Origin of the sequence: Noviherbaspirillum sp. (genome assembly GCF_035254685.1) — a bacterium.
GTDB lineage: Bacteria > Pseudomonadota > Gammaproteobacteria > Burkholderiales > Burkholderiaceae_D > Noviherbaspirillum.
The window spans coordinates 1-52489 of record NZ_DATFAI010000042.1 but is presented as its reverse complement, the minus strand read 5'-3'; the positions used below and the strand labels follow the sequence as shown (position 1 = coordinate 52489).

The window sequence follows — 52489 nt, the reverse complement described above, 5'->3', positions numbered from 1 at the left end:
TTTTGTGACACGCTTCACCGAAGGCTTCAGCCGCTTCGTTGCCTTCACGACTGCTCCGGTTGCTTCCGGCAGGAGCACTTCGCCGGGTGGGGCTTGCACCCACTGGAACAACACCGCCTTATCACGGCGCACGCCAGAAGCGGACCTTCGCCACAATTCTGGATGTGACTGATTTCAAGCGATGAACTGCCGTTCAACGTTCGAATTAGGGTCCGTCACCGGCGGTGCCGGAGCTTGTTCAGCCAGACCGGCAAGTGGAAAACGGACATCAGCCAGTACATCGTACTCATTCCGCCAAAAGGGAAGGCGCCGCGGGTGGCGGAGCAGATCGGATCGGCATCGCCTGCGATGGTGCAGATGAGAGCCATCACGGCGAAGCTCGGTGACGCCGCCAGGCACAGGCAGCTGGCGAACCACGCTGCCTTGCCCGCCGACGCACCGGATTGTCCCGCCTGAGCGACCGGTTGCGTGGGCATAATCATGCCGCCTGGCCGTATTCGTCGTGACGGCGCCACCAGATGCCGTGCTCGTTGCGGCCCTTCGGTGCGCGGTCCAGCCACTGGTACATGGCCCAAGTGCCATCGACGCCGCGGGCGTAGCTGGAATAGGTGTGATATATCTTGTCGTTTTCCAGCACGAAAGCGCTGATGCCAGGTCTGTCGCGCGTGTAGGTGGCGATGTCGGTGCCGGTCGAGGCGGCTATCTGTTCCATCGGGCTGCCGCTGCCTTCCTCGCGCCATTCCGCAACAGTCTGGCCGCGGCGAATTCCTTCCATTGCCGGTTCGCGTCGATAGTTGTATTCGACTGTGCCGTCGCGCTGCTGCTGCTCGCTGAACCAGACGTTGAAATCGGCGTTGAAATCGTTCCCACCAGAGGATGCCCAATCGAAACTCCAGCCCATGCGCTTCTTGAAGGCCTGTAGTTTGGCGAGCGGGGCACGCGAGACGGCAGTAAATGCCACGTCATGGTTTTCCAGATGCACGGTGATGCCGTTGAAGCCATCCGCAATCGACGAGCAGGACGGGCAGCCCGCCGTATAGTCGGGGCCGAACATGAAGTGGTAGACCAGCAGTTGCGAACGTCCTTTGAACAGGCTCCCGAGGCCGACATTGCCGCTTTCCGTTTCGAAACGGTAATCCTTGTCGATCCTGACCCATGGCAATTGCTGGCGTCGCTGCGCCAATGCGTCGCTCAATCGCGTGAGTTCCTTTTCAGCATCCAGAAGGTCGAGGCGGGCAGCAAGCCATTCTTCGCGGGTGCCGATTTTGTGCGTTGTCATCATCTTTCTCCTTTACCGGGTTGAGGTACCATGCCTTGTGTGTGTGAAGGTCGGTGCGTATGGACATGCTATGGCGGGAGCGGGGAGGACCGGGAGTGACAATCTTGACGGGATCGCGATGGACGCAATGATTGCCGCTGCGGCGCGCCTGCTCGCAACCGGGGATCTGCTCGGTGCCTTGAAGCGCGTCGCCTTGCGCGACGACGGGCCGGCGCTGGCCTTGCGCGGCATTGCGATGGCGCAGCTGGGCGACCTGGTACGCGCGAAGGCGCTGCTCAAGCGGGCGGTCGCCGCATTCGGTCCGCACGAAGCGGTGGCGCGCGCACGCTGCATCGTTGCCGAGGCCGAGGTCGCGCTCGTCTCGCGCGACCTGGGCTGGCCGCCCAAGGCGCTTGCATCTGCGCGGGCAACCTTGCAGGTGCATGGCGACCGGCTCAATGCAGCGCACGCCCTTCACATCGAAGTACGACGCCTGCTGTTGATCGGTCGGCTGGATGACGCACAAGCGCGGCTCGCACAAGTCGATGCGGGCGTACTGCCGCCCGCGCTGAAGGCGGCATACGAAATGGTGCTGGCCGGTATTGCGATCCGACGTTTGCAGACGCGTGGCGCACGAGAAGCGCTGCAACGTGCGGAGTTGGCTTCGCAGGCGGCAGGCATCCCCGCACTGGCTGCCGAGGTTGCGGGCGTAGCACACGTGCTCGCCATGCCCGTAGCACGCCTGCGCGCGCGAGGCGAGGAGCGTTACCTGTTCCTCGACGAGGTGGAAAACCTGATCGCCTCGCGCACGCTGGTGATCGATGCTTGCCGCCACGCGGTGCGCGCAGGGCAAACGGTGGTGTCGCTCAAGACACGTCCTGTCCTGTTTGCGCTGGTTCAAATGCTGGCGGAGAGCTGGCCTGGCGACGTGTCGCGCAAGGCGCTGGTCGCGTGCGCATTCCGCGGGAAAGAAGCCGATGAATCCTATCGTGCCCGGCTGAGGGTCGAAATCGGACGGCTACGCAAGGAGATTCGCGACGTCGGCGTCGTCAGGGCGACGGCAGAAGGCTTCGCACTTGTTCCGCACGATAGGCATGATGTGGCCGTGCTGGCGCCCCCGGAGGAAGAACATGGCGAAGTCCTTGCCTTGCTCGCCGACGGCGAAGCCTGGTCCACGTCGGCATTGGCGATCGCGCTCGATGCCAGCCCGCGCACGATACAGCGCGCCCTGAACGAATTGGCGGAAGCGGGCAAGGCAAGATTCGTCGGACGGGGGCCGTCGCGCCGTTGGGTGAAGCAGTCGGTGCCGGGGTTCCCGTCAACTTTGTTACTCCGCAATGCGCTGCCAGGTGATTAGGATGGAGACATGAAAAATCACAACGCTCAAATCCTGCATGAATATGGCCCCTTCGCAGGTGGGGAGTCCGTCGGCGGGGTGGCATTCGACGGCGAACGCCTCTGGTTCGCCGCCGGAAAGCTCACAGCCCTCGATCCGGCGACCGGTGAAATCACGCGCTCGATCGACGTTGCCTGCCAGGCCGGCTGTACCTTCGATGGCCGCAATTTGTATCAGATCGTGGAAGACCGCATTCTGAAAATCGATCCGCACAGCGGTGAAGTGCTCTCGACGATTCCTGCGCCGGGCAAGGGAGGCGATTCCGGCCTTGCCTGGGCAGAAGGGTCGCTTTGGGTGGGACAGCATCGTGGCCGGCGGATTCATCGGATCGATCCGGAGACGGGCGCGATTCTTCACACCATCGAGTCCGACCGTTTTGTCACTGGTGTCACTTGGCTCGACGGTGAGCTATGGCATGGCACGTGGGAAGGCGATGAAAGCGACCTGCGCCATATCGATCCGCAAAACGGCGAAGTGATCGAGCGCGTGGCCATGCCTGCCGGCACGGGAATTTCCGGACTCGAATCCGACGGCAAGGACAGGTTCTTTTGCGGAGGCGGACCCAGCGGCAAGATCCGTACTGTACGCCGTCCGGATTGAGCGTTACGGTCATCCGCGCATTTATCATGGCGCCCTCGGAGACAGCATCTATGCGCAAGTGCCAGCGGCCAGCCGCAGACTGTTGCACATCGGTCGATGCTGTCGTCCGCAGGTGATCGAGCTTAACCTTTCGCACGGGGAGCGCGCACGAACAAAATGCGTCGAATGGCCGAAGAGGAAAGGACAGCGGACATTTGCAGATGAAAGCCCAATGTCTGTGAAGGGTCGACAGTGTAAATTCGAAAGCAAATCTTGGATGTCTGGTCAGTGTCCCGAAGCGGACCGAAGGCCAACAGCCTGGACAGACGACAGGCGGCCAGGAGCCGTCTTTCCTTGGCCGGCAGTGGAGTTGTGCCGGGAACCTGCCAAAGAAGTTCAGACCTTCCGTATCTTCGCCAGCGCCACTCCCGCAAAGATAAATAGAAATACCGAGGTCCATCGCCCAAATGCAAGAAAAAAACAGCAGGATAGCGGCGCTTTCTGGTCTGCGCGCCGCCATATTCGCAGCGTACAGCGCGGGCGTGAGCAACCGTGGCGGCAACCCGAGGGATGGGATCTCCTCGATCTCCAGCTGCCGTGCGTGCGATTGCTGCTAGCACGAGCACACCTGAACAGGTTTCCGGGAACTGAGGCATGTCCGCCTTCCCAAGGTCAGGGAAGGCGGTAGAGTGCAGGCCTGTTTGTGCCTTGTGAGCACGAGGAAATCATACGGCGGAGCATGCAAAAAGTGCTTCTGTTTTTTTGAGAGAAACGGCCTGATGGAAGAATAAACTCCTATGGCGAAGAAAAATTGTGGATAAAATTACCTGGTGATCCATAGATTAGAAAAGGAATTCCTGCAATGAGGGAAGGTCAGCTGGACGAAATCGACCGCAAAATTCTTCGCACGCTAAGCAGCGATGGGCGCATCAGTAATCAAAAGCTGGCCGAAATGGTGAACCTGTCTCCAACGCCCTGCTGGAACCGCGTGAAATCACTGGAAGAAGCGGGATTCATCACTGGGTATGTCGCGCTCCTGGACCAGCGCGTGCTTGGATTGCCGGACACTGTCATCATTGAGGTGACGCTGGACCGGCATGACGATGAGATTTTCAAGCGTTTTGGCGACGCGTTGGCGAACTTGCCGGAAGTGATTGAAGCTTATCTCCTCACTGGTGAATACGATTACCTGATCAAAGTCGCGGTTTCGGGGACAGAAGGGTACGAGCAGTTCCTTCGCCAAAAGCTGTACAAGATTCCTGGCATTCGCCATAGCCGGTCGACCTTCGCCCTACGTTGCCTGAAGCGCGTGCATTCAGTGACGCCGTGAGCGACGCGAAGACAGTGGAGCGCATTCAGAGATCTACGGACAAGCCAGGTGCGGCTGTAAAGTGGTTCAATGCGGCCAGCCGGGGTGTTTGCCTGTACGGGCGAAACCGGCCAGAAGGAGCCAGTCGTCACCGACCACTTTGGAGCAGGGAGCTTCGTTCGTCACGCCCCATCGCGGGACTTGTTCAGCGTAGCCTTAAGCCATTGCTGCCAAAGTCTTGCGGAAGCGGGCCAACGAGAGGGCGAACAGCGTCGCGCCGATCGCCGTCAATGCGACAAATTGGGGCCAGACGACAAGGAACCCTGCGCCGCGGTAAAGGATGGCCTGCGAGAGCTTGACGAAGTGGGTCGTCGGCGCCGCCAGCATGATGAACTGGACCAGCTCGGGCATGCTCTCGCGCGGCGTCACGCCGCCCGACAGGATCTGAAGAGGCAGCAGCACCAGCAGCAGCAACAGGCCGAACTGCGGCATCGAGCGCGCGACGGTGGCAAGGAAGATGCCTATCGATGTCGTGGCGAACAGGTGCAGGGCGGTGCCCGCCAGAAACAGGGCGATGGAGCCTTCGATCGGCACCGCCAGCAAGCCCTGGACGACCAGGCGCAGCGACACCGCGGCGGCCACAAGCACCACAACGCCCATCGCCCAAACCTTGCTGCTCATGATCTCGAACGGGGTCACCGGCATCACCAGCAGGTGCTCCACCGTTCCGTGTTCACGCTCGCGGATCAGCGCGGCACCGGTGAGCACGATGGACAGCATCGTGACGCTGTTGACAATTTCCATCACCGAGCCGAACCAGCTCTTGTCACCCGTCGGGTTGAAGCGCATCCGCAGCGCCAGGTCGACCGCGGGTGTCGATGCCGTCCGCTGCCCTTGGACGAAGGCATTCACCTCGCCGGTCACGATGGTCTGGATGTAGCTGCTGCCGGTGAAGGCCTGGCTCACGCGCGTGGCGTCGACATTGAGCTGGACGGTGGGTGGGCGCCCCGCCAGCACGTCTTTCTGGAACTGCGGCGGAATGTCGATCGCAAAGGTGTCCAGGCCGGCGTCCATCCGCGCGTCCATCTCGGCTTGGCTGATGTGCACCGGCGGCATGAACAGCGGCGGGTAGAACGCATCGGCGATGCGCTGCGACAGCAGCGATCGATCTTCGTCGACGATCGCGATCGGCGCCTTGTGCAGCGACTCCGGCATCGCGGTGGCCGCGGTGTAGATCGCGACGCTGAAGGCGTACACGATCAGCACCAGCATGATCGGATCGCGCAGCAGGCTGCGGAACTCCTTGACGCCCAGGTGCAGGATGTTGGCTGGACGCATCTCAGCGCTCCTGTTTCCTGAGCAGCACTGTGCCCAGTCCGATCAGCAGCGGCACGGCTACCAGCAGCGGAATGAAGGAGGCCTGCAAATCGGAAAAACCCAGCCCCTTGGAGAACGTGCCCCGCGCGATCGTCAGCAGGTGGGTGGTAGGGAAGACCCTACCGATCCACGCGCCGACGCCCTCGAGCGATGAAACTGGATCGATCATCCCCGAGAACTGCACCGCCGGCAGGATCGTCAGCACCGCGGTGCCGAACAGCGCGGCCACCTGGGTGCGCACGAAGGCCGACATGACCAGGCCGATCGCCGTGGCGGCGGCCACATACAGCAGTGTGGCCGCCGCCAGCGTGAGGAGGCTGCCCTTGACCGGCACGCCGAACAGGAACACCGCCATCACCGTGAGCAACCCGAAGTTGACCATCGCGAGCGCGACGTAGGGGAGCTGCTTGCCAAGCAAGAACTCCAGCCGCGTCACCGGCGTGACGTAGAGATTGACGATCGAGCCGAGTTCCTTCTCGCGCACCACCGACAGCGCCGTGAGGATCGCCGGGATCAGCATCAGCAGCAGCGGGATCATTGCTGGCACCATGGCCGGCAGGCTCTTGACATCCGGGTTGTACCGAAAGCGCGTCTCGATGTTGAAGCTGGCCGCCGTTGCGGCAGCGCCATAGGTCTCGCGTGCGCGTGTCGTGAGCCAATGCATGTGCATGCCCTGGACATAACCGCGGATCGTCTCGGCGCGCATCGGCATGGCGCCGTCGACCCAGGCGCCGATCGCCACCGGCGTGCCCCGGGCGACGTCGCGCGCGAAACCGGGCGGGATCTCGATCGCCAGGCTGATCTCGCCGGCGCGCATCCGGCGGTCCATGTCCGCGTCGTCGCGGATCGGGGGGCGCTCGGTGAAATACCTTGATCCTGATACGTTCAGCACGTAGTCGCGGCTGAGGGTGGTCTGGTCGCGGTCCATCACCGCGAATGCGAGGTTCTCGACGTCCATCGTAATGCCATAGCCCAGCACCAGCATGATGATTGCACTGCCCAGGATCACTAGTGCCTGTCGGATAGGATCGCGGCGCAACTCAAGCGCCTCGCGCCAGGCATAGCTGAACAGGCGGCGCAGCGCGAGACCGCGTGCGAGTCTGTTCGCGACCTTCGCGGGCCGACCCTGCCGTGGCTCGATTGTCGGGGCGGGCGCAGCCGGGGACGGGCGGTCGTCCCTGCCTGCGCCGTCGGCAAGCTCGAGGTGACTGATGAAAGCTTCTTCCAGCGTGGTCACGCCGCGCCGTTCGACTATCGCGGCGGGTGTGTCGCTGACGAGCACCCGGCCGGCGTGCATCAGCGAGATCCGGTCGCAGCGCTCGGCCTCGTTCATGAAGTGGGTGGAGATGAAGATCGTCACCTGGTCGCGGCGCGACAGGTCCAGCATGATCTGCCAGAAGGCCTCGCGCGCCACCGGGTCGACACCCGACGTGGGTTCGTCGAGGATCAGCAGCTCCGGGCCGTGGATCATCGCCACCGCCAGCGACAGCCGCTGTCGCTGGCCCAGTGGCAGTGCGTTCGGCAGGCTGTCCATCACCTCGGCCAGGCCGAAGCGACGCGCCATCTCGGCGATGCGCGCTGCGATGCCGGCCTCGGCCATCCTGAACAACCGGGCGTGCAGCACCAGGTTCTGTCGCACGGTCAGCTCGCCGTAGAGCGAGAACGACTGCGTCATGTAGCCGACCCGCCGGCGGGTGTCCAGATCGTGCGGGTCCACCGGGTGGCCGAACAGACGGGCCTCGCCTTCGCTGGCCGGCAGCAAGCCGGTGAGCATCTTCATCGTGGTCGTCTTGCCGCAGCCGTTCGATCCAAGAAAGCCGAAGATTTCTCCGCGTTCGATGCGGAAATCCACATGATCAACCGCGGTGAAATCGCCGAATCGCATCGTCAAGCCCTGGGCCTCGATCGCTGTCTCGCCATCGGGCCGGGCAATGCGCGGCTCGATGGCCACAGACCGATAGCCCGTGCGATGTTCGGGCGGAAGCAACGTAATGAACGACTGCTCCAGGCTGCCCGAGCCGGTGCGTCGCAGCAGTTCGTCTGGGCTGCCGGTGGCGAGCACGCGGCCGTCGTTCATCGCCACCAGCCAGTCGAAGCGGGCTGCCTCCTCCATGTAGGCAGTGGCGATTAGCACGCTCATGGTCGGCCGGGCGGCGCGGATGCGCGCGATCAGGTCCCAGAACTGGCGGCGCGCCAGCGGGTCCACACCGGTGGTCGGCTCGTCCAGGATCAGCAGATCGGGGTCGTGGATCAGCGCGCAGCACAGGCCCAGCTTCTGCTTCATGCCTCCCGACAGCTTGGCGGCCGGCCGGTTTGCGAACGGTGCCAGGCCGGTCGCCTGCAACAGGTCGGCGATGCGGGCCTCGCGCTCGCGTCGCCCGTGGCCGAACAGCCGCCCGAAGAAGTCGATGTTCTCGTGTACCGACAGCGCCGGGTACAGATTCTTGCCCAGGCCTTGGGGCATGTAGGCAATGCGCGGACAGGCCTGGTTGCGGTGCTGCGCGCGGGCCATGTCGCCGCCCAGCACCTCGATGCGGCCGGCCTGGATCGAACGCGCACCCGCCACCAGCGCGAGAAGGCTCGACTTGCCCACGCCGTCCGGACCGATCAGGCCGACCATGCCGCCGGCCGGGATCACCAGGTCCACCGCTTCCAGCGCGACCACCGCGCCGTAGCGAAGGCCCACACCTTCCAGCCTGACGACCGGCGGTGGTTCGGCCGGGGGCCCGCCGGTCGATGTGCCGGCATGGTTCATGGCGGCGTCTTCAGCTGCAGCCGCGTCGGCCACTCGCGGGTGGCGTCGAGCCGCACATAGGCCGTGCCGGGCAGGCCCGTCTTCACCTGGACCATGTGCTTTCGCAGCAGCTCGGGCGGGAGCTGGGCCTTGACGCGGAACATCAGCTTCTCACGCTCACTCGCGGTCTCGACGGTTTTCGGCGTGAACTGGGCTTCGGAGGCAACGAAGGACACCCGCGCGGGGATGACGTATTGCGGCGCGGCGTCAAGCACCAGCCGCACATCGGTGCCCAACGCGACTCGCCCGGCCGCGGCCGTGGGCAGGAAGAAGGTCATGTACACGTCGCTAAGATCAAGCAGGTTGATCACACGCCCGCCTGCAGCGACGATCTCGCCCGGCTGTACCACCAGATACTGGATTCGGCCATCGCGCGGCGCCTTCAACTGGGCGTCGTCGATGTCGGCCTGGATGCGCTCGACGTTCGCCTGCGCTGCCGCGGCCGAGGATTGCGCGCCGGCCACCTGGGACTGCGCGCTGACAATCGCCGCTTGGGCGGCTACCACCTGCGCGCGCGCCGCGCTGATCGCCGCCTGCGCGCTTTCCAACCGAGTTCGATCGTTGTCGACCACCTGCGGCGATATGAAGCCTTGCTTGGACAGTGCCTCTGAACGTGACAGCTGCGTGTTGGCGGCCTTGAGTTCGGCGTTGCGCTGCGCGACGACGGCCAGTGCCGCCGCCCTGTCGCTTTTACGCTGCGCCAGTTGACTCCTCGCCGTGGCGACGGCGTTTTCGGCCTGGAGCCGTTGCGCTTCGGCTTGGCGGCGCTGGGCGTCCAGCACCTCTGTCTCGATTACTGCAAGCAACTGTCCCGCCGTGACAAACTCGCCTTCGGCTACCCGGATCTCCTTGACCCGTCCGGCCACCCGAGAGGAGACGTCGATCTCCACCGCCTCGATGCGTCCGTTGCCGCTGGCCAGTTCGTCGTTGGTCCCGCGTGGCCCGAAGCGTTGCCACGCGCCAAGGATCAGCGCGCCCGCGGCAAGCACCACTCCGCCGCGGACGAGCCAAGTCCTCCACTTAATGACCATGGTGCTACTCACTTTCTGTACGCGACGACCAGCATTTGGAGTCTGCCCGATGAAAGTCGAAACCAGTCCCGACAGACCGTCCGAATCGCATTGATCAAAGCCCTGAGATGCTCACCCTGGGTTTCAGTTTGACATACTGTGTCGCCGACGCATTGCAGTGAATCAAGAGTGGCCTCGAGTCGGGGGCCTGTACGTCCATAACAAGAATGAGGGAGAGCGAAGCTGCCAACCGAACAGTTCACATTGAGTATTGCTTCTTGTCTGCTGCGACCGTGAAGCGATGAGTTGGGTGGCGACCACCAAGGGTATTGATGCCGGACTCGTTGGTGACTTGATGATGCAGGCCGTCGACTACTGGTTTAGCGCCAACAGCACGGCGCCGACCGAAATCGAATGGCTGTCCGATAGCGGCAATTGATATACCGCTGCCGAAACCCGTTCGTTTGCCCGTGCCCTGGGACTCAAGCCGGTGACAACGCCACTTCATAGCCCGCAGAGTAACGGCATGGCCGAGAGCTTCGTGAAGACCATCAAGCGCGACTATGCCAGTCTGGCACTGCGCCCGGACGCCAGGGCAGTCATATGGCAACTGCATGGCTGGTTTGAACATTACAATACGAGGCATCTGTACAGCGCATTGAAGTATCTGCCGCCACGGACGTTTCGAGGGAAACAGGCTTTAAATATCTAATGCCGGTGGTACGGGTATACAGGGGCAAAACCAGTCGACCTGTACCGTTCATTGGGTGGAGGATTGAAGGAAACTGCTACGAGCCAAAGATGAGTGCGGGAACAACGCGGTCATTCCAATCTCTGAAATCCAAATACATAAGCAAGTTAGCGGTCTGACCCGGAGAAAAACTGGTGAAGAAAAAATCTGTCAGTGCCGCGGCGATGGCCATGCTGATTGTCTGCGGCGATGGCATTGCGCAATCCTTGCCGGCGACGATTCAGGAATGCACGACAATTGCCGACGACGCATCACGCCTCGCCTGCTACGACAGCATTGCGCGCAGGCAGGCCGTGCCCGTTACAGGAGCGGCAGAGAAAAATTTGGCCGCCGACGATCAACAGGTCGGCATGAAAAGTGAAACCTCTCCAAGCCGCATGGCCGAACACTGGGAACTGGACGCCGCCAACAAGCGCGGCGTCTTTCACTTTAGGCCGCATCAGGACAACTATCTGATCGCGACCTACACCACGCATCCGAACGAGTCACCGTACCGGCCTTTCCGACAGCTTGATCCCAATGCCGAACTGGCGCATAGCGAACTGGCGTTCCAATTGGGATTCAAGCTGAAACTGGCCGAGAATCCGGGCAACCTGCCGCTGGATATCTGGTTCGGCTATACGCAGCGCAGCTTTTGGCAGGCAGGTAACCGCGAGGCGTCAAGCCCTTTCCGGGAAACGAATTACGAGCCGGAAGTCATGGCGGTTTTCCCGGTCAATGTCGATCTCCTCGGGTTCAAGCTGCGCTTTGTGAATCTGAGCCTGGTCCACCAGTCAAACGGCGGCGGGTCCACCCTGTCGCGCAGCTGGAACCGCACTTACGTCCAGGCCGGCCTGGAACGCGGCGATTTCCAGTTGCTGGCCCGTGCCTGGAAGCGCATTAATGAGGATGCGAACAACGACGATAACCCACGAATTGTGGACTATATGGGGCACGGAGATTTAGTAGCAAACTATCGCCGGCAGGGGCATGAATTCTCGCTGCTGACGCGCTATAACTTCAACACTAAAAAAGGAGCTGCGCAAGTCGGCTGGGCATACCCCGTTAGCACTCGGCTCAAAGGCTATATCCAGTATTTCTCCGGATACGGCTACACCCTCATCGACTATAACGCATACCAAAGAGTCGTCGGAGTCGGTATATTGGTCACGTACTGACACTGCTACGGAGCGTGATGACCAAGACGGAACGTGCGCCAGGTCGATCCCTGATAGATACATCTCGTGCATCGCATAAGTTTGGCAGGCAGGCGATGACACCACCCGGGTCCTCTGGATCGGCTTCCTCTTTGATTAGCAGGAAACGACCGCTTCCGGCCGCATCGGGCCTGTATGCAACACCCTGACATCGACCGCAATGGTTCAGCTCCCAGACGGTCATAGTTAAAGCGCCGGGCTTTATCCAGAAGTTCCAAGAATCAGTGAATCAATGTAATCAAGTACATCGTCCTCACGACCATCGCTAACCAGCTGCGCGGGAGTCTTACCATCGAAGCTAGGTAATGGCTCATTCATCCACGCACTGGCAGCGTCATCGTTTCCTGTAAATCTCCGTGCACGGTGCATGATCGTGTAATAAGCCTGCGCTTTACGCGATTGCTTTTGAAAGCACATACGGAGCGCTTCAATTCCTTCCGAAGAAAGCTGTCCGTCTTTAGACATGATTTACCTCTCTCAATGCAGAGATTCAAGAACGCTTGCATGCCTACCCAGTTCGCGAAAGTGGTAAGCACATTTATGTTTATCGTGCATTCATACTAATTTGCGGCAATCATACCCGCTTGTCTTGAGTCGCAGCATAGGGCCACGGGTCGGCCGTGGACACAATCCGACTTCTGACCGCTTGTGCCCACGAAGCTAAGATGATGTGCTCGTTATCCGACTCGGGAAGCCGTGCGATAACGGCCACTCTGTACATGCGGTTCCTCAGCCAACACCGGCCATAAGCCGGCGTAGCCGAATCCCATATTTTTGGTATTTCTTTAACAGTTTCCCCGTGGCAGCATGTCTTGATTTCGGGCTTAGTTCGGCTGCCCTCGTTCACAGCTTTTTTAATGTTTCTTGTTAAAACGGCCGGTCTTTCAAAAGCCAAGCTCCATGCGGATTGATATCTTGTCGCGTCGCGCTCTATGAAGAAGTCTCCTACGGGTACGACAACGAAGTTGGTCATACCGAATACGAGGTTCGCAAAGTAAACGGTGTTGTTCATGGACCGAAGGGAAGGCCGATTGGGCTCATCGGAAAGTAAATGCTGCGCTCTAATCCTTCCATCAAGAGGACGTACCTTAGAAAGGCGCTTAGCGCCAGCACGGCAGCACTTTGGGCGGGTATTTGCTCATACGAGGCTATAGCACGCGCCCTTAGATCATGGAGGAGGCGATATGCTCCTGAAAACCTCCGCACCCAATAATCGTCTTCCCGGGAGAGCGGCCTGGGATTGGCGACGTGGCTTTCGGATGCCTACTTCATCCGAAAGCATTGGGACTTGGAAAAATAGGTATGGATGTACGGAAGAAGTTGTGTTCAGAGGTATTTCACAAGTGTCGCTCGAACTGTTGCCAACAAGCCGTTGCCTGCCACTCATGACAGGCGCTGGACATTAACTTTCGGACTTGCCGAATGGCTGCTTTGGGTGGCGTTATGCTGCAAATTCAGTGCAAGAGTGATGATTTCGTAATGACAATGGAGCAAACGTTACTCATAGTTAATGTTTGTCCTATACTGAACAGATCATTGTTGCGAAGAGTGCCAATGTAATGGAAAGAACGTCTACTCCCACGGTCCTGTCGCCATTCGTTGTTGCGTCCGACATCGCCTCCAAGAGATCAGCCGACGATACGCTCCAAGACATTCTGCGCGCGGTTCGTCAGCACTTGGGCATGGATGTCGCGTTTCTTTCCGAGTTCGCAAATGGAAAGCGCATTTTCCGATGCGTGGACACACCCCATGTCGACCATCCCGTGAAGGTAGGTGGCGGCGACCCGCTCGAAGAATCATATTGCCAACGCGTATTGGATGGCAGATTGCCGGAATTGATACGAGACGCAGTCATGCATCCGGCCGCCATGGAACTACCGGCTACGACGGCAATGCCTGTCGGCGCTCATCTAAGCATTCCGATAAAGCTTTCGACCGGGCGCATCTATGGCACATTCTGTTGTTTCAGCCACGCCCCCGATCAGACACTCACTGAACGTGATCTGAGCGTCATGCGAGCATTCGCGGATCTCGCCGGCAGACAAATCGAACAGGATATCCTCGCACGCGAGGAAGGCCTGCAAATTGAACAAAGAATCAAATCCGTTCTCGAAGGCGAACATCTTTCCATTGTCTACCAGCCGATCTACCACGTGGCCGATAACAGGATCGTCGGCTTCGAATCTCTTTCCCGCTTTGCCACCATTCCATTGCGTTCACCCGATGTCTGGTTTAACGAGGCGGGCAAAGTCGGGCTTGGTGCCGCGTTGGAAACGAAAGCGATTCGGACAGCACTACATGGCCTGAAATACCTTCCAGATGAGGTGTACATTTCCGTCAACGCCTCTCCCGAAAGTATTCTGAGTGGCGCAATCACAAGTGCATTCGAGGATATGCCGCTCAATCGACTCGTGCTGGAAGTCACCGAGCATGCCCTGATTGATCGATACGAAGACATTGCCGCCGCGATCTACCCATTAAGGAATAACGGCATGCGGATTGCTGTGGATGATGCGGGTGCCGGGTATGCAAGTTTCCGGCATATATTGAATCTGGTCCCAGACATCATCAAGCTCGATATTAGCCTGACGCGTAACATTGACAGTGACAGGTCACGGCGTGCGCTCGCAGCAGCCCTTACCCGCTTTTCGGAAGAAACCGGGATCAAGATCGTGGCTGAAGGCGTTGAAACTGCCTCCGAACTTAATGTGCTTAGAGCGCTTGGCATCAATAACGCTCAAGGGTATCTGCTGGGGAGACCGATGCCTATCAACGAAGCTTTGCTGCTTTGCAAATAAGGCTCGGCGACATTTCCTGAGATTGGCTTTCGATGAAGTTGTGCTTACCCGATCGGCGTCTATATGCTTGATCATTCTCCTCTTGTAACTACGAAGGGCCAATCCGCCAGGCTGGCCCTTCGTTTTTCATCAGTTTCTGCGCCTCAGCAGCTCAGTCGGAACAACTGTGGCATCCAGTCGCAGAACTCTGGCACCGTTCGCAATCACTGCGATCCCCAAGCTCACGGTAAAGGTCCGTGCATCGACTCCTGACTGCGGAGTCGCGAAATCTCAAGCGGACACTGCTGAAACGGGGGCCACAGCAGTGCCCGCCTTGACGGGACAGTGGCGCTGAGATTCGACATGACTATGGCGGCACACCCCGTGTCGCGCATCCGGATTTCGGTACGCTTGCGACATGATGCCGCCCCGCGTCATCACGGCTTCGTGCCCTTGCGATGCGGTTTGGCTTTTGGCCTGGGCGCCTTCTCCATGCGGCCAGTAACTGATCCGCGTACCGACGATGTGGTTCTCTTTCCAGTGAAGCTCGAGTCGCCATGCGAGTGTGTCGGCGCGTGGCTGATGCGAAGCTTTTGCCCGGCCACGGAGACGCTCTTCAGTTGCCTGAACAATTCCTTGGGCATTCCCTCCGGGAGATCAAGCAGGCTGTAGTCGTCGTGGATATCGATGCGGCCGATGTGTTTCGCATCGAGGCCCGCTTCGTTGGCGATCGCGCCAACGATATTGGCCGGCTTCACTCCGTGCACATGGCCGACCTCGATGCGGTAGGTCTGCATGCCGGCCGTTGCAGGGTGAGCTCCGTGCGCGGTTCTTTGGGCGGCGCCTTCCTTGACCTTGGACGGCTCCGTGCGGCCTGCGCGTCCCGGCGACTCGTCTCGCATGGCAGCGTGTTCAGCTGCGAACGGGCGCGTCTTCCTGTCGGCGTTCTTGTCAGCCGCTGCTGGTTCACCCTCACGGCTGATCTGCAATTGGCGGCCGGCGACCCACACCTTCTTGAGATGCAGGAGAAGATCGTCCGGCATGCTGGCGGGTAAATCCAGTGTGCTGTAGTCATCGTAGATTTCAATACGGCCGATGTACTTCGACTCCAGTCCCGCTTCGTTGGCGATGGCGCCGACAATGTTGCCCGGCTTGACGCCGTGCGCGTGGCCGACCTCAATGCGGAAGGTTTGCATGCCTGCTTCGGGCGCTCGCTCGATGCGCTCCTTCTTCGGGAATGCCTCTCGCCCGCCTGATTCGCGGCGCTCCGATCTGTCGCGTCTTTCAGCACCGCGATGGTCGTGCTCAGTGCGCTCAGTGCGCCCGGCACGCTCGACATATCCTCCGGACGCACGATGATCCTCCGGCCGGCCTGCATCGAGCAACAGCGGCACGTCGCCACGAGCCAGTTTCGCCAGCGCCGCGGCGATCTCGATCGCCGGGACATTCTTTTCGCGCTCATAGTCTTCAATCAGCGACTGGAATTCTTCCAGGCCGCCTGCAGCGAGCATCTCGCTGATCTGATCCTTGAAGCGGGCGATGCGCACATCGTTCACCGCCTCGATCGTCGGCAGTGCAAGCGGAGCCACCGGCTGCCGCGTCGCACGCTCGATGGCCTTGAGCAGGTTGCGCTCGCGCGGCGCGATGAACAGGATCGCCTCGCCGCTGCGCCCCGCGCGCCCGGTGCGGCCGATACGATGGGTATAGCTCTCCGGGTCGTACGGCACGTCGTAGTTGATCACGTGGCTGATGCGCTCGACGTCCAGCCCGCGCGCAGCGACATCGGTCGCCACCAGGATGTCGATCTTGCCGTCTTTCAGCATCTGGATGGTGCGTTCACGCTGCTGCTGAGCCATGTCGCCGTTGATCGGCGCCGCCGCGAAGCCGCGCGCCTGCAGCTTGGTTGCCAGCTCTTCCGTGCCCAGCTTGGTGCGCGCAAAAATGATCATGCCATCGAATGGCTCGGCTTCCAGGATGCGCGTGAGTGCATCGAGCTTGTGCATGCCGCTCACCAGCCAGTAGCGCTGGCGGATGTTCTCCGCAGTCCCGGTCCTGGCTGCGATGGTGACCTCGGCAGGATTGCGCAGGTAAGTCTGGGCGATGCGGCGGATTGCTGATGGCATCGTCGCGGAGAACAATGCGGTCTGGCGCGATTCCGGCGTTCTCTGCAGGATGGTCTCGACATCGTCGATGAACCCCATGCGCAGCATCTCGTCCGCCTCGTCGAGCACCAGCGTCTTCAGCTGTGACAGATCAAGCGAATTCTTTTCGATATGGTCGATCACGCGGCCGGGCGTTCCCACGATCACATGCACGCCGCGCCGCAGGGCGCTCAGCTGCGGACCATAACTTTGTCCGCCGTAAATCGGGAGCACATGGAAACCGGGGATATACGTGGCATACCGCTGGAACGCTTCGGCGACCTGGATCGCCAGCTCGCGCGTCGGCGCCAGCACCAGGGCTTGCGGCGCGCCCGGGCTGATGTCCAGACGGGCAAGGATGGGCAGCGCAAAGGCCGCCGTCTTGCCGGTGCCGGTCTGCGCCTGGCCGAGCACGTCCCTGCCTTCCAGCAAGATCGGAATCGTGGCGGCCTGGATCGGCGAAGGGGATTCGTAGCCGAGTTCCTGCAGCACGCGCAGCAGGGACGCATTCAGCTTCAGGTCGGCAAACAGCGGGGAGGTCGTATCGGACATGGCGTCTTTCAGGGCAGGTACGAATTGCAGCAGGCAAAGGGATTGCCATCCAGTCTACTCCGCCCTGGCGCGCGACGTCGATGCGCCACCTTTTCACAGAGCATCAGGTCAGGGCCTGCCAAGGAACAAATTGTGCGTTTTGTCGGGGTAGCGGGATGCAATGCAAGGCGTCCGCTGCTTGCAGCTCGGGCAATGCAAGCAGCGAACAACGCCGCAGTGCGCCCGCCATGACCGAGAAAAACATGTGACCAATTCCTCGACAGGCGCTCAGGCGGGCGCCTGGGGTTCAGGCAAACAGCTTGTCGTAGGCGGCCAGCAAGGTGTCATGCATGGCACTGCCTTGCATGTCAGGCTGCAGGTCGTCCAGCCCGAAGAAACGCTCGCTGCGGTCGAGCAGCGCCTCGGCCTGCCGAACGGCTTCCGCTCCATACAGCAGCACCATGGCGCGGCGGTAATTTTCCACGTCATCCATGTTCAGCATGTTCTCGATGCAGCGGTACACGAGGCGGCGCGCCGGGGGAAGGTCGTTGAAGTGGTGGATCCAGTCGCAGCCTTCGCGGATGGCATCCTCGTCGCCGATGGCGAGCGCCAGCAGCGTTTTCAGCTCGCCCACCCGCAATTGTTTCCATGGCGTGCCGACCGGAATCGCAAGGCCGAGGATTTCCCACAGCGGACGTTCATCGTTCAGATTCATGGTCTGCAGGTCGGTCAGCAGGCCCGCGCACGCTTCCTCGTCCAGTTCGGACAGTCGCAGCAGCTTCGGGCGCAATGCATTGCCGACGCTGTTGTTTTCCCACTCCAAGTCTTCCACCGGATAGATCTCGGACATGCCGGGCACCAGGATGCGGCAGGTGTAGGCGCCTTGTTCGGTGAAATCGGACAGGTAGATGTCCCGGCCTTCGCCGTGGATGCAGTCGACCAGCCAGTGATAGTCTTCTTCCGTGGTATTGCTGAAATTCCAGTCGGCGAACGGGAAGTCCGGCGTATCGCGCAGGAAATCCCAGCTGATCACGCCGCTGGAGTCGACAAAGTGGATTTCCAGATTGGCGACAGCATTCACCTCGTTCATATCGAAGCTCGGTTCGGCAAAGCCTTCCAGCGTATCAAGCGCCCGTCCCTGCAGCAACTCGGTCATTGCCCGCTCCAGTGCGATCTCGAAGCGCGGATGCGCACCGTAGCTGGAGAACACGCCCTGGTCCTTCGGGTGCAGCAGGGTCACGTTCATGACCGGATAGCGGCCGCCGAGCGATGCGTCCTTCACCAGAATGCCGAAGCCCGCCTTGCGCAGGCCGGCGATGCCGTTGCGGATGTTCGGATAACGCGCAATGACTTCCTCGGGCACGTCCGGCAGGCACAGCCCTTCGCTGATGACGCGGTACTTGACGTGCCGCTCAAAGATCTCGGACAAGGCCTGGGTGCGCGCTTCCATCATCGTGTTGCCCGCCGCCATGCCGTTGCTGACATACAGGTTGCCGATGATGTTGACCGGGATGAAGGTCTGCGCGCCGTCGCGCAGGCGCGTATAGGGCAGCGTGCAGATGCCGCGCTCGACATTGCCGGAGTTAAGGTCGACCAGCACCTCGGCGCTGATTTCGCCGTCCGGATTGTAGAAGGCATGAAGTTCCGCATTGAGCATGTCGGACGGCCACTTGCCGTCCGCAGCCGGAACAAACCAGCGCTCTTGGGGATAGTGGACAAACGGGCGGTTGGCGCGCGTTTCGCCTAGATAGAAATGGGTCCAGAAATAATGCGTGCTCAGGCGCTCAAAGAACTCGCCATAGGCGCTGGCGCGCGCCGCCAGTTGGGACGCTCCCTTGCCATTCGAAAAAAGCATCGGACAATCGTTGTCCTTCATGTGGACCGACCAGATGCCCTCGACTTCATTCAGCCAGGATGATTCATTGAGCCGGAAGCCGCGCGCCGCCAGCTTCTTCTGCATGGTTTCAATGGTCGATTCAAGGGAGGCATCTTTGCCGGGGATGAAGCTTTCGGATTTCATTTCGATTTCTTGGTTGGGACGTAATCAGGGGAGGAACGGGCGCTGCACTGCTGCGGGACTGAGGAAATCGTCGGGCGGATGTCGGCGCGCAGGCGAAGCATACACGGGTCTGCCCATGGCGACAAAGACAAACTCCGGCATGCGGGCCGCGGCAGGCGGGAAGGGCGTCTATTTCTCTATTGACCGCGCGATCAGCCGTCTTTCATTGTCAATTCCGCAATATCTCGCGCCGGCACTCGTGGTCAATCATTCAACGCGGCCTTGGCCGCTTCTTCCGGAGTCAATCCTTCGTAGAACATGTCGGTGAACCACTCGACCTGTTCTTCAATGTGTTCTTGCGCCTGCGCCAGCGTTGCGCCGCCGGCAACAAGGAAGCCTTCCACCTCGGTACACCACTGGATCAATGCGGCGGTTTCCGGGTCGAGCTTTTCTTTCCTGGCCATGTGGGTGTCCTGTCTGTTGATGAGATCTGCCGCGCAGTGCGCGGCAGAGGGCTATTGTAGAACCCATTTCATGCACAGGACGGAATTGCCCCCGGTTTTTGAAGGCTTTGAGGGCTCTTGCAATCAGAAACACGAAGAGGCCACCCGCAGCCTTTCACGACAATCCGCCACCATCCTCTCGATCAACTCCGCGCAAGATGGCACATCATCAATCAAGCCAATGACTTCCCCGGCCCAGACCAGGCCTGCATCCATATCGCCCGTTTCCAGCGCAAGCCGTCCGCGCTGCCCGGCAACCAGCGGCCGAATGTCCTCGAAAGTGCATCCTCCCGGACGCCGCTCCATCGCCACAACCTGCTCGGAAACAGGAGTTTTCAGCACCCGGCCCGTGTTGTGCAGCGTGCGGAAGATCAGGGTCGTTTCGCGTTCGGTTGCCTTGACCAGCGCCTGCTTGATGTTGTCATGCAAGGGCGCTTCCTTTGTCACGCAAAAGCGGGTGCCCATGTTCACGCCTTCCGCGCCAAGCACGAGCGCAGCGGCCATGCCGCGGCCATCGCCGATGCCGCCGGATGCAATCACCGGAATCTTCAGTGCCTTGGCTGCAGCCGGGATCAGCACCAGTCCGCCGACGTCATCTTCACCGGGATGCCCCGCACATTCGAAGCCATCGATGCTGACGATGTCCACGCCATTGCGCTCGGCCGACAAGGCATGTCGCACCGTCGTGCACTTGTGCACGATCCTGACACCGTTGGATTTGAAGCTCTGGATGAAATCCTTCGGGCTGTTGCCGGCAGTTTCAACGATCCTGATGCCGCTATCGATGATGGCGGCAACATATTCCGCGTAGGGCGGTGGCGTGACCGAGGGCAGGATGGTCAGGTTGACACCGAAAGGTTTGTCCGTCATGTCGCGGCAGCGCCTGATTTCCTGCGTGAGCGCTTCCGGCGTCGGCTGCGTGAGCGCGGTCAGTATGCCAAGGCCGCCCGCATTCGACACCGCCGAGGCAAGCTCCGCCGTGCCGACCCATTGCATGCCACCCTGGATGATCGGGTAGCGGATGCCCAGCATTTCCGTGACGCGTGTTTTCATGAATGCTCCTGTTCTGGCTCTTGATGCAGGTCAAGCTGCTTGCCTGCGCGTTCGGGGGATTATCTTGCCATGAATTTTCGGGCAGCATGCGTTGGCTCGCGTCGTCCGATGCGACGACTCCGTCGTTCACGCATGACTTGCCGTCATTCTTGCAAATCGTCGATTTCGACGATGTTCAGCCTCGTAACTACGGATACGCTCTGGAGTGGTACGACAGAAAACATCGCGTGCTGAATTGGCAGTTGCTCTCGCCAGTCACGCCCCGCGAACTTGCCGGCACAACGCCATCCGAAACATTTCCTCATCATTCACATCAGAAAGGCTGGTACATGAAAGCAGTGCTATGCAAGGAGTATGGTCCGCCGGAGTCGCTCGCCATCGAGGACATTCCCTCGCCGAAGCCGGGCGCAGGGCAGATCGTCGTGTCGGTGAAGGCGGCCAGCCTGAATTTTCCGGACACGCTCATCATCCAGAACAAGTACCAGATCAAGCCGCCATTGCCCTTCACGCCGGGCTGCGAACTCGCTGGCGTCGTCAAGGAAGTGGGCGAGGGCGTCCATCACCTGAAGGCCGGCGACCGGGTGCTGGGCGTGGTGCCCTACGGCGCGTTTGCGCAGGAATGCATCGCGCCGGTGGAGCGTATGGTGCCGATCCCCGAGGGCATGGATTTCAAGACTGCCGCTTCGTTTCTCATGACCTATGGGACATCGCATCATGCGTTGCGCAACCGCGCCCGCACCACGCCGGGTGAGAGCCTGCTGGTGCTCGGCGCGGCGGGCGGCGTCGGCCTTGCTGCGGTAGAGATCGGCAAGCAGCTTGGCCTGAAGGTGATTGCCTGTGCGTCCAGCGACGAGAAACTGGAACTCTGCCGCGGCCATGGCGCCGATGCCACGATCAATTACAGTTCCGAGGACATGCGCGCCCGCATCAAGGAAATCACCGACGGCAAGGGCGTTGATGTGATTTACGACGCCGTCGGCGGTACCTATACGGAAGCCGCGCTGAGGTCATCGGCGTGGCGTGGTCGCCTGCTCGTGGTCGGCTTTGCTGCTGGCGACATTCCGAAGATCGCGCTCAATCTCGCCCTGCTGATGGAACGTGACATCATCGGCGTGCACTGGGGCGCATGGGTGCCGCGTGCGCACGAGGAATTTGCCGCATCAGTGGAGGAGCTGGGCAAGTGGTATCGCGACGGGCATATCCGTCCGCACATCTCGATGCAGTATCCCTACACCCAGGTTGCGGATGCGATGCATGCCATGCTGGAACGCAAGGTGACTGGCAAGCTGGTCATTACCGTGGATGAGTAGGAGATTGTCCAGGCAAGTGGGGATGAATAAAGGGCGCAGGGTGGGTTGAGCAAAGCGACACCCGCCTGCGCCCTTGCCACCACTGCATCCGGCTCCCTTTGGGTACCCGCCTTCGCAGGGATGACGTTCTTGGGTCAAGATGTTTGACCGAACGCCATTCCCTTATTTTCCCTGCCAGCGAGGCGGCCGCTTTTCCGCAAATGCCGTAGCCCCCTCCTGCGCGTCGGTGGAGGCGAGGACAGGGTCCGCCAGCGGCGCCTGGCGCGCAAACAGTTCCTTGACAGGCCAGTCCGCCGACTCCTGGATGATGCGCTTGCTTGCCGCTACTGCCAGCGGGCCGTTGGCAACGATCTCTGCTGCCAGCCGGCGCGCTTCGTCGATCGCCCCATTGGCTTCAGTGAGCCGGTTGACGAGGCCGAGTTCGAACGCGCGCCGTGCCGGGAACATGTTGCCGGTGAGCGCGAGTTCCATCGCGATGCGCTGCGGCAGCTGGCGCGGAAGACGCATCAGGCCGCCGGCAGCGGCGACCAGCCCGCGCTTGACTTCAGGGATGCCGAAAAACGCATTCGAGGCGGCGACGATCAGGTCGCTGGCAAGCGCGATTTCGAATCCGCCGGCCAGCGCGTAGCCCTCAACAGCGGCGATCAGGGGCTTGCCCGGCGGGCGCTCGACGAAACCGGCAAAGCCGCGACCCTCGAGAAACGGACGCTCTCCCCGGACGAAGGCCTTCAGGTCCATGCCCGAGCAAAACGAACCTCCCGCCCCGGTGATGATGGCCACGCGCAGATCGTCGCGTGCTTCCAGTTCATCCATCGCGGCGGCGATGCCTTCGCATACGGCGAGGTTGATGGCGTTTTTTGCCTGCGGACGATTGATCGTAATGATCCGGACGCCGTCCGCGTCATCGATGAGGACTTCGGCGCTCATCAATGGTCTCCCGGCACAGGCGGACGCTTCATCTGGCAGGACGTAGGCAGCGTGGCGACATAGGTGTCGATCTTGCGGTCGGTCCGCCAGCCATAGCCGGTGTTCTCCGCATCGAATTTCACATCCTTGCCGTTGGTTTTCACCCACGTGACCATGTACAGCGGCTGTTGCAGCTGATGGTCGGTCTTGCGCATTTCCACTTCGCCGTTGAGGCTCTTGACCTTCATGCCTTCCATTGCATAGGCGACCTTGACCGGATTGGTGGACTTGGTCTGCTTGATCGCCGTGGACAACAACTCGATGCCGGCATAGGTCGCAGAGGAGAAGAAGTCATCGTTGTACTTCTTCTTGAACGCTTCGACGATTTCCTTGCCCGCGAAGGTTTCATTGTTCGGATGCCAGTACGGCAGCGCCTTCACGCGGTCGGCGCCGGCCGAGCCGATGGAGGCGGGGACGCCCGAACTGCTGGCGAAGTATGTGTAGAAGTTCGCGTTCAGGTTGGCTTCCTTGGCGGCCTTGATCAGCAGTGCAAGGTCCGAACCGGCATCGCCCGTGATGACGGAATCGGCGCCGGAAGCGGCGATCTTGGCGATATAAGGTGTGAAGTCCTTGACCTGGCCGAAGGGATGCAGGTCGTCGCCGACGATCTGGATATCGGGGCGCTTGCGTTTCAGGTTTTCCCGCGCGACGCGCTGCACCTGCTGCCCGAATGCATAGTTCGGATTGATGATGTAGACCTTCTTGATGTTCTTGTCAGGCTGCATGTAGGAGGTGAGCGCTTCCATGCGCATCTCGGCATGCGCATCGAGGCGGAAGTGCCAGAAGCTGCACTTGCTGTTGGTCATGTCGGGGTCGCCGGCCGAGGTGTTCAGGTACACGACTTCCTTGCCGGGATTGCGCTCGTTGTGCTTGTTGATGGCGTCGATGAGAGCGAGGCCGGCGCCGGAGCCGAAACCCTGGGCGACATAGTGAAAGCCCTGGTCGATGGCGCTCTTGAGTGCCACCAGTGTTTCCTGCGGGCTGGCTTTGTTGTCGAAGCCGACGACTTCGAAGGTGTTGTCGCCGGCCCACTTCTCGCGATTGGCAATGTCGGCCACCATCTGCCAGCTCTTGAGCACATTCACGCCGGTAGCGGCAAACGCGCCTGACAGCGGGTCGATGTAGGCAATCCTGATATTTTCCGCCTGTGCGGCATGGCTGGAAACGAGAGCGGCTGCGGCAAGCGCCAGCTTGACCGGGCGTGACATGGTCGACATGGAGTGTCCTTTCGTAAGTGGTATCAGGCGCACGCTGCGCCGGTTGCTGCGCCATCGAGCACTTGCTCAAGCTCGTGCCGCTTGATCTTTCCCGTGGTGCTGCGGGGAACGTCTTCGTCCTTGATGAAAATGACGTCCTTGGGCAATTTGTAGTTGGCGACCTTGCCGCGGCAGGCCTCGATCACCTCCTCGCTGCTGAGGGCGGCATCGGCCTTCACGATGAACGCGACCGGCACTTCGCCCCAGCGCGCATCCTTGCGCCGCACCACGGCAGCATCGGCGATGCTCGGATGCGCCAGCAGCACGCGCTCGATTTCGGCCGGATAAATGTTTTCGCCGCCGGACTTGATCAGGTACTTGCGGCGATCCACATAGTCCAGCGTGCCGTCGGCGTTGCGCACGAACACATCGCCCATGTGGAACCAGCCGTTGCGGAAATCCTTCGCGGTCGCCTCGGGCGCACCCCAGTAGCCGCTGAACAGCGCGGGCGTGCGGATGGTGAGTTCGCCGGGCGATCCGTCGGGCACCTCGTTATCGTCTTCATCGACCAACCGGATGATGCAGTTCGAACTCTGCTCCTTGGAAAGTTTTTGCGGCAATACGCCGATCGGAATCGCGCCGCGGCTGGCGGGAGGCACGCCGGTTTCGGTCGAGCCGAAGGAATTCAGGAAGGGCGCCTGCAGCAGTGTCGTGGCCTGCGCGATCTGGTCGCGCGGCACGAGGTCGGCCATGCATCCGATCGTGCGAATCCCTTTGGCCTTGATGCCGGTGCGCCGGAGTTCATCGATCACCCGATCGACCATGCCGGGAATCAGCGTCAGATGCCCGATCTCTTCGCGGCTGACGATATCCACCAGCCGCGTCACGTCCAGGCCATCCATGACGATCACCTTGCCGCCGGTGGTCAGGGTGCTGTAGCACTGGTCGGTGGACACCATGTGAAACAGCGGAGCCCAGGCGATGAAGGTATCGCCCGGCTTCAGCAGGCCGTCCACGCGGTGGATGTTGCCGCGCGCCACCATGGCGCGCTGGCTGATGAGCGCGCCTTTGGGCAGGCCGGTGGTTCCGCTGGTGTAGAGAATGATCAGGCCGTCTTCCGGATCCAGCGGCGCGCTTGCGACCGGCTCGTCCGACGCGGCTTCGGCCAGCATCGCTTCATAGTCACGTTCCAGCGTGATGACGGTTTTCACGCCGTGCTCGATCCGGCCGAGCGCCGGCGCGTGCCGCTCCGAGGCCACCACTACGCGCGGCGATACCAGCCGGATGCAATGCTGCAGTTCCTCGTCGGATTGCCGCCAGTTCTGACACGCCAAGATCGCGCCGAGCTTGGCGACCGCCATCTCGAGCTCAATGTATTCGATGCGGTTCTCGGCGAGGATGGCGATGCGGTCGCCATGCCGCACGCCACGCGCAGTGAGGGCGTTGGCAAGACGGTTGACCCGCTGGTTGAGTTCTCCATAGCTCAGCGAGCGCTTGCCATCTTCCAGCGCGATCCGTTCCGGATGGCGCATCACCTGCTGCCGGAACAGCCCCGGAATCGTCAGCTGTGCCGCCATTCGTACCAGGTCGGCCTGTGCGAAGCCTGTCTCCATTTGTCAGCTCCTTGCTGTGTGCGGCCGGGCCATTGCATTCCTCTGCCGCAACATTGTGGTTATGGTGAATCAGGCTAGCAGAGCACTTTCGCGACGTCTTGTGAAAACCTGCTAAGCGCCGAGTCGACACCGGCGTGATCAAACCGGCATTCGCATGCGCAATCGTCGCTTTCGACGAGGCGCAAATCCGGATGGATTCTATACACTGGTTGTGGGTCCGGATAGAGACGGGGACACTACGTCTTTATCCGGATAATCCACCAGGCTTCACTATTTCCATTGCAGGCCTCCTACGCACCTGCAAGTTATAACAAATTGACATCATCGAAGGCGCTCGTCGCCTGCGAAATTGACACCGTCCGCCCTACGAAAGGGCGGCACCGGCAAGGAGAATGGAGATGGAGACAAACAAGGCGGCACGCACGGAACAGATTGCTCACTCCGGCGAAGCCCAGCCCGGCAAGGTCATGCTGATCACACCCGAGCGCATCCTGTATGCAGGCTTGCTGGGAAGACCGATGATCCGCGAATTCGGATCGCTCACCATCTATGTCTCTCTCGGCAACCCGATCCATCTTCAGCTGGGAGATGGCGCCTGGCGGAGCGCGGACCTGTGGGTAGTGCAACCGGAAACGCCGCACAAGATCGCCGCGGTCGACAGGATGATCGGTATGTACATGATAGAGCCCGAGCTGATCGACATGGATCGGCTGCCTGCATTCCTGCAGGAAGGAAACCGTGACACGGTGCATCCCGATATGCTCGCCCGGTTCCGTGAGACATTCCACGCATTGATCGAAGGGCGCGCGCGGCCTGGCGTCATCCGCAGTCAGCTTGATCAGTTCATGCTCGGCGAAACACTGGTGGCGCGTCGGCTTGACCCGCGCATCACCGCCGCCGTCGAATGCATCAAGTGCAATCCTCGCGACGCGTCGAGCGCCGAGCAATTCGCCGAACAGGCGGACCTCTCGTTCTCGCGCTTCCTGCATCTGTTCAAGGCGGAGGTCGGCACTACCTTCCGCCGCTTCCGCGCATGGAAGCGGGCACGCAGCTTCCTCGCCTACGTCAACACCGACCTGAACCTCACGGACATCGCGCTGGAAGCAGGCTATCCCGATTCCTCGCATTTCAGTCATACTGTGCGCCGCTACTGGGGGCTGACGCCGAAGGACATCATGGCCGGCTCTCGGACCCTCGCGGTCATCACGGATAGCGAGCAGATTTCCGCAACACATACACTTTTACCAGAAAAACCATACCAGGGACTTCGCTTGTCATGAACGAACTATTCAGCCTCAAGGGGAAAACCGCACTCATCACCGGCGCGTCGAGCGGCATCGGCTTGCATGTCGCCGGCCTCTATGCACAAGCCGGCGCGCGCGTCGTTCTCGCCGCACGCCGCGTGGAACGCATTGCCGAAGCAGTGGAGAAGTTGCGTGCCGATGGCCATGCCGCGCACGGCGTCTATCTCGACGTCACCAAGACCGCGAGCATTGCTGCCGCGTTCGATGAAGCAGAAAAGCATTCAGGCACGCCGATCGACATTCTGTACAACAATTCCGGGATCATTTACACCAAGGCCTTCCTCGAACAGGAAGAGAGTGAGATCGCCCGCATCTTCGACACCAACCTCAAGGGCGCGATGCTGGTCGCGCAGGAAGGCGCGCGACGCATGGTGAAGACGGGTGGCGGGGCGATCATCAACATTGCGTCCACTGCGGGCATGCGCGCGGGTGGCCATCTGTCGAGTTACTGCGCCTCCAAGGCCGGACTGATTCACCTGACCCACGTGATGGCGCTGGAGCTCGCCACGAAAGGCATCCGCGTCAATGCGATCTGCCCCGGCAATATCGAAACCGACATGCAGGCTGCGCTCAAGGGTTTCGAGGAAGCCCTGGTCAAGCGCACGCCGATGCGACGCTTCGGCAAGCCGGAAGACCTGGACGGCGTGTCGCTGCTGCTCGCGTCAGATGCCAGCCGTTACATCACCGGTGCTTCGATTCCGGTCGATGGCGGGCAGGTGCTGACCTGGATGTAGGCAGGAGCGTGCAAGAAGGGCGGGGCGCGTCAAGCGAGAAATATCAGCGCCCTATGTTCGCTCTGCCTCGCCTGCCATTTGCGTTTCATCGAACTGCTGGACGAAGCCTTGCAGTGCTTGCATGGCGGACTGGAACTCCTCCAGTAATTGAATGACGGCGCTGCCGTGCTCTTCTCGAAGTGCCGCGCCGAGCGAAGCCACGACGGAACCAAGATGCCGAATCTGGAGAAATCGGGCTGCGCCGTGTATCCCATGCAGGATTTCGCTCGCCAAAGCCGGGTCGGCATCCGTGATGCAATGCCGCACTTCGTCGACAGTATCGCGGTAAGTCATGACGAATTGCCGCAACAGATCGGCATAGTCTTTCTTGTTGCCGTTAAAGATTTGCAGGCCCGCGGCGAGATCGACCACCGGAAGCGCAGCGGGCGGCTTGCGTTCCTCTCCTGCTTGTTCGTGCAGTGCGTAGGGATGCCGCGGAAGATGGCGCGCATTGGTCACGACGGCCAGCAGGCGGGATATATCGACGGGCTTGATGAGGTGCGCCATCATGCCGACACGACGGGTCTTTTCGATGTCGCCCGGCAGAGCATCCGCAGTGACGGCGATGATCGGCAGATCGCGTCGTCCGATTTCTTCCCGTATGATCCGCGTCGCGGCATAGCCGTCCATGACGGGCATATGAATATCCATCAGGACCGCGTCAAAGGATAGGCCGGAGTCGCGTATTGCGTTGACCGCTTCCAACCCATTGGCGGCGACGACGACTTCGGCGCCGGCATGTCTCAGAAGCTGTTCGAGGACCCGGCGGTTGATGGCATTGTCTTCTGCAACTAGCACACGCATGCCGGCCAGACAGGCGTCTGTCGCCCGGCGTACCGGCTGCACAGTCGTGCTATCGGCTCCGCAAGCGCTGCGCACAGCGTCGGCCAGGCTCGCCGCGGTCACCGGCTTTGCCAGCACGCCGCACACATCAAGGCCGTCGCTGGCCGCCGCGGCATTGCCTGCCTCATGCGTGCTCGCCATGAGCAGCACCGGCGGCAGGCGAATGCCAGGAACGTATTGCGCCTGCCTGAGCATCTCGATGCCATTCATCGCGGGCATATGCCAGTCGACCAGCATCAGATCGTACCGCGGGCCCTGGGTCATGCTCAGCCGGAGCCTCTCCAGGCCGGTGGCGGCGGACCTGGCTACCGTAGCGTGCCAACCGAAGGCGAAGCATGCCCGCTGCAGGATGTCGCCGACCAGGAGATGATCGTCAATGATCAGGAGGTGCAGTCCGGGTGGCCCAGGCATCATCCGGGTTGTCGGCGTGCCTTCAGGCATGCCCAGCTGCACGTTGAAACCAAAGCTTGTCCCTTTTCCCTCCACGCTCTCGACAGCAATGCGGCCGCCCATCAGCTCCACCAGCCTGGCGCTGATCGCCAGCCCTAGCCCGGCGCCACCATACTCGCGCGCCCTCGACGCGTCGCCTTGGGAAAATGCCTCAAATATCTGGTCGAGATATGCGTCCGGAATGCCGATGCCGGTGTCGCGAACGGTGAACTGGACGGTGACTTGTCCGTCCGCTTGCGCGAGTGGATGGATCGAGACGACCACCTCGCCTTGCTCAGTGAATTTGGCCGCGTTGCCGGCCAGGTTGAGCAGGATCTGTTGCAGGCGCAGCGCATCGCCTGTCAGTGTGACGGGCATGTCCGGCGCCACGTCGAACACCAGTTCGACCGGTTTGCCGCGCAAGGCACCGCAGACGACCGCCGCCACACGCTGCAAGACCGCATCCAGAGAAAACGGCGCCTGCTCAAGGCAGAGCGCGCCCGCCTCGATCCTGGACAGGTCCAGAATGTCGCCAATCAGCATGGACAAGGTCTGGGCCGACAATTGGAGATTGTCGACATATTCGCGCTGGTTCGGATTCAAGCGGGAATCGCCGATCAGCTGCGCGAGGCTGACCACCGCATTGAGCGGATTTCGTATCTCATGGGAGATCGTAGCCAGGAAGGCGCTCTTGGCGCGGTTGGCGATGTCCGCATCCCGCGCCTTGACAATGAGCTCGGCATTCAGCGCGGCGATTTCCTGCGTGCGTTGTTCGACCCGTTCCTCCAGCAGCTGACGTTGCCTGACAAGCTCTTCACGGGCACGCAACGACTGCATTCCGTAGGCCAGGTTCGCGGCCAGCTCTTCCAGCAGAGTGAGTTCGTCCTGATGAAATGCCGCAGCACTCTTGGAGCAGAGCGCAAGGGCACCCGATGTCTGACCGTCGACGATCAGCGGCAGCGCCGCCCAGGCGCATCCATCCTGCCGCTGGACGCCATCGCGTCCGGGCGAGGCGAATGGATTTCCCGGGCACTCGCGGCGGGCATGGGTAGTGCCGCTACTGATTGCCGTTTCAGTCACTGTGCGCCCGATGTCCTGCGATCCTTCCGGAGGCAAATCGATGCTGCATCCACATGTGTCGTTGCCGCGGCATTGCGCTATTCGCCGGAAAGTTTTTGCTTCACCCTGATCCGCGATATCGACCGCCGCCATCATGTAACCGCCTGACTCGACCAGGATGCGGCAAAGATTATTGAACAGATCGCGCTCGCTTGATGCATGCAACATGCTGATATTGCAGTCGCTGAGGAGGCGGAGAGTCCGATTGAGCCGCTTCTGCTGGTTGCGCAGGCCGCTGAGGTAACCGCCCATCGCGGCAAACCAGGGCAGGGTGGCTGCCAGCGCAAACCATTGCAGCAGTTCCAGTTGCAGATCGAGAGTATGCCGCTTGAAAGACCATAGCAGCCCGATCACCGCGCCGTAAGCGAGCAGGATTCCCGTCGCGTGCCATAGCAGGGCGCGGCGCGTCAGCCGCAGCACGCCAAACAGGAAAATCATCAGCAGAACGATCAGGAATACCGCGCGCCCCTGGTCGGCGCGATACATCGTGAAGACGATGACAGCGGTCGCGCTCCACATCTGGAGGCGGGTCAGGCTCGGATCGGCAAACCTCTGGTTCAGGCCGGAACGGAACAAAATGAAGAACAGGACGCAGGAGAAAAGAATGAGCGCTGCGCTCTGGGAGAAGGAAGCGAGTGACAGGATGCCTTGCAGGACGCAGGCAAACAGCAAGCCGATGACCAGCAAGGACGACCCTGCCGCAATGTAATAGCGCTTTATGCGCAGTGTCTGGTTGGCGTCGTCCTGACACGTCGAAAGAAATCGGCTTGTTTGCCTTCGAAGCACGGCCGTCTCCTATTCTTGTGATGCCGGATCTCGCCTTGCCGTCGCCCGAAATGCTACCGGATCGTGACTGATGGCGGGACGCTTTAACAGCTTATCGAAACACGACTACGCGGCGCCGTTCCAGAGCCGACGTTCCTCTATGTGCCGCGCTGCGCGCCTGCGCTTTCGAGTCGCAATTTAGGTCGCTTCGCCCGCTTTTTCAATAATCCCGGACGTGCAAATGAAACGACAGCCGGCCCGTCGCGCGGGCTGTCTGGCGCCGCGGTTTCCCAACATGGGAAGCCCAGCGAATGTATTGGAGTTCTTGATCCAAGTCAAATTTTCACTTGTGCCTGGCTGCCCGCGGGAAGCCTTGAAATAGCTTCTTAACGCAAGACCGCCCAATTCGCCGCTGCTAACCTGCAATCCTTATTGGCCACAGTCAGAAGGATTCTTCCGAGATGAGCGATCTTGTATCCCTTGAGCGTCACGGCGCGCTCGGCGTGCTTCGTATCAATAATCCCCCGGTAAACGCCTTGTCGCCCGGCGTGGTGGAGGGAATCAAAGCGGCAGTGGAAAGCTTCGAAGCCGATACCGCGCTGCGCGCGCTGGTGGTGTGCGCGCAAGGACGCACCTTCGTCGCCGGCGGCGACATCTCCGAATTCGACAAGCCAGATTTCACCACCGAGCCTTTCAACAGCACCCTCAACCGCATCGAGAACCTGGAGCGACCGGTCGTGGCAGCGTTGTTCGGCACCGTGCTCGGCGGCGGACTGGAGCTGGCAATGGCCTGTCACTACCGCGTCGCGGCGCCATCCACGCGGCTCGGCCTGCCGGAAGTCCTGCTCGGCATCCTGCCTGGTTCACACGGAACCCAGCGCCTGCCGCGCCTGGTTGGCGCGAAGACGGCGCTCGACATGATGCTCAGCGGCCGGCCCATCGATGCGGGCAAGGCGCGCGCCGCTGGCCTGGTCGATGAGATCGTTGAAGGCGATGTCACTGCGGCAGCCATCCGCTTGGCCGAGGATCTGATCGCGAGGGGCGCAGGACCGCGCCGCACTGGTGAACGCAAGGTCTCGATGGAGGGAACGGATCCGGACTTCTTCCAGAAGGCCTTCGCCGAAGCGAGCACGAAGAAGGGCGCCTACCCGGCGCCGCAGCGCATCGTGAAGTGCGTCGAAGCGGCAGCCACCCTGCCATTGACGGAAGGGCAGGCAGTCGAGGCGCGTCTCTTCGAGGAGTGCCGCGTGTCGCCGCAATCCTTCGCGATGCGCAAACTGTTCTTCGCCGAACGTGCGGCCACCAAGATTCCCGGCGTTCCGGCGGATGCGCCGACGCATCCCATCAAAAAAGTCGGTGTGCTCGGTGCGGGCACGATGGGCGGCGGCATCGCAATGAATTTCGCGAATGCCAATATTCCCGTGGTCATCGTCGAGACGTCGAAAGAAGCGCTCGATCGCGGGCTGGGCATCGTGCGCAAGAATTACGACGCCAGCGCTGCCAAGGGCAAGATGCAGCCGGATGAACCCGCGCGGCGCATGGCCTTGCTGACCGGTTCGCTGGATTACCAGGACCTGGCCGATTGCGACCTGGTGATTGAAGCGGTGTTCGAGAACCTTGACATCAAGAAGCAGGTCGCGCGCCGCCTTGGGGAAGTGTGCAAGGCGGGCGCCATCATCGCCAGCAATACCTCCACGCTTGACGTCAACATCCTTGCGCAAGAAAGCGGCCGCGCACCGAACTTCCTCGGCATGCATTTCTTCAGTCCGGCCAATGTCATGCGCCTGCTGGAAATCGTGCGCGGCGACAAGACCGCGCCCGATGTGCTGAACACCATTGTCAAGCTCGCAAAAACGATCGGCAAGGTGCCGGTGGTTTCCGGCGTTTGCTATGGCTTCATCGGCAACCGCATGCTCGAATCCTATCTGCGCGAAGCCGACTTCCTGATGATGGAAGGCGCGAGCCCCGCGCAGATCGATAAGGCGATCCAGTCGCTCGGCCTGCCGATGGGGCCGTGCCGCATGCTCGACCTTGCCGGCCTCGATGTCGCGGCGAAGGTGGTGATCGAGCGCGGCAAGGTGGGCGGCCTGCCCAACGATCCGGCCTACCGTGCCGTCGTGCAGAAAATGATGGACATGGGCCGCTTCGGACAGAAGACCGGCGCCGGCTATTACCGCTATGACGGGCGCACGCCGGTGACCGATCCGGAAGTGGAGAAAGTCTGCATCGAACTGGCGAAACAGTTCGGCATTGCGCGTCGTACCGACATCACCGACGAAGAGATCATCGAGCGCTGCCTGTATCCGCTGATCAACGAGGGCGCCAGGATTCTCGAGGAAGGCATCTCCTATCGCCCAAGCGACATCGACCTGGTCTGGGTGAACGGCTACGGCTTCCCCGATTATCGCGGCGGACCGATGCACATGGCCGACACCATCGGCATCAGGAAGATTGCCGAGCGCCTGGATCACTACGCCAGCACGCGTGGCAATCAGCACGGCTACTGGAGCAAGGCCGGGTTGCTGAGCACGATGTGTGAACGCCAGTTGCGCTTCGGCGACTGGCCCTTCAAATAAATTCCGACTATTCCATTCCGACCAGCCAACCGGAGCTACCGACATGAATGAAGCCGTCATTGTTTCTACCGCACGCACACCCATCGGCCGCGCCTTTCGCGGCTCGCTGAACAACATCAAGTCGCCCACCCTGATGGGTCACGCCATTCGGCACGCGGTTGCACGCGCCGAGATCGACCCGGAAGAAGTGGACGACGTCGTGATCGGCACCGTCCTCACCGCAGGCACTGCAGGCGGAAATCTTGCCCGTGTGGCCAGCCTCGCCGCCGGCTTGCCGGACACCGTGCCTGGCCAGACGATGGACCGCCAGTGCTCGTCCGGCCTGATGGCCATTGCCACCGCGGCCAAGCAGGTCATGTTCGACGGCATGCAGGTCGTGGTCGCCGGCGGACAGGACAATATCTCCGCCGTCCAGAACAGGTACATGGAATGGACCGCGCAGGAAGCCGATCCGAAGGTGATCGCGGCGTCCGCACATGCCTACATGCCGATGCTGCAGACGGCGGAATTCGTTTCGAAGAAATACGGCATCACGCGCGAGGCGCAGGATCTGTATTCGCTGGAATCGCAGCGCCGCACCGCACAGGCGCAGGCCGCCGGCCTGCTGGACGCCGAGATCGTGCCGATTGAAACCTCCATGGCCGTGATCGACAAGGAAACCAAAAAAGTCTCGTACAAGAACGTCGTCCTCGCACGCGACGAAGGCAATCGTCCGGAGACCACGCTGGACGGCTTGCGCAACCTGGCGCCCGTGCTGGAAGGCGGCACCGTCACCGCAGGCAATGCCAGCCAGTTGTCGGACGGCGCCTCTGCCTGCGTGCTCATGGATCGTCGTCTCGCAGAACGCCGCGGGCTGGTGCCGCTGGGCATCTATCGCGGCATGGCCGTCGCGGGCTGCGAACCGGAAGAAATGGGCATCGGCCCGATCTACGCGATTCCGAAACTGCTCAAGCAACACGGCCTGAGCGTGAATGACATCGGTTTGTGGGAACTGAATGAAGCCTTCGCCTGCCAGGTGCTGTATTGCCGCGACAAGCTGGGCATCGATCCGGCGAAATACAACGTCAACGGCGGTGCCATCTCGATCGGCCATCCCTACGGCATGACTGGCGCGCGCCAGGTCGGCCACGCATTGATCGAAGGCAAGCGGCGCAAGGTCAAGTATGTCGTCATCGCGATGTGCGTCGGCGGCGGCATGGGCGCGGCGGGGCTGTTCGAGGTTGCCTGATGAGCGCATTGATCCTCTCGCGCCGCGACCTCGATTTCCTGCTCTTCGAATGGCTACAGGTACAGCGCCTGTCGGAGCGGCCACGCTTTGCCGACCATTCGCGCGATACTTTCGCTGCGGCGCTCGACACCTATGAATCGATCGCCTCCGACTTCTTCGCACCGCACAACAAGAAGAACGATGCGAGCGAGCCGCATTTCGACGGCGAGCGGGTGACGGTCAATCCGGAAGTGAAGGCTGCCTTGCAGGCGTTCTCGCAGGCGGGGCTGATCGCGGCAAGGCAGCCGTATGAACTCGGCGGCATGCAGCTTCCTTGCGCGGTCGAGCGTGCCGGCATCGCATGGATGATGGCAGCCAACATCAGCACCGCCGGATATGCTTTCCTCACCATCGCCAATGCCGAGCTGCTGCTCACCTACGGCACGCCGCAGCAGATCGACTGCTACGTGCGGCCCATGATGGAAGGCCGCTTTCTCGGCACGATGTGCCTGTCGGAACCGCAGGCCGGCTCCTCGCTCGCCGACATTCGGACGCGCGCCGAGCCGCGCGGCGACGGCAGCTACCGCCTGTTCGGCAACAAGATGTGGATCTCCGGCGGCGAGCATGAAGTGTCCGACAACATTGTGCACCTGGTGCTGGCGAAGATTCCGGGCAAGGATGGAAAACTGCTGCCGGGCGTGCAGGGCATTTCCCTGTTCGTCGTGCCCAAATTCCTGGTCGCGGAGAACGGTGCGCGCGGCGCACATAACGACGTCGTGCTCGCGGGTCTGAACCACAAGATGGGCTATCGCGGCCTGCCCAATTGCCTGCTCAACTTCGGCGAGGGCAAGCATCGCCCCGGCGGGGAGAGCGGTGCGGTCGGCTATCTCATCGGCGAACCGGGCGCTGGGCTGGCCTGCATGTTCAAGATGATGAACGAGGCGCGCATCGCCGTCGGCCTGAGCGCGGCCGCACTCGGCTATACCGGCTATCTGCATGCGCTCGATTACGCGCGCAGCCGCCCCCAAGGACGTTTGCCGTCCGAGAAGCGGCCCGAGCAGCCGCAGGTAAGCATCATCGAGCACGCCGACGTGCGACGCATGCTGCTCGCACAGAAAGCCTATGCCGAGGGTGGAATGGCACTCGCGCTGTACAGCGCGCGCCTGGTCGACGAACAGCATACCGCCGCCGATGAGAAAAGCCGGATCGAGGCGGAACGCCTGCTCGACCTGCTCACGCCGATCACGAAAAGCTGGCCCTCGCAGTGGTGCCTGGAAGCGAACAATCTTGCGATCCAGGTGCACGGCGGCTACGGCTACACGCGCGAATACAACGTCGAACAGTTTTACCGCGACAACCGGCTCAATCCGATCCATGAAGGCACGCACGGCATCCAGGCGATCGACCTGCTTGGGCGCAAGGTGCGCCTGCATGATGGGCAGTCCATGGAGCTGCTGGCGCAAAAGATCGATCAGGCCGTGGCTGCCGCATCGCAGTTCGGTCGCCTCGCAGGCTTCACTGCGGATCTCGCCAGCGCATGGGCTGCGCTGCGTGACACGACGAAACTGCTGTACCAGGTACCGGACGCCACGTCCCGCCTCGCCAACGCCAGCCCCTACCTGGAGGCCTTCGGCCACGTGGTGCTGGCATGGATATGGCTGGAACAGGCGACCGTCGCGGCGCGCGCCCTGGAGCAGACGACAGATGCGAAGGCGCGGGACTTTTACCAGGGCAAGCTGCAGGCATGCCAGTACTTCTTCCAGTGGGAGATGCCGCGCGTGCCGGCCTGGCTGCACGTGCTCGGCCCGCTGGACACGACCTGCCTGGAGATGCAGGACGCCTGGTTCTAAACGCAGGTTTCAATACAAAAACGATCCTATCCAATCAAGGAGACAAATCGATGGGTGACAAGACACTGGTGGCGGCGCTGCGCCGCCAAAACCGCGAACGACCGGACGCCACTGCCTATATCGCGCCGGAGCGCACCTGGACCTTCAGTGATTTGCAGGCGGAATCCAACCGCGTCGCGCAGGGCCTGGCGACGCTCGGCGTCGGGCCCGGCGATCGCGTGGCCTGCCTGACCAAGCATACTGCTGAAGCGGTCGTTCTGCTGCTGGCCGCCAACAAACTCGGCGCGGTCGGCATGCCGGTGAACTGGCGGCTGGCGCCACCGGAAATCGAGTATGTGCTGAATCTCGGCGAAGCGAAATTCCTGATGGTCGACGAATTCTTCCTGCCGGCCGTGCAAAAGACGAACACGCCCAGTGTGCGCCTCACGGTCGCGACCGACCGCGGAGAAGGACTCGACACCTTTAATGCGTGGCGCGCGCGCTTTACCCCGGAAGACACCGGCTATGAGGGCGCGCCGGACGACACTGCGCTGCAACTGTTTTCATCGGGCACGACCGGCTTGCCGAAGGGCATTGAGCTCACCCACAGGAACATGCTGCTCATCAACCGGGGCTATGCGGATGGCATCGGTTATGTCGGCGGCAAGTCGGTGTTCCTGAATGCGCTGCCGACCTTTCACATTGCCGGCATGAACAGTGCGTTCATGCCGATGATCGAAGGCGGTGTGGCCGTCATGCACCCGGACTTCGACCCAGTGCACGTCATCGAGGCGATCAAGGAACACCGCATCACGCACACTTTTGTCGTCCCGGCGATGATCCTCTTCATGCTGCAGGCGCCCAACGTCGCGCAGGGCGATTTTTCGTCGCTGCAGATCATCGCCTACGGCGGCTCGCCGGCCAGCGAAAAACTGATGACCGATGCGCAGCACACGTTCAGGTGCGGCCTGCTCCAGATCTACGGCATGACAGAGACGGCCGGCACGCTGACTTCGCTGTCGCCCGAAGATCACGATCCGAACGGCCCGCGCGCCCACCTGCTGCGCTCGGCCGGCAAGCCGATTCCCGGCGTGGAACTGCGTATCGTCTCGCCGGGAAGCTTTGCCGAGGTGAAGGAAAACGAGGTCGGTGAAATCTGGGTCAGGACGCTGCAGAACATGAAGGGTTACTGGCGCAACCCGAAGGCGACCGCGGAAGTCTTTCCGCACGGCCGCGATGAGCACGGCGGCTGGCTGCGCACCGGCGACGCGGGTTACGTCAAGGACGGCTACCTGTACATCCATGATCGCATCAAGGACATGATCATCTCCGGCGGCGAGAACATTTATCCCGCCGAGGTGGAGAATGCGCTCGCCAACCATCCTGCCGTCGCGGAATATGCCGTGATCGGCGTACCAGACGAAAGATGGGGCGAAGCCGTGAAGGCCTGCGTCACGCTGAAGGCCGGCATGAGCGCGACACCGCAGGACATCATCGACTTCACGCGCGAGCGGCTGGCGCATTACAAGTGCCCCAAGTCGGTCGATATCATGGACGTCTTGCCGCGTAATCCGTCAGGAAAGGTGCTGAAGCGCATCCTGCGTGAACCATACTGGAAGGGCGCGGTACGGCAGGTGAGCTGAAGCACATCGTTTCTCACTATCCACAGGCAGGCGAAGGCGCCCGACACGGGGCATCTTCGCCTGTTTTGCATGATGCGCGCTCCATCACCTCGTCAGAGAATTAACCAGACAACGATGATGGTTAAAGAACCGTAGGGTGGGTAGAGCAAAGCGAAACCCGCCCGTACCTCGCGCAGCAGTTTTTCAACAGCCTGTTAGCACGTTTACACAAGACACCCCCCATTGCAATCAGTAACCTGCACACATCAACAGCGCATCCAAGCAGTATGAAAACTGCGGCGCAACAGAACTGGAGACAAGCATGCCGAACAGGCACAAGGCCGACGCGCCACTGCGATCCCGATGAACGAATCCTGAGTTTCCGCCTGCCCGCGACACGAAGCAGGCGGCACACGCAGTTCACTGAATCCGGAAGGAGATCCGGCGTGCAAGCGCCGAGGAAGGTTTCCGATCCGGGGAACCGACCTTTTTTGTCAAGGAGAAGCAGAGATGTTCAGACCCATCGCACTCACCCTTACTGCCGCCGCAGCATTTGCGCTCGCGGGTACTGCGGTCGCGCAGAGCAAGGCACCGATCCGGATCGCGCTGATCGCCAGCAAGACAGGCCCCTCTGAAACCTATGCGCGCGACACCGAACGTGGCGTTCGACTGGGCCTGGAGTACTTGACCAACAACACCATGACAATCGACGGACGCAAGGTCGAGCTGATCGTCAAGGACGACCAGTTCAAACCGGAACTTGCCAAGGCGATGCTGGCTGAAGCCTATGGCGACGACAAGGCCGACATCGCGATCGGCACCAGCTGGTCCGGCGGGGCGCTCGCCATGCTGCCTGTCGCGCAGGAGTACAAGAAGATCTTCATCGCCGAACCGGCCATCGCCGATTCGATCACCGGCGAGAAATTCAATCGCTATGTTTTTCGTGCCAGCCGCAATTCCTTCCAGGACGCACTGGCTACCGCCGTCACAGCGGGCAAGGGCGCATCGATCGCCTTCCTCGCGCCGGATTACGTCTATGGCCGTGACGGCGTGAAGTCATTCAAGGAGGCGCTCGCCGCGATCAAGAGCGATGCGAAGGTGGTGCATGAAGAATACGTCCCGCTTTCCACCAGCGACTTCACCGCATCGTTCCAGCGCATCGTCGACGCGCTGAAAGACAAGCCGGGCACGAAGAAGCTGTATGTAATCTGGGGCGCGCCCAATCCGATCAAGAAAATTGCAGACATGGGCACAGACCGTTACGGCATCCAGATCGGCTCCATCGGCGGCGCCAGCCTCGACTACATGAAGAACTGGCCTGGCACGAATGTCGACGGCGGCACCTTCTACTACTACAACTTCCCGAAGAACAAGATGAACGACTGGCTCGTTGCCGAGCACAAGAAGCGCTACAACGTTCCGCCTGACCTGTTCACCGCCGGCGGTTTCGCTGCCGTCGCAGCCGCGGTCGAAGGCATCCGCAAGGCAAAATCGACCGATACGGACAAACTGATCGCCGCGATGGAAGGCATGACCTTCGATACGCCGAAGGGCCCGATCACCCTCCGCAAGGAAGACCATCAGGGCATGCAGGTGCAATACCACTTCCGCACCAAGAAGGCAGGGGGCGCTGAGTGGGACCTGCTTGATCTGGTCCGCGAAATCCCGGCCGCCGAAATGCCGGTGCCGATACACGTCAAGCAGCACTGACGTCTGCGTCAGCTGCGATCCTTGTGGTCGCGGCGCAGATCTTTCTCCATCGACCCGGTACGACTATGGATATCTCCGCGAACCAGATCGCCGCCGCAGCAGCCGCCACAGTCGCCGCATCCGCAACCACGCAGCACGCCGTGCTCGCCACGCACGGCCTGAGCATCCGCTTCGGCGGGCACGTGGCCGTCAATGGCGTGAGCGCGGCATTCCAGGCCGGCACGCTCACCGCCATCGTCGGGCCCAATGGCGCCGGCAAGACCACTTACTTCAACCTGGTCTCGGGACAATTGAAGCCGACGGCGGGCAGCGTGTTCCTGAACGGCGAAGACATCACGAAGCTCGCGCCGTCGCAGCGAACGCGGCGCGGCATGGGACGCGGCTTCCAGCTCACCAACCTGTTTCCGCGCCTGTCGGTGCTGGAGAACGTTCGCCTCGCGGTCCAGAGCAAATCCGGACTGGGCTTCAACATGATGTCGATGTGGGTCAACCACAAGGAGCTGCTGGAAGCCGCCGAACATTGCCTGCACGAAGTGCGGCTATACGCCCGCAAGCATGAGCCGGCCTCTTCGCTGTCGCACGGCGACCAGCGCAAGCTCGAAGTCGGCATCCTGCTTGCGCTTGGCGCCAGTGTCTTCATGTTCGACGAGCCCACCGCCGGCATGAGCGTCGACGAAGTGCCGGTGGTGCTGGAACTGATCCAGAAAATCAAGGAGCAGGAAGGCAAGACGATCCTGCTGGTGGAACACAAACTCGACGTCATCCGTTCGCTCGCCGACCGCATCGTGGTACTCCATAACGGCGCTCTCGTGGCCGATGGAAAGCCTGCGGAAGTGATGGCATCGGATATCGTCAGGGAAGCCTATCTCGGCGCAAAGGTGGCTCATGTCTGAACCCTTGCTGAAACTGGAAGGCGTGCACATGCACGTCGGCCAATACCATATTCTCCAGGGCGTCGATTTCGCCGTCCCTGCGTCCGGCATGACCGTGCTGCTTGGCAGGAACGGCGCCGGCAAGACCAGCACCCTTCGCACCATCATGGGTATGTGGCATGCGAGCAGGGGAACGGTGCGCTTCGACGGGAAAGACATTACCGCATCGGAAACGCCGGACATCGCGCGCGCCGGCATCGCTTACGTGCCAGAGAACATGGGCATCTTCTCCGACCTGACGGTGCGCGAAAACCTGTACCTTGCCGCCCGTGCGGGCGAGATGGATACGCAACGGCTGGAATGGATTTTTGAGGTCTTCCCGGCGCTCAAGCGTTTTTGGCAAAACCCCGCGGGGACCTTGTCGGGCGGGCAGAAACAGATGGTTGCGATCGCCCGAGCCATCATTGAACCTCGCAAGCTGCTGTTGGTGGACGAACCGACCAAGGGGCTCGCCCCCGCCATCGTGCAGCACCTGATGGAGGCGTTCCAGCAGTTGAAGACGAAAGACACGACCATCCTTCTGGTCGAGCAGAATTTCAATTTCGTGCGCAATCTCGGGGATACCGTCGCTGTGATGGACGATGGCCATATCGTGCACGCCGGAACCATGGCCGAACTTGCCGAGGATGCCGATCTGCAAGAGCGCCTGCTCGGCCTGAGCCTGGCGGAAGAACATTAGGAGAAACGCGATGAGCGCGATACCTCAACCCCTCGCCGCGCCGGAGCTGCAGGCATTGCCCGGCGTGCGAGCCGATTACGTCCCCGTTCTGATCCTCGTCGCGCTGATGCTCGTTGCCTTGCCTCTGGTCGGCAGTTTCCCTTCATGGGTGACGCTGACAGTGGCCGGGCTTGCCATGGGCATGATGATCTTCCTGATGGCGAGCGGCCTGACGCTGGTGTTCGGGCTGATGGATGTGCTCAATCTCGGGCACGGCGCATTCGCCTCGGTGGGTGCGTTTGCGGGAACGCTGGCCCTGTTTCCGATGCAGTCCTGGCTGCAGGCCGATTCGGCCTTGCTCAATCTCGCGGTGCTGGCGATCGCCGCAGTGGTGGCAATGCTGGTGACCGGCATTCTCGGGCTGCTGTTCGAACGCGTCGTGATCCGCCCGGTGTACGGCCTGCACCTGAAGCAGATCCTGATCACGATGGGCGGCATGATCATCGCGGAGCAGATGATCATGGTGCTGTGGGGGCCACAGAACCTCACCATGCCGGCGCTCAAGGCGTTCAGCGGCACCTTCGCGATCAATGACATCGCGATCGAGAAATTCCGCATGGTCATCGTTGCGCTCGGGCTGCTGGTCTTCCTCGCGATGCACACCGTGCTCAACCGCACCAAGGCCGGCCTGCTGATCCGTGCCGGCGTGGAGAACAGCGAGATGGTGGAAGCGCTCGGCTATCGTGTGCGCCATCTGTTCATCGGCGTCTTCGTGGTCGGCTCTGCCCTGGCTGGCCTGGGTGGGCTGATGTGGGCGATGTACCAGGTGACGGTGACGGCAGCGATGGGTTCCGAACTGCTGGTGCGAGTGCTGATCGTGATCGTCATCGGCGGCATGGGTTCTGTCGGCGGCTGTTTCGTCGGCGCGCTGATGATGGCGCTGGTGACCAATTACGTCGGTTTTCTCACGCCGGAGTGGGTGCCGGTGGCCGACATCCTGCTGATGGTGATCATCCTGATGTGGCGTCCCAAAGGCCTTTATCCCGTTGCGAAACGATAGGAACCGATCATGTTTGCCAGCCTCCTCTCAAAAGATTTCCCGCGCAGCCGATCCTTGTCTGTGCTGCTGGTCGCCATCGTACTTGGCCTGCTGTTCCTGCCCTTCATGGTGCAGGGCGTGCGCCCGCTCAATACGGCCGCCACGATCTGCGTCTACATCCTGCTGGTTGCGTCGTATGACTTGGTGCTGGGCTATACCGGCATCGTGTCCTTCGCGCATGGCATGTTCTATGCGATCGGCGCCTATGGCCTCGCGATTGCGCTCGATAGCGTGGGGCCGCAGTGGAGTTCCATGCTGCTGGGCGTCGGTCTGGCCGTGACGGTTTCGGTCGTGCTGTCGCTGGTGATCGGCACCTTCGCCCTGCGCGTCCAGGCGATTTTCTACACCATGATCACACTTGCGGTGGCCAGCGCCTTCGGCGTGCTCGTCATCAAGCTGTCCGGCTTTACCGGCGGCGAGGACGGTCGCAGCTTCTCGGTGCCGGAGGTACTCAGTCCGGGCTTCCGCCTGGTCGAAAATGAAGTGATGGGCGCGGTCATCAACGGGCGGCTGATAACCTACTACCTGATCCTGCTCGCGGTCGTGGTCCTGTTCCTGCTGATGTTGCGGGTGGTGAATTCGCCCTTCGGCAGCGTGATCCAGGCCTTGCGCGAGAACCAGTTCCGCGCCGAGGCAATCGGCTATCGCGTCATGTTGTACCGCACCGCGTCGAATTGCCTCGCCGCTGCCGCAGCGACCTGCGCTGGGGCGCTGATGGCGCTGTGGACGCACCAGGTGGGGCCACAGACCACGGTCGGTTTCGCGATCATGATGAATGTCCTGCTCATGAGCGTGATAGGTGGCATGGGTACGCTCTACGGCGCAGTCATCGGCGCCACCTTGTTCGTTCTGGCGGAGAACTACCTGCAGCTTGGCATGAAGCAGGTGCATGCGCTCGTGTCTGGCGTGCCTGTCATCAGCAACCTGTTTCACCCGGACCGCTGGATGTTGTGGCTGGGGGTGTTTTTCGTGCTGTCGGTCTATTTTTTCCCGACTGGAATCGTGGGGAAATTGCGGGAACGGCGCATGAGGGCGGAAATGAAAATCTGAAACGATGGTGGGAGTTCTGTTTTTCCCCATTTTGGCGCCTGCGGGCGCCATTTTTTATGCCGATCGGTCTTCTGCCTGTATCTGGCACCCGGAAAGAATCCAATGCTTGTCCGGATTACAATGGACATCGCGCAGGACAATCGATCTTTCCTCTCTCGTCCTGCACACCGTTAAGTCCATTTCCGGGGGAGCAGCACTGACGATCGCGTGCTGAAAAACTGGCCGGACAATGTCAAACGCTGCAGTCAATGTTGCCCGTGCCTGCAGCACGACCTGATACAAGGAACTCGAACCACATGCCCCATGCCGCTCCGCTTATCACCACGATTGCCACCGCATTAGGATTGGCCCTATTGCTGGGATTTCTTGCCGTCCGGCTCAAGCTTCCTGCCCTGGTCGGGTATCTCCTGGCCGGCGTGTTGATCGGCCCTTTCACGCCGGGATTCGTTGCAGATTCACACCTCGCAAGCGAACTTGCCGAGATCGGCGTCATGCTTCTGATGTTCGGGGTCGGATTGCATTTTTCCTTGAAGGATCTGCTGGAAGTGCGAAAGATTGCGCTGCCCGGCGCGGTCCTTCAGATTGCCGTGGCGACCGCGCTCGGCGCGACGGTGGCGACGGCATGGGGATGGAGTCTTGGCAGCGCGCTGGTGTTTGGCCTGGCGCTTTCCGTAGCGAGTACCGTCGTGCTGCTGAGGGCGCTGGAGGCGCACGGCATCCTGGAATCGGTCAACGGGCGCATTGCCGTCGGCTGGCTGATCGTGGAGGATCTGGCGATGGTGCTGACACTGGTGCTGCTGCCCGGCCTAGCGGGCTGGCTGGGCGGCAAATCGGACGACGGCAATGTCTGGATGACGCTTGGCCTGACCTTGCTGAAGGTATCGGCCTTCATCATCTTGATGCTGGTGGTCGGTCGCCGCGTCTTCCCCAAGCTGCTTTGGCAAGTCGCCCGCACCAACTCACGGGAATTATTTGTCTTGTGCGTCGTGGCCGCAGCGGTGAGCATTGCATACGCCGCCGCCAGGCTGTTTGGCGTGTCGTTCGCACTGGGCGCTTTTTTTGCCGGCATGGTCCTGCGCGAATCCGAGTTCAGCCAGCGCGCCGCCGAGGACTCGCTGCCATTGCGCGACGCGTTTGCCGTATTGTTTTTCGTGTCCGTCGGCATGCTGTTCGACCCGATGATCCTGATCCGGGAACCGCTGCAAGTGCTCGCAGTCATCGGCATCATCATTTTCGGAAAATCCATCGCCGCGGCCGCGCTCGTCCTGGCCTTCCGCTACCCGCTGAATACCGCGCTGACCGTGTCGGCCAGCCTGGCACAGATCGGCGAATTTTCATTCATCCTCGCCGGTCTGGGAGCAAGCCTGGGATTGCTCCCGCCCGAGGGGCAAAGCCTGATCCTTGCCGGCGCGCTGATCTCAATTGCGCTCAATCCGCTGATATTTACATTGATGCAACCGCTGCAGGCGTGGCTGCAATCGCGTTCGATCACGGCAAGATTGCTGGAGCGCGCCGACGATCCCTTGGCGGAACTGCCCATGTCGACGCACGAGAAATACCTTTCAGGGCAAGTCGTGCTGGTCGGATACGGCCGCGTCGGGCGCCGGCTCGGGGCTCGCCTGCTGGAGCACGAGATTCCCTTCGTGGTGGTGGACCAAAACCGGGAACTGGTGGAGCGGCTGAGAAAGCTGGGCGTGGCGGCCGTTTCCGGAGACGCGGCGGAGGCGGCCGTTCTGATCCAGGCACACATCACCCGCGCCAGTATGTTGGTAATTGCCATTCCGGATACATTTAATGTCAGACAGATGCTCAGTGCCGCGCGCACGCTCAATCCGGGAATCGAAATCGTAGTGCGCACCCACAACGAGGAGGAGGCGAGACTGCTCGAACGCGAGTCCGCCGCGACGACCTTTCTGGGGGAGGAGGAACTTGCACGAGGCATGGGCGGCCATGTGCTCGGGCGGTTCGGGAAGAAATCATGAGAATCGAAATTTAGCTTCCATTGAGCATGTCGCGTCTGTTCAAGCTCATCCGCCGATGATCGACGGCACGGCTTACCGCAGCCAATTGACGCAAGAGCATCTCGCGAAACTTGCGTACATTCTCCGAATACCCCACGCTTCGGAGCCGCGCCATGCCACGACAGTACACGGATGAACAACTGGCTGAGATCGCCAGGCCATTCGAAGCGCATGCGATCGACGCGCTGCAGGCCGGCGACATCATCCGCGTACGCGAGCTGCTCAAGGAAATGGCTGCCGGGCATTTGGGGCTGGACGCCTTGTCGGTGCACACGCTGGCCCGCAAGATCGGCAAGCTGCGGCAGGATTTCACGGAAGAGGAAGCGCGCGCGGCCCTGCTGCGCATTAGCCATGAACTGATGCGGACCTGGATCGACCAGTTCCGCGAGGGCGATGAACGCGACGCGATCGGCGCGCTGGTGGAGGTCCACAAATACCAGGGCGGCGCACAGCTGCATTGCTCGGAGACAGAAGACGAGGTCGTGGTCGACCTTGCGCCCTGCGGTAGCGGCGGCAGGCTGGAGCAGCAGGGAGTCACGAAAAAATATCCGCAATGGTATGCCGGATGGTCGGACGGCGTGTCGGGCTACTGCCAGGGCTGCAAGGCGCACCAGCAGGCGCTGAACGATGCGGTCGGCGAACCCGTCTGGACGACCGAGAAAGGCGCGGACGGGCATTGCCGCATGCGTTTTCGCAAGCACCGCCATCAGGGTCAGCGTCTCTTCAGTGACACCGAACTGGATCAGCTTGCGAAAACCCGCGTGCAGCAGATGCAAGACAAGCTCGATGCCGGCGATCATGACATCGTGCCGTTGCTGCACGGGCAGCGCAAGGAGTGGAAGCCGTGGCACGACTTCGCGGTGTGCTGGCTCGAATTCTTCTATGGCAATGCGCTTGCGACGCGCGGCACCGATTATCTTGATGAGACGCTACGCGCCACCTACGAACCGGCGTTCGAGATCGGCCTCCCGCGCTATGCCGCGATGAGCGATGATGAACTGGTGCGCGAGATCGCAAAGACCTGGAACTACCATTGCGCCGACTTCACGCTGCGCGAGGAAGATGACCGCTTTGTCTTTGTGCTCGATCCCTGCGGCAGCGGCGGACGGCTGCTGCGCGGCGAAATGTGGCGCGACATGTTCCGCTACGGCCAGCCGCTGGCGCCTTTCATCGCCCTGCCGCACAACATCACCTTCGGGCGCAGCGAGGCGCCCGCCTACTGCACGCACTGTGCCGCCTCCAACCGCGCACAACTGAAAGCCGGGCCGTTCTTCTTCGTCATCGACGGCCATGCGCAGATGAAGCCGGGGCAGGCTTGCCGCCAGTTTTCCTACAAGAAGGGCATTTCCCGCCAACAGGTCGACCCCGCTCTGCTCGCGCAGATCGGGATGCACTCCGGCCCGGCGTCCAACAACAACGTGTGAAAGAAAGCGAACATGAACCGCGTTCCCATCAAGAATCCATTCGACCTCACTGGAAAAGTTGCGCTGATCACCGGTTCCACCATGGGCATCGGCGAAGGCATCGCACGCGTCCTGGCACAACAGGGCGCACAAGTCATCATCAGCAGCCGCAAGCAGGACGATTGCGATCGCGTTGCGGCGGAATTTCGCGCGCAGGACCTGCATGCCGACGGCAAGGCCTGCCATATCGGCAAGATGGAAGACATCGCCGAGATGTACCGCCACATCGACGAGAAATACGGCCAGATCGACATCCTGGTCAACAACGCCGTGCTCAGCCCCTGGCGCACCATCGAAGACACCGAGCCGGGCCTGTTCATGAAAGCGGTCGAGGTGGACCTGCGGGGTTACTGGTACATGTCCACGGAAGCGGCCAAACGCATGGCGCAGAAGGGCAGCGGCAGCATCATCAATATCTCCTCCATCTCCGCGCTGCATCCGGACAAGATGCTCAGCCTGTATTCCACGCTCAAGACCGCGCTGATCGGCATGAGCCGCGCCTTCGCGATGGAGTACGGCAAGCAGGGTGTGCGCGCCAATACGATCCTGCCCGGCGTATTCCCGACTAGGCTGGCGGATGCCTTCGACGAAGAAACCACGCGCCGCATGCTGGAGAAGATCTGCCTCGGCCGCTTCGGCGCGGTGGAAGAAATCGGCTATGCCGTGCTGTACCTCGGCTCGGCGGCGGGTGCCTACACAACGGGCGCAAGCCTGGTCGTGGACGGTGGCTTCTCCGTCCCAGTGCTGTGACGATAGGCAGAGAGGGGACATCATGAAGCTCAAGGATAAAGTGGTCGTTGTCACCGGCGGCGGCAATGGCATCGGCGAAGCGATGGCGCGTCGGTTTGCGCAGGAAGGCGCGCGCGCAGTCGTGGTGGCCGACCTGGATGGGGAGGCCGCGGCGCGCGTCGCAAGCGAGATCGGCGGCGTCGGCGTGAAGGTGAACGTGGCCGTGGAAAAGGAACTTGTCGCGCTGGTCAATGACACGCTAGCCCGATACGGGCATATCGACCTGTTCTGCTCGAATGCGGGCGTGTCGATCGGCCAGGGTCTGGAAACCACAGATGCAGGCTGGGAAAAGGCTTGGTCGGTGAATGTGATGGCGCATGTGTATGCAGCGCGTGCCGTTCTTCCGTCCATGCTGGAGCGCGGCGAAGGCTATTTGTTGCAGACGGCGTCGGCCGCAGGCCTGCTCTCGATTTCCGATGCGTCCTATGCCGTCACCAAGCATGGCGCGGTGGCCTTCGCGGAGTGGTTGTCGATTACCTACGGCGACCGCGGCATCAAGACGAGTTGCTTCTGCCCGATGGGTGTGCGCACCAACATGCTGCTGGGTTCGGTCAGCGAGGTCGATCAGCCGGCGCTGCTGGCAACGGCCGTGTCGCCGGAAACCGCAGCGGATGCGGTATTGCGCGGGCTGGAGGAGGAGCGCTTCCTGATCCTGACGCATCCGGAAGTGCTGGAATACGCGCGCCGCAAATCGGCCGACTACGACCGCTGGCTGAACGGCATGCGCCGCTTCCAGAAGCGTTCGCCGTCCGAGGCCTGAACCATCGAGGGGACACGACAATGGATTTTCAGCACAGCAGCAAGGCCCTGGCGTTGCAGGAGAAGCTCGCCGGCTTCATGGACAAACACGTCTACCCGGCCGAGCATACCTATTACGAGCAGCTTGTCACGGTCGATCGCTACGACAGTCCGCCGATCCTGGAGGAATTGAAGCGCAAGGCGCGCGACGCCGGCCTGTGGAACCTGTTCCTTCCCGGCGATCATGGCGCCGGCCTCAGCAACCTGGAATACGCGCCGCTGGCGGAAATCATGGGCCGGGTCGAATGGGCATCGGAAATCTTCAATTGCTCGGCACCCGACACCGGCAACATGGAAATTCTCTCCTTGTACGGCACGCCCGAACAGAAAAAGCAATGGCTGGAGCCGCTGCTGCACGGCGAGATCCGTTCCGCCTTTTCGATGACGGAACCGGCAGTTGCTTCCAGCGATGCGACCAACATCCAGTGCGAGATCCGGGGTGACGGCGATACGTACGTGATCAACGGACGCAAATGGTTCAGCTCAGGCGCGCTCAACAAGCGCTGCAAGCTGCTGATCGTGATGGGCAAGACGGATGCCGCCAACCCGGACGTCCACACGCAGCAATCGATGATCCTGGTGCCCAAGGACACGCCGGGTGTGCGCATCGTGCGCGACATCACCGCCTTCGGCTACGACGATGCGCCGCTCGGCCACCCGGAAATCGTGTACGAGAATGTGCGCGTTCCGGCATCGAACCTGCTGCTGGGCGAAGGGCGCGGCTTCGAAATCGCGCAGGGCCGGCTCGGGCCGGGGCGCATTCATCACTGCATGCGGCTCATCGGCGCCGCACAGCGCGCACTGGAGGTCATGTGCAAGCGCGCGGAGTCGCGTAGCGCCTTTGGCCGCAAGCTGTCGGAACAGGGCTCGGTGCGTGAAGACATCGCGCATTCGTATTGCGACATCGAGCAGGCCCGCCTCCTGACCCTGAAGGCAGCCGACAAGATGGACCGCGAAGGCAACAAGGCTGCGCGCGACCTGATCGCGGCTGCAAAGATCGTCGTGCCGAGCATGGCCTGCCGCGTCATCGATCGTGCCATCCAGGTGCACGGCGGGATGGGTGTGTCGCAGGACACCTTCCTGCCGAAAGCCTATGTGTATGCGCGCTTCATCCGTATCGGCGATGGGCCGGACCAGGTGCATCTCGCTGCGTTGGCAAAGCAGCTCGTGCGCCAGCACGCCGCTCGCTGATGCGTGCATGACAAAAAACCAATTCCGCTCTCCAGGAGAGTTACGATGAAGGAACTATGCGCCGACCTGCTTGCCGAATATCAGGCACTGGCCGAACTCGCGGCGACGATGAGCCCCGCGCAGTGGGACAAAAAGACGCAGTTTTATGGCTGGACGCCGTGGGATGAAATCGCGCATCTCTGCTTTTTCGACGAGACCGGCCTGCTGGCGGCAACCGATGCCGCTGCCTTCGCCGACAACACGCGCGAACTGCAGCAGGAACTCGACAAGGGCACCGAGATCAGCGCCATTACCCGGAAACGCTTCGGTCATCTCGATGGCGCGCAGCTGCTTGCCTTGTGGCAGGAGCGATTCAATGCGCTTGTCACCGCGCTGGCTACCATGGACCCGAAAGCACGCTTGCCCTGGTATGGACCGATGATGAGCGCGCGCTCCTTTGCGACCGCGCGCATGATGGAAACCTGGGCACATGGACAGGATGTCTACGATTGTCTCGGCGTGCGCAGGCCGGCTACCGACCGGCTGAAGCATATCGCGCACATCGGCGCGACCACTTTCGGCTGGACCTTTGTCAATCGCAAGCTCCCGGTGCCGGAAGTGAAACCTTATATCGCTTTGCGTGCGCCCGGCGGCGATACCTGGACCTGGAACGAGGCTTCCGACCGCGACTACGTGCGCGGCAGTGCGGAGGACTTCTGCCTGGTGGTGACGCAGCGCCGCAATGTGCGCGATACGCAACTGGAATATGCCGGCGATGTCGCATCGGCATGGTTGCCGATTGCGCAATGTTTTGCCGGACCGCCGGCGCACGGACCGGCGCCGGGCGTGCGCGCCATCCACTACTGAATCATGCGGATGACGAACAGCGAAGGTGCAGGCCCTGCGTTGGCGCAACGAGCCGGAGAGACACTCGGCCTGGAACATGAAGCGGAAATCGACGGCTATCTCGCGACCTTGCGTGAACGTCTGGGCAAGGACTGTCTCTCCGATTTCGCCTTTTCCAACCTGTACCTGTTCCGCGCCACGCACGCTTACCGCTATCTTCCGGGGCCGTATCCTTGTGTCGCCGGCACGGCCTACGACGGAACGCGGCATCTGCTGCCATTGTTCGATCTCGCATCGGCGCCATTCCACGACATGCGCGCACTTCTCGCCGGACATGACTGCTTCTTTCCGATCGCTGCGGAGACCGCCGCGCGCCTCGACCGGAACCGCTTCATCCTGAGCGCATCCGGCGACGATGCTGACTATATCTATCCCGCCGAGAACTTCCGCTCGTATCGCGGCGAACTCCTGCGCAAGAAGCGCAATCTGATGCAGCAACTGCTCGGCAGCACGCCGGTGCATGCGCACTTCCTGACGCCTGAGCGCATGAATGACGCCTTGCAAGTTCTTGAACAATGGATGCGCGACAAGGGCAAGGCAGCGGGCGAAGCCGATGCATTGCCGTGCCGCGAAGCCTTGCAGCTATCCAGCCATTTCGGCTTCGAAAGCATGATCTACTATGTGGACAATGCGCCAGCCGGATTCCTGATCGCGCAACGGCTTTCCGCCTCCGTTGCCGTGATGCGGTTTGCGAAGGGTAACGATGCCTACAAAGGCATCTATCAGTACATGTTCCACCATTACTGCATGCACACGAAAGACATTGCGTGGATCAACTTCGAACAGGACCTTGGCCTCGCCAATTTCCGCCAGACCAAGCGTTCCTACCAGCCATCCGCAATGCTTGCCAAGACACGGGTGAGGATCAGCGCCTGAACGCGGCAGCCCCGCAGCGCAGGCTGCGAGCGGCTCCCAGCCACTTTACGCAAGACGCCCGGACGCAAGACCAGTAACTTTTCAAGTGTGGACATCTTCCGCGTCCCAACGAAAATACAAGCAAACGCACATGGCCTACATCGAAACCAATATTTCCACCAGCAGCGAGACCTACCAGGCGAATCGCACCGGCATGCTCGCGCTGCTCGGCAGGGTGCGCGAACTCGAGGAACGCACCCGCCAGGCATCGGCCGCCTCGCGGCACCGCTTCGAAAAGCGCGGCCAGCTCCTGCCGCGCGAGCGCCTGTCCTTGCTGCTGGACCACGGCGCGCCCTTCCTCGAGCTGTGCACCCTCGCGGGCTACGGCCTTGACGTGCCCGACCCCGACAAGAGCGTGCCCGGCGGCGGCCTGGTGGCCGGCATCGGCTATGTCTCCGGCGTGCGCTGCATGGTCTGCGCCTCCGATTCCGGCATTGATGCCGGCGCCCTGCAGCCGCGCGGGCTGGACAAGCAGCTGCGCGTGCAGGAACTCGCGCTGGAGAACCGGCTGCCCTATGTGCAGCTGGTCGAGAGCGCCGGCGCCAACCTGATGGCCTATCGCGTCGAGGAATTCGTGCGCGGAGGCAACCTGTTCCGCAACCTGGCGCGCCTGTCCGCCGCCGGCCTGCCGGTGGTCACCGTCACGCACGGTTCGTCCACGGCAGGCGGCGCCTACCAGACCGGCTTGTCGGATTACATCATCATGGTGCGCGGCCGCTCGCGCGCCTTCCTGGCCGGCCCGCCGCTGCTGA

At 61.5% G+C, this 52489-nt stretch carries 41 protein-coding genes; 27 read left to right on the top strand and 14 right to left on the bottom strand.

Translation table 11 applies throughout. The features are described from left to right. Positions 1 to 215: 215 nt before the first annotated feature. Complete coding sequence (locus VJ698_RS20085; protein WP_324104594.1) at positions 216 to 476, bottom strand: hypothetical protein; 261 nt, start codon at positions 474 to 476, stop codon at positions 216 to 218. A 2-nt stretch (positions 477 to 478) separates the two neighbouring features. Beyond that, the gene (locus tag VJ698_RS20080; RefSeq protein ID WP_324104593.1) at positions 479 to 1282 is read right to left on the bottom strand and encodes a thioredoxin family protein; all 804 of its coding nucleotides are present in this window, start codon (positions 1280 to 1282) and stop codon (positions 479 to 481) included. A gap of 115 nt (positions 1283 to 1397) precedes the next feature. On the opposite strand from VJ698_RS20080, the gene VJ698_RS20075 reads away from it, so the two are divergent. The 3 genes from VJ698_RS20075 (at position 1398) to VJ698_RS20065 (ending at position 4563) form a co-directional block, all read left to right on the top strand. Continuing rightward, the gene (locus VJ698_RS20075) at positions 1398 to 2615 is read left to right on the top strand and encodes a helix-turn-helix domain-containing protein (RefSeq protein ID WP_324104592.1); all 1218 of its coding nucleotides are present in this window, start codon (positions 1398 to 1400) and stop codon (positions 2613 to 2615) included. A gap of 9 nt (positions 2616 to 2624) precedes the next feature. Next, positions 2625 to 3254 (top strand): glutamine cyclotransferase, encoded by a 630-nt coding sequence (locus VJ698_RS20070; protein WP_324104591.1) that lies wholly within the window; start codon positions 2625 to 2627, stop codon positions 3252 to 3254. A gap of 841 nt (positions 3255 to 4095) precedes the next feature. After that, a complete protein-coding gene (locus VJ698_RS20065; RefSeq protein WP_324104590.1) occupies positions 4096 to 4563 on the top strand; it encodes an Lrp/AsnC family transcriptional regulator in 468 nt (155 codons plus the stop codon). A gap of 195 nt (positions 4564 to 4758) precedes the next feature. Here VJ698_RS20065 and VJ698_RS20060 read toward each other — a convergent pair whose 3' ends face one another. Genes VJ698_RS20060 through VJ698_RS20050 form a run of 3 tightly spaced genes read right to left on the bottom strand, consistent with a single transcriptional unit; the run spans position 4759 to position 9744 of the window. Continuing rightward, entirely contained in the window at positions 4759 to 5880 is a 1122-nt protein-coding gene (locus VJ698_RS20060; RefSeq protein WP_324104589.1) for an ABC transporter permease, read from the bottom strand. A gap of 1 nt (position 5881) precedes the next feature. Continuing rightward, positions 5882 to 8674, bottom strand: a complete 2793-nt coding sequence (gene rbbA, locus VJ698_RS20055; RefSeq protein ID WP_324104588.1) for a ribosome-associated ATPase/putative transporter RbbA — start codon at positions 8672 to 8674, stop codon at positions 5882 to 5884. Next, positions 8671 to 9744, bottom strand: coding sequence for an HlyD family secretion protein (locus VJ698_RS20050; protein ID WP_324104587.1), 1074 nt, complete (start codon positions 9742 to 9744; stop codon positions 8671 to 8673). The genes rbbA and VJ698_RS20050 overlap by 4 nt, the downstream gene beginning before the upstream one ends. 250 nt (positions 9745 to 9994) lie before the next feature. On the opposite strand from VJ698_RS20050, the gene VJ698_RS20045 reads away from it, so the two are divergent. From VJ698_RS20045 to VJ698_RS20035, 3 genes are all read left to right on the top strand, one after another. Continuing rightward, a complete protein-coding gene (locus VJ698_RS20045) occupies positions 9995 to 10162 on the top strand; it encodes a hypothetical protein (protein ID WP_324104586.1) in 168 nt (55 codons plus the stop codon). Positions 10163 to 10213: 51 nt separating this feature from the next. Beyond that, complete coding sequence (locus VJ698_RS20040; protein WP_324104585.1) at positions 10214 to 10435, top strand: integrase core domain-containing protein; 222 nt, start codon at positions 10214 to 10216, stop codon at positions 10433 to 10435. 173 nt (positions 10436 to 10608) lie between these two features. Then, complete coding sequence (locus VJ698_RS20035) at positions 10609 to 11631, top strand: phospholipase A (protein WP_324104584.1); 1023 nt, start codon at positions 10609 to 10611, stop codon at positions 11629 to 11631. A 240-nt stretch (positions 11632 to 11871) separates the two neighbouring features. Here the strand turns inward: VJ698_RS20035 and VJ698_RS20030 are convergent, their stop codons facing one another. After that, positions 11872 to 12135 (bottom strand): MbcA/ParS/Xre antitoxin family protein, encoded by a 264-nt coding sequence (locus tag VJ698_RS20030; protein ID WP_324104583.1) that lies wholly within the window; start codon positions 12133 to 12135, stop codon positions 11872 to 11874. A 1049-nt stretch (positions 12136 to 13184) separates the two neighbouring features. Here VJ698_RS20030 and VJ698_RS20025 point away from each other — a divergent pair. Next, positions 13185 to 14468: a sensor domain-containing phosphodiesterase gene (locus VJ698_RS20025; protein ID WP_324104582.1), complete on the top strand. Its 1284-nt coding sequence runs from the start codon at positions 13185 to 13187 to the stop codon at positions 14466 to 14468. A gap of 416 nt (positions 14469 to 14884) precedes the next feature. Here VJ698_RS20025 and VJ698_RS20020 read toward each other — a convergent pair whose 3' ends face one another. The 4 genes from VJ698_RS20020 to VJ698_RS20005 form a co-directional block, all read right to left on the bottom strand. Beyond that, positions 14885 to 17140: a DEAD/DEAH box helicase gene (locus VJ698_RS20020; protein ID WP_324104581.1), complete on the bottom strand. Its 2256-nt coding sequence runs from the start codon at positions 17138 to 17140 to the stop codon at positions 14885 to 14887. Positions 17141 to 17426: 286 nt separating this feature from the next. Then, positions 17427 to 19139, bottom strand: coding sequence for a 30S ribosomal protein S12 methylthiotransferase accessory factor YcaO (gene ycaO / locus VJ698_RS20015; protein ID WP_324104580.1), 1713 nt, complete (start codon positions 19137 to 19139; stop codon positions 17427 to 17429). A 242-nt stretch (positions 19140 to 19381) separates the two neighbouring features. Next, positions 19382 to 19582: a hypothetical protein gene (locus VJ698_RS20010; protein WP_324104579.1), complete on the bottom strand. Its 201-nt coding sequence runs from the start codon at positions 19580 to 19582 to the stop codon at positions 19382 to 19384. Positions 19583 to 19705: 123 nt separating this feature from the next. Next, entirely contained in the window at positions 19706 to 20674 is a 969-nt protein-coding gene (locus VJ698_RS20005; RefSeq protein ID WP_324104578.1) for a nitronate monooxygenase family protein, read from the bottom strand. A 329-nt stretch (positions 20675 to 21003) separates the two neighbouring features. Between VJ698_RS20005 and VJ698_RS20000 the strand changes: the two genes are divergently transcribed. Then, positions 21004 to 21984, top strand: a complete 981-nt coding sequence (locus VJ698_RS20000; protein WP_324104577.1) for an NADPH:quinone oxidoreductase family protein — start codon at positions 21004 to 21006, stop codon at positions 21982 to 21984. Positions 21985 to 22146: 162 nt separating this feature from the next. Here the strand turns inward: VJ698_RS20000 and VJ698_RS19995 are convergent, their stop codons facing one another. The 3 genes from VJ698_RS19995 to VJ698_RS19985 are packed head-to-tail and all read right to left on the bottom strand — an operon-like array spanning position 22147 to position 25759. Further along, the gene (locus VJ698_RS19995) at positions 22147 to 22911 is read right to left on the bottom strand and encodes a crotonase/enoyl-CoA hydratase family protein (protein WP_324104576.1); all 765 of its coding nucleotides are present in this window, start codon (positions 22909 to 22911) and stop codon (positions 22147 to 22149) included. Beyond that, on the bottom strand, positions 22911 to 24167 hold the full coding sequence (locus VJ698_RS19990; protein WP_324104575.1) for a branched-chain amino acid ABC transporter substrate-binding protein: 1257 nt from the start codon (positions 24165 to 24167) through the stop codon (positions 22911 to 22913). The genes VJ698_RS19995 and VJ698_RS19990 overlap by 1 nt, the downstream gene beginning before the upstream one ends. Before the next feature lie 23 nt (positions 24168 to 24190). Continuing rightward, positions 24191 to 25759 carry a class I adenylate-forming enzyme family protein gene (locus VJ698_RS19985; RefSeq protein ID WP_324104574.1) on the bottom strand — a complete coding sequence of 523 codons (1569 nt, stop codon included), beginning with the start codon at positions 25757 to 25759 and terminating at the stop codon, positions 24191 to 24193. Between the two features lie 398 nt (positions 25760 to 26157). Between VJ698_RS19985 and VJ698_RS19980 the strand changes: the two genes are divergently transcribed. Continuing rightward, complete coding sequence (locus VJ698_RS19980; RefSeq protein ID WP_324104573.1) at positions 26158 to 27039, top strand: AraC family transcriptional regulator; 882 nt, start codon at positions 26158 to 26160, stop codon at positions 27037 to 27039. Next, positions 27036 to 27797 carry an SDR family NAD(P)-dependent oxidoreductase gene (locus VJ698_RS19975; RefSeq protein ID WP_324104572.1) on the top strand — a complete coding sequence of 254 codons (762 nt, stop codon included), beginning with the start codon at positions 27036 to 27038 and terminating at the stop codon, positions 27795 to 27797. The genes VJ698_RS19980 and VJ698_RS19975 overlap by 4 nt, the downstream gene beginning before the upstream one ends. Before the next feature lie 51 nt (positions 27798 to 27848). Here the strand turns inward: VJ698_RS19975 and VJ698_RS19970 are convergent, their stop codons facing one another. After that, positions 27849 to 31013 carry a response regulator gene (locus VJ698_RS19970; protein ID WP_324104571.1) on the bottom strand — a complete coding sequence of 1055 codons (3165 nt, stop codon included), beginning with the start codon at positions 31011 to 31013 and terminating at the stop codon, positions 27849 to 27851. A gap of 440 nt (positions 31014 to 31453) precedes the next feature. On the opposite strand from VJ698_RS19970, the gene VJ698_RS19965 reads away from it, so the two are divergent. The 17 genes from VJ698_RS19965 to VJ698_RS19885 all read left to right on the top strand — a co-directional run. Beyond that, complete coding sequence (locus VJ698_RS19965) at positions 31454 to 33568, top strand: 3-hydroxyacyl-CoA dehydrogenase NAD-binding domain-containing protein (RefSeq protein WP_324104570.1); 2115 nt, start codon at positions 31454 to 31456, stop codon at positions 33566 to 33568. A 43-nt stretch (positions 33569 to 33611) separates the two neighbouring features. Further along, positions 33612 to 34796 carry an acetyl-CoA C-acyltransferase gene (locus VJ698_RS19960; RefSeq protein WP_324104569.1) on the top strand — a complete coding sequence of 395 codons (1185 nt, stop codon included), beginning with the start codon at positions 33612 to 33614 and terminating at the stop codon, positions 34794 to 34796. Then, positions 34796 to 36625: an acyl-CoA dehydrogenase gene (locus tag VJ698_RS19955; RefSeq protein WP_324104568.1), complete on the top strand. Its 1830-nt coding sequence runs from the start codon at positions 34796 to 34798 to the stop codon at positions 36623 to 36625. The genes VJ698_RS19960 and VJ698_RS19955 overlap by 1 nt, the downstream gene beginning before the upstream one ends. Before the next feature lie 50 nt (positions 36626 to 36675). Beyond that, a complete protein-coding gene (locus VJ698_RS19950; protein ID WP_324104567.1) occupies positions 36676 to 38247 on the top strand; it encodes a long-chain-fatty-acid--CoA ligase in 1572 nt (523 codons plus the stop codon). 489 nt (positions 38248 to 38736) lie between these two features. Continuing rightward, a complete protein-coding gene (locus VJ698_RS19945; RefSeq protein WP_324104566.1) occupies positions 38737 to 39936 on the top strand; it encodes a substrate-binding domain-containing protein in 1200 nt (399 codons plus the stop codon). 65 nt (positions 39937 to 40001) lie between these two features. Then, complete coding sequence (locus VJ698_RS19940; RefSeq protein WP_414691193.1) at positions 40002 to 40829, top strand: ABC transporter ATP-binding protein; 828 nt, start codon at positions 40002 to 40004, stop codon at positions 40827 to 40829. Continuing rightward, the gene (locus tag VJ698_RS19935) at positions 40822 to 41547 is read left to right on the top strand and encodes an ABC transporter ATP-binding protein (RefSeq protein WP_324104565.1); all 726 of its coding nucleotides are present in this window, start codon (positions 40822 to 40824) and stop codon (positions 41545 to 41547) included. The genes VJ698_RS19940 and VJ698_RS19935 overlap by 8 nt, the downstream gene beginning before the upstream one ends. A gap of 10 nt (positions 41548 to 41557) precedes the next feature. Next, positions 41558 to 42586, top strand: a complete 1029-nt coding sequence (locus VJ698_RS19930; RefSeq protein ID WP_324104564.1) for a branched-chain amino acid ABC transporter permease — start codon at positions 41558 to 41560, stop codon at positions 42584 to 42586. Between the two features lie 9 nt (positions 42587 to 42595). Continuing rightward, the gene (locus VJ698_RS19925; RefSeq protein WP_324104563.1) at positions 42596 to 43675 is read left to right on the top strand and encodes a branched-chain amino acid ABC transporter permease; all 1080 of its coding nucleotides are present in this window, start codon (positions 42596 to 42598) and stop codon (positions 43673 to 43675) included. 296 nt (positions 43676 to 43971) lie between these two features. Continuing rightward, positions 43972 to 45657 (top strand): YbaL family putative K(+) efflux transporter, encoded by a 1686-nt coding sequence (gene ybaL / locus VJ698_RS19920; RefSeq protein ID WP_324104562.1) that lies wholly within the window; start codon positions 43972 to 43974, stop codon positions 45655 to 45657. A gap of 152 nt (positions 45658 to 45809) precedes the next feature. Next, positions 45810 to 47120, top strand: coding sequence for a hypothetical protein (locus VJ698_RS19915; protein ID WP_324104561.1), 1311 nt, complete (start codon positions 45810 to 45812; stop codon positions 47118 to 47120). Between the two features lie 12 nt (positions 47121 to 47132). Continuing rightward, positions 47133 to 47909: an SDR family oxidoreductase gene (locus tag VJ698_RS19910; protein WP_324104560.1), complete on the top strand. Its 777-nt coding sequence runs from the start codon at positions 47133 to 47135 to the stop codon at positions 47907 to 47909. Between the two features lie 22 nt (positions 47910 to 47931). Further along, positions 47932 to 48708 carry an SDR family oxidoreductase gene (locus VJ698_RS19905; protein WP_324104559.1) on the top strand — a complete coding sequence of 259 codons (777 nt, stop codon included), beginning with the start codon at positions 47932 to 47934 and terminating at the stop codon, positions 48706 to 48708. A gap of 20 nt (positions 48709 to 48728) precedes the next feature. Next, positions 48729 to 49937 (top strand): acyl-CoA dehydrogenase family protein, encoded by a 1209-nt coding sequence (locus VJ698_RS19900; protein WP_324104558.1) that lies wholly within the window; start codon positions 48729 to 48731, stop codon positions 49935 to 49937. Positions 49938 to 49982: 45 nt separating this feature from the next. Beyond that, entirely contained in the window at positions 49983 to 50783 is an 801-nt protein-coding gene (locus VJ698_RS19895; RefSeq protein ID WP_324104557.1) for a TIGR03084 family metal-binding protein, read from the top strand. A 9-nt stretch (positions 50784 to 50792) separates the two neighbouring features. Further along, positions 50793 to 51698, top strand: a complete 906-nt coding sequence (locus VJ698_RS19890; RefSeq protein WP_324104556.1) for a phosphatidylglycerol lysyltransferase domain-containing protein — start codon at positions 50793 to 50795, stop codon at positions 51696 to 51698. 193 nt (positions 51699 to 51891) lie between these two features. Further along, the coding region (locus VJ698_RS19885) for a carboxyl transferase domain-containing protein (protein ID WP_414691194.1) at positions 51892 to 52489 on the top strand (598 nt) is incomplete at its 3' end.

Excerpts from the sequence above, each read along its gene's own strand:
- VJ698_RS19910 (WP_324104560.1), top strand. The coding sequence starts at position 47,133 with ATGAACCGCGTTCCCATCAAGAATCCATTCGACCTCACTGGAAAAGTT.
- VJ698_RS20020 (WP_324104581.1), bottom strand. The coding sequence starts at position 17,140 with ATGTCCGATACGACCTCCCCGCTGTTTGCCGACCTGAAGCTGAATGCG.
- VJ698_RS19950 (WP_324104567.1), top strand. The coding sequence starts at position 36,676 with ATGGGTGACAAGACACTGGTGGCGGCGCTGCGCCGCCAAAACCGCGAA.
- VJ698_RS20085 (WP_324104594.1), bottom strand. The coding sequence starts at position 476 with ATGCCCACGCAACCGGTCGCTCAGGCGGGACAATCCGGTGCGTCGGCG.
- VJ698_RS20010 (WP_324104579.1), bottom strand. The coding sequence starts at position 19,582 with ATGGCCAGGAAAGAAAAGCTCGACCCGGAAACCGCCGCATTGATCCAG.
- VJ698_RS19890 (WP_324104556.1), top strand. The coding sequence starts at position 50,793 with ATGACGAACAGCGAAGGTGCAGGCCCTGCGTTGGCGCAACGAGCCGGA.
- VJ698_RS20000 (WP_324104577.1), top strand. The coding sequence starts at position 21,004 with ATGAAAGCAGTGCTATGCAAGGAGTATGGTCCGCCGGAGTCGCTCGCC.
- VJ698_RS19925 (WP_324104563.1), top strand. The coding sequence starts at position 42,596 with ATGTTTGCCAGCCTCCTCTCAAAAGATTTCCCGCGCAGCCGATCCTTG.
- VJ698_RS20070 (WP_324104591.1), top strand. The coding sequence starts at position 2,625 with ATGAAAAATCACAACGCTCAAATCCTGCATGAATATGGCCCCTTCGCA.
- ybaL (WP_324104562.1), top strand. The coding sequence starts at position 43,972 with ATGCCCCATGCCGCTCCGCTTATCACCACGATTGCCACCGCATTAGGA.
- VJ698_RS19930 (WP_324104564.1), top strand. The coding sequence starts at position 41,558 with ATGAGCGCGATACCTCAACCCCTCGCCGCGCCGGAGCTGCAGGCATTG.
- VJ698_RS19935 (WP_324104565.1), top strand. The coding sequence starts at position 40,822 with ATGTCTGAACCCTTGCTGAAACTGGAAGGCGTGCACATGCACGTCGGC.
- VJ698_RS20065 (WP_324104590.1), top strand. The coding sequence starts at position 4,096 with ATGAGGGAAGGTCAGCTGGACGAAATCGACCGCAAAATTCTTCGCACG.
- rbbA (WP_324104588.1), bottom strand. The coding sequence starts at position 8,674 with ATGAACCATGCCGGCACATCGACCGGCGGGCCCCCGGCCGAACCACCG.
- VJ698_RS19975 (WP_324104572.1), top strand. The coding sequence starts at position 27,036 with ATGAACGAACTATTCAGCCTCAAGGGGAAAACCGCACTCATCACCGGC.
- VJ698_RS20050 (WP_324104587.1), bottom strand. The coding sequence starts at position 9,744 with ATGGTCATTAAGTGGAGGACTTGGCTCGTCCGCGGCGGAGTGGTGCTT.
- VJ698_RS20060 (WP_324104589.1), bottom strand. The coding sequence starts at position 5,880 with ATGCGTCCAGCCAACATCCTGCACCTGGGCGTCAAGGAGTTCCGCAGC.
- ycaO (WP_324104580.1), bottom strand. The coding sequence starts at position 19,139 with ATGAAATCCGAAAGCTTCATCCCCGGCAAAGATGCCTCCCTTGAATCG.
- VJ698_RS20075 (WP_324104592.1), top strand. The coding sequence starts at position 1,398 with ATGGACGCAATGATTGCCGCTGCGGCGCGCCTGCTCGCAACCGGGGAT.
- VJ698_RS19945 (WP_324104566.1), top strand. The coding sequence starts at position 38,737 with ATGTTCAGACCCATCGCACTCACCCTTACTGCCGCCGCAGCATTTGCG.
- VJ698_RS20005 (WP_324104578.1), bottom strand. The coding sequence starts at position 20,674 with ATGAAAACACGCGTCACGGAAATGCTGGGCATCCGCTACCCGATCATC.
- VJ698_RS19995 (WP_324104576.1), bottom strand. The coding sequence starts at position 22,911 with ATGAGCGCCGAAGTCCTCATCGATGACGCGGACGGCGTCCGGATCATT.
- VJ698_RS19955 (WP_324104568.1), top strand. The coding sequence starts at position 34,796 with ATGAGCGCATTGATCCTCTCGCGCCGCGACCTCGATTTCCTGCTCTTC.
- VJ698_RS19900 (WP_324104558.1), top strand. The coding sequence starts at position 48,729 with ATGGATTTTCAGCACAGCAGCAAGGCCCTGGCGTTGCAGGAGAAGCTC.
- VJ698_RS20080 (WP_324104593.1), bottom strand. The coding sequence starts at position 1,282 with ATGATGACAACGCACAAAATCGGCACCCGCGAAGAATGGCTTGCTGCC.
- VJ698_RS19985 (WP_324104574.1), bottom strand. The coding sequence starts at position 25,759 with ATGGAGACAGGCTTCGCACAGGCCGACCTGGTACGAATGGCGGCACAG.
- VJ698_RS19895 (WP_324104557.1), top strand. The coding sequence starts at position 49,983 with ATGAAGGAACTATGCGCCGACCTGCTTGCCGAATATCAGGCACTGGCC.
- VJ698_RS19980 (WP_324104573.1), top strand. The coding sequence starts at position 26,158 with ATGGAGACAAACAAGGCGGCACGCACGGAACAGATTGCTCACTCCGGC.
- VJ698_RS19940 (WP_414691193.1), top strand. The coding sequence starts at position 40,002 with ATGGATATCTCCGCGAACCAGATCGCCGCCGCAGCAGCCGCCACAGTC.
- VJ698_RS19965 (WP_324104570.1), top strand. The coding sequence starts at position 31,454 with ATGAGCGATCTTGTATCCCTTGAGCGTCACGGCGCGCTCGGCGTGCTT.
- VJ698_RS19915 (WP_324104561.1), top strand. The coding sequence starts at position 45,810 with ATGCCACGACAGTACACGGATGAACAACTGGCTGAGATCGCCAGGCCA.
- VJ698_RS19960 (WP_324104569.1), top strand. The coding sequence starts at position 33,612 with ATGAATGAAGCCGTCATTGTTTCTACCGCACGCACACCCATCGGCCGC.
- VJ698_RS20030 (WP_324104583.1), bottom strand. The coding sequence starts at position 12,135 with ATGTCTAAAGACGGACAGCTTTCTTCGGAAGGAATTGAAGCGCTCCGT.
- VJ698_RS19990 (WP_324104575.1), bottom strand. The coding sequence starts at position 24,167 with ATGTCGACCATGTCACGCCCGGTCAAGCTGGCGCTTGCCGCAGCCGCT.
- VJ698_RS19905 (WP_324104559.1), top strand. The coding sequence starts at position 47,932 with ATGAAGCTCAAGGATAAAGTGGTCGTTGTCACCGGCGGCGGCAATGGC.